This window comes from Roseateles sp. P4_D2 (assembly GCF_056401875.1).
This window is the reverse complement of record NZ_JBFUIM010000021.1, coordinates 1-57,324: the sequence shown is the minus strand read 5'-3', so window position 1 is coordinate 57,324 and position 57,324 is coordinate 1. Positions and strand designations below refer to the sequence as shown.

At 67.4% G+C, this 57,324-nt stretch carries 46 protein-coding genes (1 of these 46 only partly in view); 19 read left to right on the top strand and 27 right to left on the bottom strand.

Annotation, left to right across the window (positions count from 1 at the left end):
* A protein-coding gene (locus tag AC1DW0_RS28105; RefSeq protein WP_477949333.1) for a response regulator crosses the window boundary here: on the top strand, positions 1–448 show its 3' portion. It extends 329 nt beyond the left edge of the window; only the last 448 of its 777 coding nucleotides appear in the window; its start codon lies beyond the left edge, outside the window; the stop codon is at positions 446–448.
* Here the strand turns inward: AC1DW0_RS28105 and AC1DW0_RS28100 are convergent.
* A complete protein-coding gene (locus tag AC1DW0_RS28100) occupies positions 394–1,821 on the bottom strand; it encodes an ATP-binding response regulator (protein WP_477949347.1) in 1,428 nt (475 codons plus the stop codon). The genes AC1DW0_RS28105 and AC1DW0_RS28100 overlap by 55 nt on opposite strands.
* 893 nt (positions 1,822–2,714) lie before the next feature.
* A complete protein-coding gene (locus AC1DW0_RS28095; RefSeq protein WP_477949331.1) occupies positions 2,715–3,650 on the bottom strand; it encodes an ABC transporter substrate binding protein in 936 nt (311 codons plus the stop codon).
* A gap of 121 nt (positions 3,651–3,771) precedes the next feature.
* Here AC1DW0_RS28095 and AC1DW0_RS28090 point away from each other — a divergent pair, with 121 nt between their 5' ends.
* A complete protein-coding gene (locus tag AC1DW0_RS28090) occupies positions 3,772–4,482 on the top strand; it encodes a hypothetical protein (protein ID WP_477949329.1) in 711 nt (236 codons plus the stop codon).
* A gap of 9 nt (positions 4,483–4,491) precedes the next feature.
* Positions 4,492–5,196, top strand: a complete 705-nt coding sequence (locus tag AC1DW0_RS28085; RefSeq protein WP_477949327.1) for a phosphatase PAP2 family protein — start codon at positions 4,492–4,494, stop codon at positions 5,194–5,196.
* A gap of 443 nt (positions 5,197–5,639) precedes the next feature.
* On the opposite strand, the gene AC1DW0_RS28080 is transcribed toward AC1DW0_RS28085, so the two are convergent.
* Complete coding sequence (locus AC1DW0_RS28080; RefSeq protein WP_477949325.1) at positions 5,640–5,831, bottom strand: hypothetical protein; 192 nt, start codon at positions 5,829–5,831, stop codon at positions 5,640–5,642.
* Positions 5,832–6,427: 596 nt separating this feature from the next.
* The gene (locus tag AC1DW0_RS28075; RefSeq protein WP_477949323.1) at positions 6,428–7,195 is read right to left on the bottom strand and encodes a type III pantothenate kinase; all 768 of its coding nucleotides are present in this window, start codon (positions 7,193–7,195) and stop codon (positions 6,428–6,430) included.
* Positions 7,196–7,313: 118 nt separating this feature from the next.
* On the opposite strand from AC1DW0_RS28075, the gene AC1DW0_RS28070 reads away from it, so the two are divergent.
* Positions 7,314–8,864: a methyl-accepting chemotaxis protein gene (locus tag AC1DW0_RS28070; RefSeq protein ID WP_056204591.1), complete on the top strand. Its 1,551-nt coding sequence runs from the start codon at positions 7,314–7,316 to the stop codon at positions 8,862–8,864.
* A 223-nt stretch (positions 8,865–9,087) separates the two neighbouring features.
* Here AC1DW0_RS28070 and AC1DW0_RS28065 read toward each other — a convergent pair whose 3' ends face one another.
* Positions 9,088–9,570 carry a GreA/GreB family elongation factor gene (locus AC1DW0_RS28065; protein WP_477949322.1) on the bottom strand — a complete coding sequence of 161 codons (483 nt, stop codon included), beginning with the start codon at positions 9,568–9,570 and terminating at the stop codon, positions 9,088–9,090.
* Positions 9,571–9,793: 223 nt separating this feature from the next.
* Here AC1DW0_RS28065 and AC1DW0_RS28060 point away from each other — a divergent pair, with 223 nt between their 5' ends.
* A complete protein-coding gene (locus tag AC1DW0_RS28060; protein ID WP_457389988.1) occupies positions 9,794–10,483 on the top strand; it encodes a glutathione S-transferase in 690 nt (229 codons plus the stop codon).
* 128 nt (positions 10,484–10,611) lie between these two features.
* Here AC1DW0_RS28060 and AC1DW0_RS28055 read toward each other — a convergent pair whose 3' ends face one another.
* From AC1DW0_RS28055 to nirB, 7 genes are all read right to left on the bottom strand, one after another.
* On the bottom strand, positions 10,612–13,488 hold the full coding sequence (locus tag AC1DW0_RS28055; protein ID WP_477949320.1) for a TIM-barrel domain-containing protein: 2,877 nt from the start codon (positions 13,486–13,488) through the stop codon (positions 10,612–10,614).
* A 5-nt stretch (positions 13,489–13,493) separates the two neighbouring features.
* Positions 13,494–15,884 carry a glycoside hydrolase family 3 N-terminal domain-containing protein gene (locus tag AC1DW0_RS28050; RefSeq protein ID WP_477949317.1) on the bottom strand — a complete coding sequence of 797 codons (2,391 nt, stop codon included), beginning with the start codon at positions 15,882–15,884 and terminating at the stop codon, positions 13,494–13,496.
* Positions 15,885–16,384: 500 nt separating this feature from the next.
* Complete coding sequence (gene cobA, locus AC1DW0_RS28045; protein ID WP_056204574.1) at positions 16,385–17,134, bottom strand: uroporphyrinogen-III C-methyltransferase; 750 nt, start codon at positions 17,132–17,134, stop codon at positions 16,385–16,387.
* Positions 17,131–19,872: a nitrate reductase gene (locus AC1DW0_RS28040; RefSeq protein ID WP_477949345.1), complete on the bottom strand. Its 2,742-nt coding sequence runs from the start codon at positions 19,870–19,872 to the stop codon at positions 17,131–17,133. The genes cobA and AC1DW0_RS28040 overlap by 4 nt, the downstream gene beginning before the upstream one ends.
* A gap of 175 nt (positions 19,873–20,047) precedes the next feature.
* Positions 20,048–20,431: a nitrite reductase small subunit NirD gene (nirD, locus tag AC1DW0_RS28035; protein ID WP_056204572.1), complete on the bottom strand. Its 384-nt coding sequence runs from the start codon at positions 20,429–20,431 to the stop codon at positions 20,048–20,050.
* A 255-nt stretch (positions 20,432–20,686) separates the two neighbouring features.
* Positions 20,687–21,460 (bottom strand): type IV pili methyl-accepting chemotaxis transducer N-terminal domain-containing protein, encoded by a 774-nt coding sequence (locus AC1DW0_RS28030; protein WP_457389985.1) that lies wholly within the window; start codon positions 21,458–21,460, stop codon positions 20,687–20,689.
* A complete protein-coding gene (gene nirB, locus AC1DW0_RS28025) occupies positions 21,460–23,910 on the bottom strand; it encodes a nitrite reductase large subunit NirB (RefSeq protein WP_477949314.1) in 2,451 nt (816 codons plus the stop codon). The genes AC1DW0_RS28030 and nirB overlap by 1 nt, the downstream gene beginning before the upstream one ends.
* Positions 23,911–24,248: 338 nt before the next feature.
* Between nirB and AC1DW0_RS28020 the strand changes: the two genes are divergently transcribed.
* On the top strand, positions 24,249–25,997 hold the full coding sequence (locus AC1DW0_RS28020; protein WP_477949312.1) for a bifunctional protein-serine/threonine kinase/phosphatase: 1,749 nt from the start codon (positions 24,249–24,251) through the stop codon (positions 25,995–25,997).
* Between the two features lie 55 nt (positions 25,998–26,052).
* On the opposite strand, the gene AC1DW0_RS28015 is transcribed toward AC1DW0_RS28020, so the two are convergent.
* Entirely contained in the window at positions 26,053–26,517 is a 465-nt protein-coding gene (locus tag AC1DW0_RS28015) for a hypothetical protein (protein ID WP_457442703.1), read from the bottom strand.
* A 60-nt stretch (positions 26,518–26,577) separates the two neighbouring features.
* Positions 26,578–27,837 (bottom strand): MFS transporter, encoded by a 1,260-nt coding sequence (locus AC1DW0_RS28010; protein ID WP_477949310.1) that lies wholly within the window; start codon positions 27,835–27,837, stop codon positions 26,578–26,580.
* A 195-nt stretch (positions 27,838–28,032) separates the two neighbouring features.
* Here AC1DW0_RS28010 and AC1DW0_RS28005 point away from each other — a divergent pair, with 195 nt between their 5' ends.
* The 4 genes from AC1DW0_RS28005 (at position 28,033) to AC1DW0_RS27990 (ending at position 32,298) form a co-directional block, all read left to right on the top strand.
* Positions 28,033–29,289, top strand: a complete 1,257-nt coding sequence (locus AC1DW0_RS28005) for an ANTAR domain-containing response regulator (RefSeq protein ID WP_457442705.1) — start codon at positions 28,033–28,035, stop codon at positions 29,287–29,289.
* Between the two features lie 196 nt (positions 29,290–29,485).
* Complete coding sequence (locus AC1DW0_RS28000) at positions 29,486–30,385, top strand: dioxygenase family protein (protein ID WP_056194594.1); 900 nt, start codon at positions 29,486–29,488, stop codon at positions 30,383–30,385.
* A gap of 84 nt (positions 30,386–30,469) precedes the next feature.
* Entirely contained in the window at positions 30,470–31,177 is a 708-nt protein-coding gene (locus AC1DW0_RS27995; protein ID WP_056194592.1) for a response regulator, read from the top strand.
* Positions 31,171–32,298, top strand: coding sequence for an ATP-binding protein (locus AC1DW0_RS27990; RefSeq protein WP_056194589.1), 1,128 nt, complete (start codon positions 31,171–31,173; stop codon positions 32,296–32,298). The genes AC1DW0_RS27995 and AC1DW0_RS27990 overlap by 7 nt, the downstream gene beginning before the upstream one ends.
* Here AC1DW0_RS27990 and AC1DW0_RS27985 read toward each other — a convergent pair.
* A complete protein-coding gene (locus AC1DW0_RS27985; protein ID WP_056194586.1) occupies positions 32,295–33,191 on the bottom strand; it encodes an AraC family transcriptional regulator in 897 nt (298 codons plus the stop codon). The genes AC1DW0_RS27990 and AC1DW0_RS27985 overlap by 4 nt on opposite strands.
* A gap of 97 nt (positions 33,192–33,288) precedes the next feature.
* Between AC1DW0_RS27985 and AC1DW0_RS27980 the strand changes: the two genes are divergently transcribed.
* Positions 33,289–34,032, top strand: a complete 744-nt coding sequence (locus tag AC1DW0_RS27980) for an SDR family oxidoreductase (RefSeq protein WP_477949306.1) — start codon at positions 33,289–33,291, stop codon at positions 34,030–34,032.
* A gap of 4 nt (positions 34,033–34,036) precedes the next feature.
* Here the strand turns inward: AC1DW0_RS27980 and AC1DW0_RS27975 are convergent, their stop codons facing one another.
* A complete protein-coding gene (locus tag AC1DW0_RS27975; protein WP_477949304.1) occupies positions 34,037–34,525 on the bottom strand; it encodes a cupin domain-containing protein in 489 nt (162 codons plus the stop codon).
* 76 nt (positions 34,526–34,601) lie between these two features.
* Between AC1DW0_RS27975 and pdxR the strand changes: the two genes are divergently transcribed.
* Positions 34,602–36,047, top strand: a complete 1,446-nt coding sequence (gene pdxR / locus AC1DW0_RS27970) for a MocR-like pyridoxine biosynthesis transcription factor PdxR (protein ID WP_477949302.1) — start codon at positions 34,602–34,604, stop codon at positions 36,045–36,047.
* A 74-nt stretch (positions 36,048–36,121) separates the two neighbouring features.
* Positions 36,122–36,916, top strand: coding sequence for an MBL fold metallo-hydrolase (locus tag AC1DW0_RS27965; protein ID WP_477949300.1), 795 nt, complete (start codon positions 36,122–36,124; stop codon positions 36,914–36,916).
* Positions 36,917–37,578: 662 nt separating this feature from the next.
* Here AC1DW0_RS27965 and AC1DW0_RS27960 read toward each other — a convergent pair.
* Genes AC1DW0_RS27960 through AC1DW0_RS27950 form a run of 3 tightly spaced genes read right to left on the bottom strand, consistent with a single transcriptional unit; the run spans position 37,579 to position 40,536 of the window.
* Positions 37,579–38,376: an ABC transporter ATP-binding protein gene (locus AC1DW0_RS27960; RefSeq protein ID WP_457356539.1), complete on the bottom strand. Its 798-nt coding sequence runs from the start codon at positions 38,374–38,376 to the stop codon at positions 37,579–37,581.
* A 4-nt stretch (positions 38,377–38,380) separates the two neighbouring features.
* Entirely contained in the window at positions 38,381–39,286 is a 906-nt protein-coding gene (gene ntrB / locus AC1DW0_RS27955; protein WP_457389979.1) for a nitrate ABC transporter permease, read from the bottom strand.
* Positions 39,287–39,288: 2 nt separating this feature from the next.
* Positions 39,289–40,536 carry a CmpA/NrtA family ABC transporter substrate-binding protein gene (locus tag AC1DW0_RS27950; RefSeq protein WP_457442721.1) on the bottom strand — a complete coding sequence of 416 codons (1,248 nt, stop codon included), beginning with the start codon at positions 40,534–40,536 and terminating at the stop codon, positions 39,289–39,291.
* A 413-nt stretch (positions 40,537–40,949) separates the two neighbouring features.
* Between AC1DW0_RS27950 and AC1DW0_RS27945 the strand changes: the two genes are divergently transcribed.
* Both AC1DW0_RS27945 and AC1DW0_RS27940 read left to right on the top strand, forming a co-directional pair.
* The gene (locus tag AC1DW0_RS27945) at positions 40,950–44,498 is read left to right on the top strand and encodes a DNA/RNA non-specific endonuclease (protein ID WP_477949297.1); all 3,549 of its coding nucleotides are present in this window, start codon (positions 40,950–40,952) and stop codon (positions 44,496–44,498) included.
* 5 nt (positions 44,499–44,503) lie between these two features.
* On the top strand, positions 44,504–44,863 hold the full coding sequence (locus AC1DW0_RS27940) for a hypothetical protein (RefSeq protein WP_477949295.1): 360 nt from the start codon (positions 44,504–44,506) through the stop codon (positions 44,861–44,863).
* 129 nt (positions 44,864–44,992) lie between these two features.
* Here AC1DW0_RS27940 and AC1DW0_RS27935 read toward each other — a convergent pair whose 3' ends face one another.
* The 5 genes from AC1DW0_RS27935 to AC1DW0_RS27915 all read right to left on the bottom strand — a co-directional run bounded on the left by AC1DW0_RS27935 (position 44,993) and on the right by AC1DW0_RS27915 (position 49,670).
* Positions 44,993–45,610, bottom strand: coding sequence for an ANTAR domain-containing response regulator (locus AC1DW0_RS27935; RefSeq protein ID WP_056194563.1), 618 nt, complete (start codon positions 45,608–45,610; stop codon positions 44,993–44,995).
* A gap of 39 nt (positions 45,611–45,649) precedes the next feature.
* On the bottom strand, positions 45,650–46,627 hold the full coding sequence (locus tag AC1DW0_RS27930; protein ID WP_477949293.1) for an SRPBCC family protein: 978 nt from the start codon (positions 46,625–46,627) through the stop codon (positions 45,650–45,652).
* 10 nt (positions 46,628–46,637) lie between these two features.
* Positions 46,638–47,921, bottom strand: coding sequence for a TRAP transporter large permease (locus AC1DW0_RS27925; protein WP_457356544.1), 1,284 nt, complete (start codon positions 47,919–47,921; stop codon positions 46,638–46,640).
* Entirely contained in the window at positions 47,918–48,535 is a 618-nt protein-coding gene (locus AC1DW0_RS27920) for a TRAP transporter small permease (protein WP_056194556.1), read from the bottom strand. Before AC1DW0_RS27920 ends, AC1DW0_RS27925 begins: the two co-directional genes overlap by 4 nt.
* A 124-nt stretch (positions 48,536–48,659) precedes the next feature.
* Positions 48,660–49,670 carry a TRAP transporter substrate-binding protein gene (locus tag AC1DW0_RS27915; RefSeq protein ID WP_056194552.1) on the bottom strand — a complete coding sequence of 337 codons (1,011 nt, stop codon included), beginning with the start codon at positions 49,668–49,670 and terminating at the stop codon, positions 48,660–48,662.
* Positions 49,671–49,789: 119 nt separating this feature from the next.
* Between AC1DW0_RS27915 and AC1DW0_RS27910 the strand changes: the two genes are divergently transcribed.
* Both AC1DW0_RS27910 and AC1DW0_RS27905 read left to right on the top strand, forming a co-directional pair.
* On the top strand, positions 49,790–51,715 hold the full coding sequence (locus AC1DW0_RS27910; RefSeq protein WP_477949290.1) for a sensor histidine kinase: 1,926 nt from the start codon (positions 49,790–49,792) through the stop codon (positions 51,713–51,715).
* Positions 51,708–52,313 (top strand): response regulator transcription factor, encoded by a 606-nt coding sequence (locus tag AC1DW0_RS27905; RefSeq protein ID WP_457321150.1) that lies wholly within the window; start codon positions 51,708–51,710, stop codon positions 52,311–52,313. The genes AC1DW0_RS27910 and AC1DW0_RS27905 overlap by 8 nt, the downstream gene beginning before the upstream one ends.
* Positions 52,314–52,372: 59 nt before the next feature.
* On the opposite strand, the gene AC1DW0_RS27900 is transcribed toward AC1DW0_RS27905, so the two are convergent.
* Positions 52,373–52,975, bottom strand: coding sequence for a hypothetical protein (locus tag AC1DW0_RS27900; protein ID WP_477949288.1), 603 nt, complete (start codon positions 52,973–52,975; stop codon positions 52,373–52,375).
* Between AC1DW0_RS27900 and AC1DW0_RS27895 the strand changes: the two genes are divergently transcribed.
* Positions 52,974–54,263 (top strand): hypothetical protein, encoded by a 1,290-nt coding sequence (locus AC1DW0_RS27895; protein WP_477949286.1) that lies wholly within the window; start codon positions 52,974–52,976, stop codon positions 54,261–54,263. The two genes, AC1DW0_RS27900 and AC1DW0_RS27895, sit on opposite strands and share 2 nt — an antisense overlap.
* Positions 54,264–54,588: 325 nt before the next feature.
* Here the strand turns inward: AC1DW0_RS27895 and AC1DW0_RS27890 are convergent, their stop codons facing one another.
* Both AC1DW0_RS27890 and AC1DW0_RS27885 read right to left on the bottom strand, forming a co-directional pair.
* The gene (locus AC1DW0_RS27890; protein WP_477949284.1) at positions 54,589–55,383 is read right to left on the bottom strand and encodes an ornithine carbamoyltransferase; all 795 of its coding nucleotides are present in this window, start codon (positions 55,381–55,383) and stop codon (positions 54,589–54,591) included.
* A 168-nt stretch (positions 55,384–55,551) separates the two neighbouring features.
* Positions 55,552–56,424 (bottom strand): alpha/beta fold hydrolase, encoded by an 873-nt coding sequence (locus AC1DW0_RS27885; protein ID WP_477949282.1) that lies wholly within the window; start codon positions 56,422–56,424, stop codon positions 55,552–55,554.
* A gap of 296 nt (positions 56,425–56,720) precedes the next feature.
* Between AC1DW0_RS27885 and AC1DW0_RS27880 the strand changes: the two genes are divergently transcribed.
* Positions 56,721–57,324, top strand: a 604-nt coding sequence (locus AC1DW0_RS27880) for a hypothetical protein (protein ID WP_157281718.1), incomplete at its 3' end; no start/stop codon positions are given.

The following is a 57,324-nucleotide window of genomic DNA, read 5'->3' as shown; positions in this document are numbered from 1 at the left end:
CGATGCGGGTGCGATGGGCTTCATTCCCAAGAGCTCGACGTCGCAGGTCATGCTGGGTGCGCTGCGCCTCATCCTTGCCAAGGGCATCTACCTGCCGTCGTCGGTGTTCCTCGGCGGCCGTGCGCTGACTCCCACCATGCCTGCACCGCTGGCACCGCCTGCGCAGGGGCGGCGCCCCGTCGAGCTGGGCCTGACACCGCGCCAGGCCGACGTGCTGCATCTGCTGCTACAGGGCAAACCGGCCAAACTGATCGGTCGGCAGCTGAACCTGTCGCTCAGTACCGTCAAGGCGCACACCTCGTGCGTGCTGCGGGCATTGAACGTGACGACGCGCACCCAGGCCGTACTGGCTGCGAGTCGCATGGGACTGTGCTTCGAAGAGCCGGTGCCGGCTCAAGGCTCTGCCGTTGATGCCAATGATTCCCTCATGGCTTCCAGCAACCGCTGAAGCCCGATCGGTTTGTGCAGCAGCCGGGCGCGGCAGGCTTGGGCTTGCGGCTGCAGGGCGGCTTCCGTGTTGGCCGTCACGATGACGGCGCCAATGTCTTCGTCATAGTGCTGGCGAAGCCGCGCGATGACCTCGAAACCATTGCGCCCAGCGCCGAGCTGGTAGTCGGTGACGATGAGATCCGGCACACGCAGATGCTGCTGCAACTGGGCCAGCATGTCGTCGCAGGAGGCCGCTGCAACGACGTGGCAGCGCAGCGCGAGCAGCGCGTCGACCAGGGCCTGGGCATTCGTCTCATCGTCGTCGACGACGATGATGAAACGACCCTCAAGCGCTTGTTGGCTGGCCGCAAGCCTTGACGAGACCTTCGCTGACCGCGTGGCGGGTCCGGCCAGCGGCATTTCGACGCGGAACACCGAGCCTTTGCCTACACGGCTGTCCACGCTGAGCCGGTAGCCCAGGATGTGGGCGCTGCGCTGCACGATGGACAGACCCAGCCCCAGGCCTTTCTCCTGGCCCGTGCCGGGCGCCTCGATGCGGAAGAACTCTTCGAAGATGGCTTCCTGGTAGCGGGGCTCGATGCCGGGCCCGCTGTCCCAGACCTCCAGTTCCACCCTGGCGCCGCGACGCCGACAGGCTACCAGCACGCCGCCTTCTCGCGTATAGCGGATGGCGTTGGCCACCAGATTGCCGGCGATGCGCGCCAGCAGCGCGGCGTCGCCCTTCACGACGACGTCACAGGGTCGCACGCGCAGCTTCAGGCCTTTCTCAGCCGCCTGCGGGGCCCAGATCTGTTCCAGCCCACGCAACAGCCAAGCCAGGTTCACATCCTCGATGTGGGCCTGCACCGTGCCGGCATCGAGTTTGGAGATGTCCAGCAGATTGCCGAACAGATTCTCCATCGTCGCGACGGAGGACTGGATCTTGTCGGCCAGGGCCAGGTGCTCGGAGCTGGACAGGCGTGCCTGCAGCACGCCCAGCAGCAGGCTGATCGAGTGCATGGGTTGGCGCAAATCGTGGCTGGCGGCGGCGAGGAAGCGCGTCTTGGCGGCGTTGGCGCGTTCGGCTTCGTCCTTGAGCTGGGTGAGTTGCTCGGCGCGTACGGAAAGGACGTCGCGGGCGTCGGAGAGTTCGGCGGTGCGGGCGGCGACCTTGGCCTCGAGGCTGGTATACAGATCACTCAGACGGGACGCCATCTGGTTGAAGTCCTGGGCGAGGTCTTCGATCTCGTCATGACGCCGAAGTTGCAGCGTCATGTCCAGATCGCCCGCCGCGATTCGGGCGGTGGCCTGCCGTAACGCGACGATGGGAGCGGCCATGCGGCGAGCAAACAAGATGCCCAGGATGAGAGCTGCAGCGCCACCGATCAGCATCAGCACGACGGTACGCCCCAGTGCGGCCCAGACGGGTTTGAACGCCGCGTTGCGCTGCTGCTCCATGAACACCACCCACCCCAGCTCCGGCACCGCTGCCGCAGTCACGATGACGGCTTCGCCCCCCAGGCTTTGCGTAGCCAGGCCGTGCACAAGAATGGAGCCAGCCTTGCTGGCGCGGGCTTGGCGTACTGCGGCGGAGTCCGCCATGCTTGGGCGGCTCAGTACCCAGGTGGGCTGGGCATGCGCGATGAGGTGGTCTTCGCCATCTACCACATACGCCAAGCCTCCTTCGCCGGCGCGCAGACGCGACACCATTTCGTTCAACAACCGCAGGTCTATGGTGGCGATGATGCTGCCGACACCATCAAACGCAGCCAGCCGAACGGTTGGAAGATGTCCGTCGCGAAAGAACGTCTGGCCGCGCCGCAGGCCTTCCTTGGCCGTGACGCGTGCGAGATCGGGCTCGTCGACCGGGATGCCGGCGGCAATGCGGTCCGCGCTGTGCTTCGAGGCGAACAACTGTTCCCGTCCCTGATCGTCGGCCACCTGCAAATCGATGATGGCCGGCACAAGCTGCATCAGTCGATGAACTTCTTCGCGGCGCTGCGGCAAACCGAAGCCTGGCCGCCCCCACGGCATCTTGGCCACGTCGCGCAGGCCAACCTGGATGACATTGAAGTAAGCCGAAATTTCCCGCGCTGCGCCTTCGGCCTGTGCCTCCTGGACAGCTTCGACACGCTCCAATGAGGATTGATAGACCAAATAGGCCTCGATGCCCCCTGAGACGAACAGCAGCGCGAGCGTCAGCCCGCACATCTGCACCGCATAGTGCTTTGTCAGCGACCGATACCGGGCGCCGGGCCGGCGCAGGTTCGCAAACATGTTGTACCTCACCGGACGACTATGTCCGCCCGCCGCACGACGGCAATGCTGGCAGGCGGTATGTTGATGTCGGGCGTGGTGCGCACAGCCAGCACGAAACGTTGCGGGCGCTCGATCGGGATGTCGCCTGCCTGCTCCCCTTGACGGATGCGCCTCACCAGCGAAGCGATGATGGGCCAAGCCTGTGAGGTTTCTGGAGCGTAGGCAAGCGGCGCGCCGGCAAGAACGCTGTCGGCGCCGCCAAAGATCACCGGCTTGCGCCACTTGCGCATGGTGTCAATGATTTCCTTGCTCGCCAACAGAGCGAGATAGGAACGCGGGACGCACCAGGCGTCGAACTCCCGGGCTTGCGGCGTAGCCAACAGGGCAAGGGCCTCCTCGAGCGAGTCGGCATGCAGCACGGATATCTGCAGGCCTCCCGGGCTGGACATGGCGGGCAGGATGCGTTCGGCATCGACGTTCTCGCTCCAGGAACGATCACCGAGCACGGCGATTCGACGGACGCCTGGATAGGCATCGCGGAGGATCTCGATGCGCTTTGGATCGAGGTCGTCCCGAATCCACAAACCGGTGGCGGGCTCCGGGCGGCGTGACAGCCCCGATACGACGCCGGACCTCACCGGATCGAGATAGCTGGTAAAGACCATGGGCAGCTGCGGTGCGACGCGGCGAGCCGCGACGGCGGTCGCGCCATTAGGTGCCACGAGCAGATTCGGTCTTGTTCCAGCTGCGAGCGCGACGAGGTCATCTTCGACCAGGCCATCCAGTCCGCCCACGGAGACGAATTCGATGGAAATGGCTGCATCGCCAGGCTGCCGCAATCGAGCCAGGGCAGTCTTGAGCCGTTCAAAGGACACATCGAGTGCGGGGGCGGCTCGACCCAGGAAGACAACCCGCCACTGCGGGAGCGACAGGGCAGTGTCGGCGCGCAGGGCTGCCGCCAACGCCAGACCTAAGACCAGTACCCATGCACGGGCCAAAAGACTGCTAGCCACCTCCCCCCCTTTTTTCTATCCTCGCGCCGCAAGTATCCATTTGCGCCAACACACATTAGAAGGGTGGGTCATGGAGAGAATCAAGCATCACTTTTGCTGGGTGAAGTCCGTTTCAGGTCCGCGCAAGGCCGCGCCAACACCCGCGGGTGTTGGCCTTGCCGACATGTCGATGGCATGGTCGCCAGGACACGCTTCGATGAGCGTTTCGCCCGCAGTTGAGGAATTCTCGATAGGTACCCTGGAGCCCAGGCATGCAGGCGTGCCGCCGGCCAAGCCGAAAACGAAGGCGGCTGAGGCAGCCAGGGCAGCCAAGGCAACTGCGGCGTTGGAGCCCAAGCACGCGGGTGTCCCCCCGGCCAAGCCGAAAACGAAAGCGGCCGAGGCAGCAGATACAGCTAGAGCAGCCAAGGCCGCTGAGGCGTTGGAGTTCCGGCAAGCAGGCGTTCCGCCGGCCAGCCCGCTTGCCGCCACGAGTCTCAAATCTCTCGTCCCACCTCCTCCTCCGGCCTATGACCCCGACACAGGCGTCAAGAACGGTCCGGTGCCTCCAGCGCCTGTTCAGATGATTTTTGCCGGAGCCTCAATGGCTGGGGCCTGGGCTTTTGACGGGCTGCGGCTCACCGGCGCGCCGGACGGCGGCGGATTGCGACACGAGTTCCAGGTGGTGATCGGTGACAAGTCCGAGGCCTATGCATGGCTGAACGGCCCTGACGGAAGGAAGTGGCTGCTCGATGCAAAGGCGGTCTCGCTCATCACCTTTGCCGTCATGGGCGTCTATTGAGGAGCCGTCATGACCTGGTTTGCTGCGAATCCATTCCCGGCCTCTGCCTGGGCCGACGATGTCAAAGACCTTGCGCGACAGAAGTTGGAGTACTTGCCAGTCGACTGGCGAACCCGCATCAGTCTTGCCGGCCCCAATCTGCGGGACATCGAGAAGGAGTGTCTGGACGTGCTGGCTGCCACTCAAGATCGGCACGCGAATGAGAGCGACATTAAGCATGAAGCGGAGGACGTCTATACGGCCATCGACAAGGTCCAGCAGCTTATCGGCCCCCTGGTTCCACAGCAATCACCGCCTGCGACGGCGGAATTGCTCCAGGCCACATTGTGGGACGCCGTCCCCGCGACCTTCAGCTTCAAGGAGCAGTTCAATCGCGGGCGCCCTCACCACTGCTGTGATCTGCCGCTGAATCCGATGTTCCAGCGGCCGTCCCCGCGGTATCCAGGCCATCCCGCGTATCCGAGCGGGCACTCGACGCAGGTGCATCTGGTTGCGGAGCTCTATGCGCGCATGTTCCCCACGCTGAGATCGCGCCTTTATCAGGCGGCCCAAGGCGTGGCGCGGCGTCGCGAAATCGCCGGTTTGCATTTCGCCAGCGATTCGGCGGCCGGCGCTCGCCTTGCGGTTCTGCTCGTCGACGAATTTTTGAAGGTTCCCGCCTTGCTTGGCTTGTTCAATGAGGCCAAGTTCGAATGGCCTCACCTGACGCCGTGATCGTGAATCTGCTCTGTTGATGGCTCCGGACGTCGGGCTGCCGCGCCAGCCAGCGGCCCAACCCAGGTAAGGCCTTCGATGGGTTTGCGGGGAGCTCCGTCGCCGTCGGGTGCCAGCTTCCGCCGCGTCGCTGTGGTTGAAGTCCTGCTCTTGCGCGCATGCGCTGCTGCTCCGGATGGGATGGCCTTTGCCTGATTCCCGCTGATCGCCGGCGAATCGATTGGCAGGCCCTAAGTCGACCGACCATGTCAATCGAGTTGAGAAGACCGGCGCTTCAACCATCCCAGCACGCCGAGCCCCCAACCCAAGCAACACCCACGTCCCCGGCGCCGGCGCCGCTTGCGCCTGGAATACCGCGGCGCCCTCGGCCGAGAAGCTGAACGACGTGAACTGATACGTCTCGTTGTTGGCTGAATAGCTGGCCTCGCCCAGCAGCCCATGGTTCAGAGCGCTATTGCCCTGGCGCAGGAAGCTGTCGATCTGAAAAGCCCACTGGCCTGAAACGCATTGGGGGCGGTTGAGCCGAGGAAGCGGAACTCGATCTGCACATTGCCGAAGCTGATGACGCTGCCCGTATCGAAGACGAACTGGTCGGTGATGAATCCGCTCTGCGCATTCCCCTCCACCTCCAGCACGATGCGGCCGGCGGCCTAGTTGGCGAAGCTACCCTACACATGCAGGGTGCCGGGCGAGTTGCCAGGGCTGAAGACGCCGCGGTTGACGATGTTGCCGATCGGCGTGCTGGTGCCGCCGACAAAGCCCTTGGCGCGATCTCGATCTGGTCGGCCGTGGAGTCGCCGGCCAGACTCATATGCGGCCCGCTGCCGCCGGAGCTGAAACCACGATGCCGCTTAGGGGCAGGTTCGCGTGTCTGCACTGTCGCGCCGTCGGTGATGCTCAGCTGATCGCTGCTGTCGGTGCCGCTGCCGACGGTGATGAAGGGATTGGTGCCCAGGGTCTCGAGCCGGCACCGCTGACCTTGATGCGGCCGCTGGAGGCTGCGCTCGGCCTGCTTGATGCCAAGGAAGGAGCCGAGCCGCTTCGAACCGCGCGAGCTGGCCGATGAGTGGCAGGGCTTGGCGCTGTCCGGCGGCCAGACGGCCGTCGTGCGGCTGCCCTTGTAAGGCCTGGCCCAAGCGCGTGAGCATCCGCCCAGCACTGTCGTCGATCACATGCGCAAGCTCTGCCAGCGCCTGGGTGGCGCGTCCGGTGCGTCAGCCGGTCGAGCGGATCAGACCCGTGGCGCCGCATTGATCGCCAGCAGCCCATCGAAGATCAATCCTTCGATGAGTTCATGAGGCGCATCCAGCGCCGGCGCCACCTTCCAACCTGCACCGCCCGTCATCAGCAGCAGGGGCTCGCGGCCCTCGCGCTTGGCCAGCAGGCGGAACATGCGTTCGATGGCGCCGGTGATGGCGAAGGTGCCTCCCGTGGTCAGCGCGTCGCTGGTGTTGGTCGGAAAGTTGCGCACCTCGCCGGTGGGCACACGCAGGCCGGCGGTGCCGCCTTCCAGCGCGCGCAGCATGATGCCGTGGCCGGGCAGGATGAGGCCGCCCAGGAACTCGCCGTCGGTGGACAGCGCGTCCACCGTCACCGCCGTACCCACCATGACCACCAGCACCGGGCCTTCGAAGCCGCGCTTCTTGGCGTGCGCATGGGCGCCAATGACGGCCACCCAGCGGTCGGCGCCCAGGCGCGTCGGGTGGTCGTAGCCGTTTCTCACACCGGCCGCCTCGGCGGCGGGCACGACCCAGCGGGGCACCAGGTCCCAGTGCTCCATCTGCTCCTCGACACGGCGGCGCACCGCGTCGCCGGCCACGTTGCTGCCCAGAATGCGTGACGGCGGGGCCAGGGCTTGCCAAGCCTCATCGGCGAGGCGGTCGATGTTCTCCAGGAAAACGGCACCGTGCTGCGTCGGCGGGCTGCCAGGTTCGGCGCCGTCTTCATAGACGGCCCACTTGAGCCGGGTGTTGCCGATGTCGATGGCCAAAAAGCTCATGGTGGGCTGTGCCGTGAACGATGCCGCGAGCCTACCAGCGCATTTGTATCTGCCCGTGCGGGTTTCTGCTTCAATCAGCGGCTATTTCTGATTGCCCTTTCCCACGAGGAGAACCGCCATGCTGCGACGCCTGCGTATCCAAGCCCGCCTCTGGCTGGCCTTCGGCATCATCCTGGCGATGACGGCGCTGCTGGTTGCCGTCGGTGGCTTTGGCCTGAACGTGTCGCAGAAGGCCATCCAGGGCATCACGCAGAAGCTCATCCCGACGTCCAACATCACCGTTGCGGCCCGCAGCCACCTGCTGCAGAGCAAGACGGCCACATCGACGCTGGTGGCCTCCATCTTCAACAAGGAAGGCATGGCACGGGCCCGCAAGGAGTGGGACGGCGCCCAGGCGGGCCTGGACAAGGCGATGGACGACTTCGGCAAGATGACGACCGAAGACAAGGGTCGCGAGGCGCTGGCGAAGTTCCGTGTGCTGATGGCCGACTACCGCAAGGCCGTCAAGCCGGTGGCCGACAAGATCAGCGCAGATGGTTTCGCCGACGCCCAGTCGGCCTTCGAGGAGATGAAGGCTGCGGACGTCGCCTATGAGCCGGCGCTGTCCATGCTCAACAACATCGAGGCCGACCTGAAGAAGCGGGGCGATGACATCTTTGCGACGGTGGACAAGCTGGTGGGCAACGTCTTCGTCGGCTTCATCGTCGCCTTCGTCGTATGCGTCATCGTGGGCGGCGCGCTGGCCGTGCTGATCTCGCGCTCCATCATCGGCCCGCTGGTGGCAGCCAAGCGCTTTGCCGAACGCATGGCCGGCGGTGACCTGTCGCGTGCTCCCGAGGCCAGCGGCACGGACGAGTCCGCCGAGATGATGCAGGCCCTGGCCGCCATGCAGAAGTCGCTGTCCGAGATCGTGGGCCAGGTGCGCGAATCGGCCGAGAGCATCCAGGTCGCCTCCAGCGAGGTGGCCAGCGGCAATATGGACTTGTCGCAGCGCACCGAGCAGACGGCGTCCAACCTGCAGCAGGCTTCCAGCTCGATGACGCAGCTGACCGGTACCGTCAGCCAGAGCGCTGACTCGGCCATGACGGCCAAGCAGCTGGCCGGCGCCGCCGCCGAGACGGCCGGCCGCGGTGGCGAGGTCGTGTCGCGCGTCGTCAGCACCATGGGCGAGATCAACAATGCCAGCCGCAAGATCGCCGACATCATCGGCACCATCGACGGCATTGCCTTCCAGACCAACATCCTGGCGCTGAATGCCGCAGTGGAAGCGGCCCGCGCCGGCGAGCAGGGCCGCGGCTTCGCGGTCGTCGCCGGCGAAGTGCGCTCGCTGGCCCAGCGTAGCGCCGAGGCGGCGCGCGAGATCAAGGCGCTGATCGGCGCCAGCGTCGAGCGCGTCGAGGCCGGCACGCATCTCGTCAACGACGCCGGCACGACCATGACCGACATCGTCGGCTCCGTGCAGCGTGTGACCGACATCATTGGCGAGATCAGCGCTGCCGCCGTCGAGCAGAGCCAGGGCTTGCGCCAGGTCAACGGCACCGTGACGGAGCTGGACCAGATGACGCAGCAGAACGCTGCGCTGGTGGAGGAGTCCGCCGCGGCGGCTCAGTCGCTGAAGGAACAGGCCGTGCGGCTGGCGGGGCTGGTGAGCAGCTTCAAGCTGAGCTGACCGGGACTGCCGGCAAGCGGGCGTCGCTGCTGCCGCGTCGACGGGTGAGCCGATGACGGCAACCTCTGACAAGCCTTGCAGTCAGTGCCACCGAAGTGAATTGATGTGCGCGAGGCCGAGAGCCCGAACGAACTCCGCATAGCTCGCCAGGAGTTGTGCGGAGCTTCCTGAAGGGGTTGGGGCGATTGATTTCTGATCAAGTCGCCGTGAACTTGCTTGCGGCTCAATGAACCCGCAGCACCTCAAACCGCTGTCGGATCAGAGCCGCCTGTATCGACACCTCGTCACCCTCACATTTGCCCAGCATGGCCTTGCCCAACGGGGATTCGCTGCTGATGACCTGAATGGTCTGAGCGCCGCTGACCAACTTCATGCTGCCCCCAGCCGGGCCGAGAAAGAGCTGTTGCTGCTTGTCGTCGGCATCGACCAGGCAAACCAGCGCGCCGAGCTGTATGCCTTTGCTGGCGTCGTAGGGGCGCGGGCGGAATTGGCGCCAATTGGCCATCGCCTGGCGGATGGCTTGGGCGCGACGAGCTTGGCCGGTGGCCAGGTAGGCCGCTTCCAGACCCAACGTGTCGTATTTGTTCTCGGCGATATTTTCTTCGTGAGTTGCCGTTTCATGGGCCGCCCGCGCTGCCTGTTCGGCTTGCAGCAGGTCTTCGGCGAGCCGTTCCAACACCTGCTGCGGCAGCAAGAATTTATCCATGATGAAAGGTAGACATCTCGAACAAGCGGGCGCGGATCGTGATTGTGAAGGGCTCCACCAGCTTTCGAGGCTTCTGTTGACTGCAGCCACACTTCGGCCTTGGTCGAATGACGCTTGTCACGGGCCTCTGGCGAGGCCCCGCGGTGCGACCATTGGCCACCCTGCCTCCAGTGACCTGGGGCTGCGATCCAGATCGACGTGCGTAGCTGCACAGACCTCACCCATGCACGCATCGACCCTGACACCGCACGCACCACTCACCACCCCAGGGCCACAGTTGCCGCGGCTCTACACCTTTCGCCGCTGCCCCTACGCCATGCGCGCACGGATGGCGCTGCTGCAGGCCGGGCGGGCCTTCGAGGCGGTGGAGGTCAGCTTGCGCGACAAGCCAGCAAGCTTGCTGGCCCTATCGCCCAAGGCTACGGTACCAGTGCTGCAGTTGCCCGATGGCAGCGTGATCGAGGAGAGTTGGGACATCATGCGCTGGGCACTGGCCGCGCCCGATGCGCAGGGCTGGTGGGCGCGGGCGCAGTCGCCTGCGAACCTTGACCTGGTACAGCGAAACGACGGCGACTTCAAGCATCACCTGGACCGCTGGAAGTACCCCCAGCGCTACGCGAGTGAGACCCTCACGCCAGACGCACACCGCGACAGGGCGCTGGATGTGCTTCTGCGACCGCTAGAGGCACGGCTGCAAAGCGCGCCCTGCCTGGGCGGCGCCACGCCATGCGCCACCGACTTGGCAGTGTTGCCCTTCGTCCGCCAGTTCGCCTCGGTGGAGCCGGGATGGTTTGCAACGCTGAACCTGCCATCGGTATGTTCCTGGCTGAACGGCTGGCTCGTCAGCCCGCTATTCGTTGCGTGCATGTACAAGTTACCCGCGGAAGGTGCGATTCGCTTTCCGTCGCTCTAACGCTTGCTTGGCCGTCGATCAAGCGATCGGTCGCCGCTCGGCATCGTTGGCCTCATCACAAATCGCGTCGATCTGTTCAAGCCGTGACGCGGCGCCTTCTGCCGTGGTCCCATTCGCCGACGGTGCCCTTACAGCGCCTTGACGACGATACGGTCTCCTGAATAGGTCACGGGAATAGCAGGCGCATCGAAGTCGACCGTGCGGTCGCCGGGTTTGAGGAAGCGGATGTTGAAGGTTCTCTTCGTCACCATGCCCGCATAGCCCCCGGAGCGCGGCCCGATGGTGACTTCGGCGCGCTTGTCGTCATAGACAAACGGGATGCGCGTGTACTGGCCGGCCTGGTACGAGTTTGAGATGCCGTCGTCCTCGTAGAGGCTGTAGCTTCCATCGGCGCCGGTATAGACGTGGATGGTCAACGGCGCGTCGGGCTTCTCGTCCACATATTGCGTGACGGGCCCCATGGGCACGATGGCGCCCGCTTTGACGAAAACGGGCATCTGGTCCAGCGGGGCGGCCACGGTTCGCGTCTGGCCGCCCTTGACCGTCTCACCCGTCCAGACGTTGAACCAGGTCGATGTGCCCGGGAAGTAGACCGGGCGGGACGTTGCGCCATACCGCGTCACCGGCGCCACCAGCATCGATTTGCCGAACAGGTATTGGTCGGCGATCTTCTTGGCCGTGGCGTCTGCCGGGAAGTCGAGGGCCAGGCCGCGCATGATCGGCGCACCCTCGTAGTGGCTGTCCGCGGCAGTCGTGTAGATATAGGGCATCAGCCGGTAGCGCAGCTCCAGGAACCACACCATGTTGGCCCGCATGGCGGACCCCTCGGGCGAGATTTCATGGATCTCGCGCTTCACGCCTTCGCCGTGGCTGCGCATCAAGGGTGACAAGGTGCCGAACTGCCACCAGCGCTGGTTCAACTCCTGCCACTCCTTCAGGTCTTCGGCGGTACGCACGCCGCCTGCCGCGCGGTTCTCCTGAAGCCCTGCGACCGACTTGTCCTGGAACCGGGCTTCCTGGGAATAGCCGCCGATGTCGTGCGTCCAATTGGGCACGCCCGAGAACCCGGTCTGCACACCCGCCGAGATCTGCTTGTACAGGCTGTCCCAGGTGCCGACGACATCCCCCGACCACACGGCCGCCGCGTTTCGCTGCACGCCCGCGAAGCCGGAGCGGGTCAGGATGAATTGGCGCGCGTCCGGGCGATCCCGCTTCAGGCCGTCGTGAACGGCCTGGGTGGCCATGGTGGCGTAGGCGTTGGTCACCAGCGCACCCGGCCCCATCTGCGTCGGCGTGATCAGTTCGGCGAGTTCTTCGGGGCTGGCGTTGGAGCGCACGTCGGGTTCGGTGTTGTCCATCCACCAGGCGTCGAAGCCGAGGTCGACCAGGGGCTTCTTCATCTGGCGGTAGAAGATGTCCCGCGCTTCCTGGTTGTAGGGCGAAAAGTGGCTGTTGAGATGGCCCGCGCCGACCCAATCCTTCATGCCGAGCTCGACATTGCGGCGCCACATATAGCCCTTGGCGTCCAGCTCCTTGTAGTTGGCGGTGTTGGGATAGAACTTGCCCCAGATCGAAATCATGATCCGGGCATGCTGGCGATGAACTTCATCGACCATGCCCTTGGGATCGGGGAAGCGCGCCGCATCGAAGGTGTGGCTGCCCCACTGGTCTTCCGGCCAGTAGAACCAGTCCTGCACGATGTTGTCGATGGGCCACCGATTGGCGCGGTAGGTCTTGAGCACGCCGAGCAACTCGGCCTGCGTGCGGTAGCGCTGCCGGGATTGCCAGAAGCCGTAGGCCCATTTCGGCATCATCGGCGGGATGCCGGTGAGCTGGTGGTAGCCGCGAATGACGCCTTGGAGTGAATCGGCGCCTATGAAGTAGTAGTTCAGGCCGGTGCCGGCTTCGGACGTGAAGCGCAAGGAGTGCTTGTCGGCGGCCGGCTCGGGGTCGGAGTGGTGCAGCGAGATGAGGCCGCTCGTCAGCCGCCATTCGACATGCAGGCTGACCGGCTTGCCTTGGCTGAACGGCTGCTCGAAATTGTTGTACCAGCCGTTCCAGTTCGCGCGCCAGATGCCATGGTCGAAGACGGTCTTGCCGTCGACCTTCAGCGTCACGTAGTCCGAAGCGAACAGGCGCATCTTGTGCAGCCCCGGCTTGTCGGAAGTGGCCGTGCCCTCCCAGACGACCTTGACCTTCTTGCCGCGGGTGGCTGCCCGGCTCAGCGCGGCGTCGGAGGGCCAGTAGTAGCGGACATCGCTGAGGAACTGATAGCGGATGTCGGGCTCCACGCGGGTCAGGACCAATTGGTCGTCGACGTAGTACTTCGCGGTCAGGCCGCTGGTGCCGTCCAGGGCCGTGAGCTTCAGGTCGCGACTTGCCAGCCCGAAGCGCTGCGGATTGCCGAAGCGCGTGACGGCGTTGTTGTCCCAGAGCACGCCGTAGTTCCTGTCGGACACGACGAACGGGATGGCGATGTCCATGTTGTGCTGGCGCAGCTCGACGTCTTCGCCATTCAAGTCCATCTGCGCGTTCTGGTGCTGCCCCAGGCCGTAGAAGGCCTCGGTCGTGCCCCGGTTGAACTGGACGGAAGGCGCGACGTAGGGCCGGCCCTCGACCATGACTGGCTGGAGGTCGGCCCGCTCAGTCATCAGCACGGCGACACCCTTGCCGTCAAGGAAGGTGACCCGGCCATCCTTCAGCGACACCTGGGCCGACGCCTTGCCTGCATCGAGCGTCACGGCATCGGGGCCGGCCGTCACGGCGAAGCGCCCGCTCGGCTTCGCGATGGCCATCAGCGACTCCAGCTGCGGACGCGCCGGATCGTCGACGCCGGTGACGTGGATGATGGCCTCCGTGATGGCATTGAGGCGAAGCTCCTTCACGCTGCCCGTATCGGGCCTCACCAACACGCCCGTGGGCGTTTGCTGGTAGGTGCCGGCGAAGGAAGCCGCCGTCGCCAGCAACGTCGTGGCGAGCACGGAAAGCGAGAGTGATGGCGTCATGTCGTTCAGGCCGCAGCAACCGTCAACGTGGTGGTCTTCAGGTCGACGCTGTTGGGGCCGGCCATGATGGTGAAGCTGCCGGGCTCGACGACGCGCTTCATGTCCATGCCGTAGAACTGGAGTTCTGCTGGCGTGATCGTGAGGGTCACGGTCCGCTTCTCACCGGGCGCCAGCGTCACGCGGGCAAAGCCCTTGAGCTCCTTGACCGGTCGCGTCACCGACGAAATGTCATCGCGGATGTAGAGCTGCACCACCTCGTCGCCCGCACGCTTGCCCGTGTTGGTGACGTCCACCGAGACCGTCACGCTGTCCGCCGGGCCGATGGTGGCCTTGGACAGGCGCGGCGCTGACAGCGCAAACGTCGTGTAGCTCAGGCCGAAACCGAAGGGATAGAGCGGTGTGTTGTCTGCCCCGAGGTAGCCACGGTTGGCCGTCGGCTTGGCGTTGTAGTACACGGGTAGCTGCCCCACGTTGCGGGGGAAGCTGATCGGCAGCTTGCCGCCCGGGTTGGCGCGGCCGAACAGAATGTCAGCCGCCGCATGGCCGGTTTCTTGGCCGAGGTACCAACCCTCGATGATGGCGCCGGCCTTGGCCTGCAGCAGATTGATCGCCAGCGGCTTGCCGTTGAGGAGGAAGACGACCGTCGGCTTGTTCAACGCGAAGATGGCGGCCGCCAGGTCGTTCTGCTGGCCGATCAGTTCCAGCGAGTCGCGGTCGCCCAGATGGGTGTCCGACCACGCCTCGCGGGTGGTCTGTTCGTTGTCGCCCAGCACCATCACGATCGTGTCTGCCGCCTTGGCCGCCTCGACGGCCTCCGCGATCAGGCGGGCATTGACCGCCGGGGCGATGAAACGCACTTCGTCTTCCGTCCACTCGCGCTTCTCGGTCAAGCGCACGGCTTCCCGGTACTCGAAGGCGAAGCCCTGCGACTTCGCTTCGCCGGCCAGTGCGTCGTGGATCGACACGACATGACGAGGAATGTCGGAGTAGCCGCCGATGGGCGTGTCCTTGGCATGCGTGCCCAGCAGCAGCAGCTTGCCGACCTTTTTGCCGTCGAGTGGCAGTACCCCGTCGTTCTTCAACAGCACGACGGATCGCACCGCCGCTTCGCGCGCCAGGGCCACCGCGTCCGGTGTGGCGGTCAGGCCGTCCGCCTTGGCGGCGTCGACGTAGGGGTCTTCGAACAGTCCGGCGAGGAACTTCAGCTCCAGGATGCGGCGCACGACCACGTCGAGCTCGGCCTCCTTGATGCGGCCGGCCTTCACCAGGTTGACGAGCTCGGGGAAGCCGCCGGTGTCAGGCGTTTCGATGTCGACCCCGGCGGTGAAGGCGCGATAAGCCGCCTCCTTCATGTCAGGCACCAGCCGGTGGCGCGACACCAAATCCCCGATCGCGAAGTAGTCCGAGACCGTCAGGCCCTTGAAGCCCCATTCGCCGCGCAGGATGGTTTTCAGCAGCCACGGGTTGGCATGTGAAGGGATGCCGTCGATCTCGTTGTACGACGGCATGACGGCCGCGATCGGCGTCTCGCGGATGATCTTCTCGAACGGCGGGAAGAAGACTTCGCGCAGCACCCGCTCGGAGATCTGCGCCGGCGCGGTGTTGATGCCGCGCTCGGGCTGGCCATGGCCGGTCATGTGCTTGAGCGTCGCCATCACCTTGGCCGGCGCCAGCTTGCGCTCTGTGCCGGAGAAGCCAATGACGGCCGCCTTGCCCAGCACGCCCGTCAGGTAGGGGTCTTCGCCCAAGGTTTCCTCGACACGCCCCCAGCGCGGATCGCGGCAGACATCGACGACCGGCGCCAAGGCGAGGTTGGCACCCCGCGCCCGCATCTCCCGCGCGCAGACCGAATAGATCCGCTCGATCAGCGCTGGGTCGAAGGAGGACGCCAGGCCGATCGCCTGCGGGAAGCAGGTCGCGTCGCGCGCCGCGTAGCCATGCAGACTTTCCTCGTGCATGAACAGCGGAATGCCCAGCCGCGTGCGCTGCACCGCCCAGGCCTGGGCGGCATTGACATAGGCTGCCGTCTCGGCCGCCGTGCGGTTGGCCATATTGGCATCTGCGCCGGCGTTGGTGTTGTCCACGCCCTTGCGGTCACTCGGCCGGGCAAGCATGCCCAAGCCGTGCGGCAGCGCCTGCGCGGCCTGCGCCGCGTCGAAGTCGCCGCGTTCGTTCTGCACGCGGTTCTTGCCGATCCAGATGCACATGGTCTGGGCCACCTTCTCCTCCAGCGTCATGCGGGAAAGCAGGTCCTTGACGCGCACCGCCACGCCTGCGGACGCCTGCTTGTAGAGCGGCTGATCGGACTGAGCCGCCACCGCATGGCCTGCCGTGGCAAGCCCGACGGCACCGACACCTTGGACAAAATTGCGACGCGTCACACCGGCAGTACTCATGGGTCTCCTTCGTAGGCGGTTCAGTCTGGGCGCGCACCCTAACGCATGGCGGCGCATGGCGGCAGGCACTGGCGGGAAAGGGGGCTCACCCGCGCGGGGCAGAGTATTGCAACCCGCCAGTCGGCGCGCGATGCCTAAGCACGCTTGCGGCCGCAGTGTCACATCCACGTCTTGGACAGCTGCGCCGCCCGCTAACCGCGAACGTTGAATGTCAGCTTTGCGGCCGCTCAACAGGCCTGGTGCGGACTCCGATTCGGGTCGGTTCCGCCAGCTCGTTGGCCACGATAGCTGTCGTTGACCCGCCCGGCGCCCCGGGTCACGGTCGTCTCAAGCGCGAGCGTCGGTGAATGGCCGGTCCCGGTGGTCCAGCAGTCGCTCAGTCGGCACCCCGTTCAATGACAGTTGCCGCCGACAGCGGCCATCAGGTCGCGAAATCTGGGTGGCAGCGTTCAGCCTGGAGCTGCTCTCGCCGCGGTCGGGATCAGTGCCGAGCGGGCTCCTCAGCCGACCTTGCGTTGGCCATGCTGCACCGCATCGAGCGCCGCATGCGCAGCCACCTCGCCGATCACCAGCAAAGCCGGGCTCTTCAACCCCTCGCGCTCGATGCAGTCGGGCAGCTCGGCCAGCGTCGTCACCGCGTGGCGCTGCTGTGCCGTGTGCGCCGCGCTGACGATGGCGGCCGGCAGATCCGGGCGCAGACCGGCACCCAGCAACTTGGCCGTGATGTCGGCCGCGCGGGCCACACCCATATAGATGACCAGGGTCAGGCCCGTGCGGGCCAGGGCTGCCCAGTCGGGCTCGGCACGTCCTTCGCCAGGGTGGCCGGTGACGAGGACGACGCCGGGCGAGGCGCGACGGTCCGTCACCGGGATGCCGACGGCGGCGGGGCCGGCGATACCGCTGGTCAGGCCGCTGACCACTTCGACGTCGAGGCCGGCCTCGCGCAGCGCGTCGACCTCCTCGCCGCCACGACCGAAGACGAAGGGGTCACCGCCCTTGAGGCGCACGACGCGGTGGCCGGCGCGGGCCTCGCGAATCATCAGCGCGTGGATGAAATGCTGGTCGGTACTGATGCAGCCGCCGCGCTTGCCGACGCGCAGCAGTCGGCCCTTCACAAGGGCCAGCACGCGTGGGTCGATGAGGTCGTCGGCGAGGACGACATCGGCCGCCTCGATACGTTTCAAGGCGCGGACGGTCAGCAGTTCCGGGTCGCCGGGGCCGGCGCCGACAAGGGAGACGGTGTGGTTCATGCCGGAACTTCCTCAGGCGTTGTGCTGACGAGGCGGCGCAGCGCCGGCAGGCAGGAGCCGCACTGGGTGCCGCAGCGCTTTTCGCCCTGCAGCTGCGACAGGCGCTCGGCCGGGCTGCCGCTGCAGCGGGCCAGCGTCAGGCGGATGACGTCCTCGCGCACGTCAAAGCAGTTGCAGACCTGCGGGCTGGCGGCCACGGTGTTGGTGGGCGGCGTGCCGGGCGACAGCAGCCAGCGGCCAACCGTCGATGCCGCAGTGCGCTCGCGCCAGAGGTCGACCAGCCAGGCGCCTTCGTCGTGCTGGCCAACACGCAGCAGGGCCTGCAGCGGTGCGGCCTGCAGATCGTCGCCGTCCAGGTTCAGCAGGCGCAGGCGGCCGCGCTGGGCATCGGCATAGCGCAGCACGGCGGGGCTGTTCAGGCCCAGCACGGCGGCGAGTTCATCGACCAGCTCGGGCGCGGGCGCTTCGGCGCAGGCGGCTTCGAAGGCCCAGCCCACTTGTTCACCCTTCGCCGGTTCGGGCAGGCAGTGCGCGTAGCCGAAGCGGGGCATCAGCGCGCGCAGCTGCTCGCGCAGGCGAGGGCCGTCTGCGGGTGCGACCCAGGCGCAGGCGCTGAGGCGCCAGGGCAGGTCGGCCGGCTCGATGGCGACGGCACTGAACTTCAGCTCGGGCTGCTTGGAGTCGGGGCAGAAGGCGCCCTGCGTCACGGCGTTGACGCCGAGCTGGGCGCCGATGAACTCGTCGCCCCAGTGCATGGCGACGTCGGCGCCGGCCAGGGGCACGTTCTCATCGAGCTTGAGTTGCAGCACGACTTCGCCGCGGCGCGAGCGCACGTGCACGAGCTCGCCGTCGGCCAGCTTGCGGCGCGCGGCGTCGCTGGGGTGGATGCGCACCAGCGGTTTGCCTTCGTGGGCAAACAGGCGCGGCACGCTGCCGCTGCGGCTCATGCCGTGCCACTGGTCGCGCATGCGGCCGGTCGTCAGCGCGAAGGGGTGCTTGGGGCTGGCGGTTTCGGCAGTGGCTTGATACGGCTTGGTGATGAAGCGGGCGCGGCCGTCGGCGGTGGCGAAGCGGCCATCGGTGTAGAGCCGTGCCGTCGGGCCGGTGACGAAGGGCCACTGCTGCGGGCCTTCGGTGTCCAGCGTGACCCAGGACAGGCCGGTGATATCGAGGTCGCGGCCGCGCGTGGCTTCGCGGTGTTCCAGCCAGAGGTCTTCCGGCGTCGTGGCCGTCAGGCGAGGCTGTCGGCCCAGGCCGGCGTCGATCAGCGCGGCGATGTCACTCACGATGCGCCAGTCGGCACGGGACTCGCCGGCCGCCGGCACGGCCGGGCGCACGCGGCTGATGCGACGCTCGCTGTTGGTGACCGTGCCTTCCTTCTCTCCCCAGGTGGAGGCGGGCAGCAGATAGTCAGCGTAGCGCGCCGTGGCCGTGTGGGCGAAGGCTTCCTGCAGGATGACCAGCTCGCAGCGCTCCAGTGCCTGGCGCACGGTGGCCTGGTCGGGCATGGACTGGGCGGGGTTGGTGCAGGCAATCCACAGCGCCTTGATCTCGCCGCGGGCTGCGGCCTCGAACATTTCCACGGCCGTGTGGCCGCGCTTGCCGGGCAGGTCAGGCACACCCCACAGCGAGGCGATCTCGGCCCAGTCCTCGGCCTTGCCCGGGTCGCGGTGGCCCGGCAGCAGCGTGGCCATGCCACCGCTCTCACGGCCGCCCATGGCGTTGGGTTGGCCGGTCAGCGAGAAGGGGCCGGCGCCGGGCTTGCCGATCTGGCCGGTGGCCAGGTGCAGGTTGATCAGGGCCGTGTTCTTCGCGGTGCCGCTGCTGCTCTGATTGAGGCCCTGGCAGTAGAGGCTGAGCGAACTCGGTGAGGTGGCGAACCATTCAGCGGCCTGCCAGATGTCGGCCTCCTTGACGCCGCAGACCTGGGCCGCGCGGGACGGCGCCCAGTCGCGCACCAGCTCCTTCAGCGCGTCGAAGCCTTCGGTGGATTGGGCGATGAAGTCGCCCGCCGTCCAGCCCTGCCAGATGGCGGCATGCAGCAGGCCGTGGCACAGCGCCACGTCGGTGCCGGGGCGGATCTGCAGGTGCAGGTCGGCGAGCTCGGCCGTCTCGGTGCGGCGCGGGTCGATGACGATCAGCTTGTGTGCGGGCTTGTTGGCGCGCGCTGCTTCGAGGCGGCGGAACAGGATGGGGTGGGCCCAGGCCGGGTTGGCGCCGCTGATCAGCACGCAGTCGGCCAGCTCGATGTCCTCGTAGCTGCAGGGCGGCGCGTCGGCGCCCAGGGCCTGCTTGTAGCCGACCACGGCCGAACTCATGCACAGCCGCGAGTTGGAGTCGATGTGCGGCGTGCCGATGACGGCGCGGGCCAGCTTGTTGAAGGCGTGATAGTCCTCGGTCAGCAACTGGCCGGAGATGTAGACGCCAATCGATTCGGGGCCGTGCTCGGCGCGGATGGCCAGCAGCTTGTCGGCGATCTCGCGGTTGGCCTGATCCCAGCTGATGATCGCGGGCTGAGCCCCACGCTCGGCGCGACGGGCGGGCTCGCGCAGGCGCTGGTGCTGGATGACGACCGGCGTGGCCGTCAGGTGCAGGTTGGTGCCCTTGGTGCACAGCCGGCCGAAGTTGGCCGGGTGGTCGGGGTCACCGCGCACGCCGGTGATTTGGGTGTCGTCATGCTCGATCACAACACCACAGCCGACGCCGCAGTAAGGGCACGTGGATTTGGTTTCGCGCATGGTCATACCCGCCCTCGGCTGTGGAGCCCCTCGCTTGGCGAGGGGATGAGAGGGGAGTGCGCCGTGTCACCGCAATGCGGATCGCACTTCCGCGCGTATCCGCAGCCGACGCCACAGTAGGGGCAGGTGGACTTTGTCTCGCTCATGTTCTTCTAGCCAGGCAGGTCTTCGCCGCTCAAGCCACCGCAATCGAAATCTTCGGGCCTGCAACAGGGGCAGGAAGGTCCAAGGCCAGCGTGGCCAGTTCCGTCTGCAGCAGGAAGACTTCACCGCCCTCCAGCTTCACGCGGAAGCTCGGCGTGCAGCCCTCATCGGGTTCGCGGGCCGTGCCGTCATTCAGGCCGATCGTCCAGTTGTGCAGCGGGCAGGCCACGCTCTTGCCGAAGACGATGCCCTGGCTCAAGGGGCCGCCCTTGTGGGGGCAGCGGTCCAGCAGCGCGAAGACCTCGTCGTCGGCGTTGCGGAACAGCGCCACGTCGATGCCGGCGGTGCGCTGCACACGGCGCGAGCCCAGCACGGGGATGTCCTGCAGGGCGCAGATGCGGGTCCAGTCGTCCATAGCGTCTACCTCAGTTGTCCAATCCGAACCTGACGGGCCGAGCGACGGGCCGCTCCCTAGCCGGCCCGCGCTGGCGATGTGCTTGCCGGTCGATCCGGCAAGCATCGCCGTCCCCGCGGGGGCTGAGGCCGGACACAAGGCGCCCAGTGGGCGGCTTGTGCCTGCCGAAGGGCTGCGGCGCGAGCCGCAGCGCGGTCTGCAAGACCGACTGGACTCGCTCGCGTTCAGCGACGCGAGGCTGGGCGAGGGGCAGATTCATGCCAGCTGGCGGGCAAACTGCCCCGTCACGGTTTCCATCACGGCGAGCAGGTTCTCGCTCGCCACGAAGACGTTGCTGGCCGTTTCCGGCCCCTGGCTTTCGCCGGCCAGTGCCGACTGCAGGAAGACCCATTGGTTGCGTGCAAGGTCCAGGTTGTCGCGGATGGCGGGCGTTCCTTCAGGGGCCGAAGCCAGCACGCGCATGGCGGTCTCGAACTCGGCGCGAGCCTTGATTGTTTCCTTGCTCACGACGTCGGATCGAGCGCCCTGCTGGCCGGCCATGAAGAACAGGGCCAGTCGCTGCGACAGCATGCGCTGCCGGCCCGACATGTTGACCAGCATCGCGGTCGCCGTGGTGGAGCGCTGCTGCAGTTGGCCGGTGGCGACGTGGGCCAGGCTGAGCATTTCGCCGGATGTTTGCAGCAGTTCGTCGACGCGCTCGCGGCTGGGCTTGCTCTGCAGCAAGGCGCGGTAGTCGCCAAAGCGGTGCTGCATGGCCTTGTAGCTGCCGGCGATCTCGGGCGTGGGCGCAAAGGCGAGCAGTTCGCTCAACTGGCGCTCGAAGCGGGCCTCGCTGGCCTCCAGCACCTGGCGCGCACGCGGCGCCAGCTCGGGACGCAGCTGGCCAAGCCAGGCCTTGCCCATGCGCTGGCTGAGCATGCGCTGGGCGCCAGCCTTGTCGATGGCTTCGCCGAGCTGGCTGATGCGGCTCTGAGCCAGGGCAGGCCCGGAGGCCAGGCTCGCGAGAAGAATGACGCGGCGGTTCAGCATCAGACGGCCACCTTGTCGAACTGGCGCAGGTCCACGTGGGCCTTGTCGAAGTCGAACCACGGGTCTGGCTCGCCATCCAGGCTGAACTGCAACTGCGCCCACAGCGCCTTGCGGTTGTCGGCGTCCTCGAGGATCTTCTTCTTCACATGATCCAGGCCGACGCGGGCGACGTAATGCACCGTGCGCTCGAGGTACCAGCCCTCCAGCCGGTAGAGCTGCAGGAAGGCGCCGCTGTACTCCAGCACCTCCTCCGGCGTCTTCAGCTTGCAGAAGAACTCGGCCACCTCGGTCTTGATGCCGCCGTTGCCGGCAACGTAGATCTCCCAACCCGAGTCGACGCCGATGACGCCGACGTCCTTGATGCCGGCCTCCGCGCAGTTGCGCGGGCAGCCCGACACGGCGATCTTGACCTTGTGCGGCGCGTACATGCGCCAGAGCGCCCGCTCCAGGTCTTTGCCCATCTGCGTCGAGTCCTGCGTGCCGAAGCGGCACCATTCGCTGCCCACGCAGGTCTTCACCGTGCGCAGCGCCTTGGCATAGGCATGGCCTGAGGGCATGCCGATGTCCTTCCAGACGTTGACGAGGTCTTCCTTCTTCACGCCCAGCAGGTCGATGCGCTGGCCGCCGGTGACCTTGACGGTCGGGATCTGGTACTTGTCCACCGCGTCGGCAATGCGGCGCAGCTCCGAGCTCGTCGTCTCGCCGCCCCACATGCGCGGGATGACCGAGTAGCGGCCGTCCTTCTGGATGTTGGCGTGCGAACGCTCGTTGATGTAGCGGCTCTGCGGATCGTCGATGGCCTCCTTGGGCCAGGTCGAGATCAGGTAGTAGTTGATGGCCGGGCGGCAGGTGGCGCAGCCATTGGGCGTCTTCCAGTCCAGCGCGCGGAACACCTCGGCCGAGGTCAGCAGATGGGCCAGGCGAATCGTGTCGCGGGCGTCCTGGTGGCTGGCGTCAGTGCAGGCGCAGATTGCCTTTTTCTTCGGCGTGGCCGAGTAGTCGCCGCCGGCGGTGAACATGATGAGCTGTTCGACCAGCCCGGTGCAGCTGCCGCAGCTCGCGCTCGCCTTGGTGTGCTTGCGCACCTCGTCCAGTGTGAACAGGCCCTTGTCGCGGATGGCCTTGCAGATGGTGCCCTTGGCGACGCCGTTGCAGCCACAGACCTCGTCCGTGTCAGCCATCGCGGCCGCGCGGCTGACGCCCTGATGGCCGACGTCGCCGATGTTGGCCCCCGCCTCGCCGAACATCAGCTTGTCGCGGATATCGCCGATCTTGCGGCCCTCGCGCAGCAGCTTGAAGTACCAGCCGCCGTCCACCGTGTCGCCATACAGGCAGGCGCCGACGAGCTGGTCGTTCTGGATGACGAGCTTCTTGTAGACGCCGGCGAAGGGGTCGCTCATGACGATCTCCTCCGTGCCCGCGCCGCCGGTGAAGTTGCCGGCACTGAAGAGGTCGATGCCGGTGACCTTGAGCTTGGTGCTGACCGAGGAGCCCAGGTAGCGGCCGATGCCGAACTGGGCCAGGTGGGTGGCGCAGACCTTGCCCTGCTCGAACAGTGGCGCCACCAGACCGTAGGCGATGCCGCGGTGGGCCGCGCATTCGCCGACCGAGTAGACGCGCGGGTCGGTCACGGTCTGCATCGTGTCGGTGACGACGATGCCGCGGCTGCAATGCAAGCCTGCTTTCTCGGCCAACGCGGTGTTGGGGCGAATGCCGGCGGCCATGACGACGAGGTCGGCCGGTACGTCGATGACCTGACCGTCCTTGTCCTTGAGCTTGATGGCCTGGACCCGGCCCGAGGGGCCGGCCACCAGTTCCTGCGTCTGCGCGCCGAGCATGAAGTTCAGGCCGCGGTCGACCAGGGACTTGCGCAGCAGGTCGCCGGCGACGCCGTCGAGCTGGCGCTCCATCAGCGTGTCGACCAGGTGCACGACCGTGACCTGCATGCCGCGCAGCATCAGCCCGTTGGCGGCTTCCAGGCCGAGCAGGCCACCGCCGATGACGACGGCGTGCTTGTATTTCGTCGCCGCGTCGATCATGGCGTTGGTGTCGGCAATGTCGCGGTAGGCGATGACGCCATCCAGATCCTTGCCAGGCACCGGCAGCACGAAGGGATTCGAGCCGGTGGCGATCAGCAGGCGGTCGTATTCCGCCGTCGTGCCGTCGGCCGCGATGACGCGGCGGCGCACGCGATCGATCTCGGTGACCGTCTTGCCCAGGTGCAGCGTGATGCCGTTCTCCTCATACCAGGAGAGCGGGTTCAGGATGATCTCTTCGATCGTCTGCTCGCCGGCCAGCACAGGGCTGAGCAGGATGCGGTTGTAGTTGGGGTGCGGCTCGGCACCGAATACGGTGATGTCGTAGAGATCCGGCGTGATCTTCAGCAGCTCCTCCAGCGTGCGCACGCCGGCCATGCCGTTGCCCACCATCACGAGCTTCATCTTCTTCATGCCGGACTCCATACAACAAAGCTGGTCTGCCCTTTGCTTTGCAAGGCATGTGCCAGCGATGAAGCTGGCCTTCAGACCTGCCGCAGCGTGAGAAATCAACCTCAAACGCCCAGCGACGCCCCACGCCGAAGCGTTTGCTAGCCCGGTGCGGGTGCACTCATCCCTGAAACTGCACCAAGATGAAGCCACTCGTCCAAGGCCTTGCCTTGGCCGGTCCCCCGAGGGGACGGCGATGCTTGCCGGCTCGACCGGCAAGCACATCGCCAGACGGGCCGGCTTGGGAGCGGCCCGGCGCTCGGCCCGCAATACCAACCGCTCACTGACAACGACTCACGCGCATGCGCTTCGAACTCGATACCGGCCTGTCCAGCCTGCAGGGCAAGCGTCCTCGCAACGAGGACTTCGCCGGCGTGCAGGCGCCGGCTGCGCACGAGGCCGAGCGCGGCTGGGTCGCCGCCTTGGCTGATGGCGTCAGCGGTGGCGAGCACTCGAATGGCGATGGCCTGATGGCCGCCCAGACCTCGGTCATGAGCCTGCTGCGCGACTTCCACGGCGTGCCCGCCGACTGGGACACGAGCGTGGCGCTGGACCGCCTGCTCGGGCACCAGAACGCTTGGCTCGCCTCGCACAACCGCCGCCCCGGGCCGGACGGTCAGCCGCGCGAGGCGCTGACGACGCTGACGGCCATCGCACTGCGCGGCCGCCGCTACGCGTTGGCCCATGTGGGTGACAGCCGCGCCTGGCTGCTGCGCGACGGCCAATGCCTGCTGCTGACCCAGGACCATCGCATGGAGCGCCGCGACTTCGCCGGCCTCACGCGCGCCCTGGGCCTGGACGATGCGCTGCGCCTGGACCACAGCGCCGGCGAGCTCAAGGTGGGGGACCGCCTGTTGCTGACCAGCGATGGCGTGCACGGTTCCCTGCGCAGCCGCCAGATCGCCGACCTGTTGCGCACCACGCCAGGCGCGCAGGCGGCGGCCGATGCGCTGACCGCTGCGGCACTGGCGGCTGGCAGCCACGACAACGCGACCGCCCTCGTCCTCGACGTCAAGGACCTGGCTGATCCGGGCCTGAACGACCTCGCGGCATTGGGCCGAACCTTGCCCAGCCCCGGGCCGCTCGGTGTCGGCGCGACGCTGGACGGCTACCAGGTCACCGCCGTCGTCGCCGACAACGGCGTGCACCGCCTTTTGCAGGCGCGCGAGCTTGCCAGCGGGCGCCTCGTGGCCCTGAAGATGCTGCGCCCCGGCCGCGCCGACGATCCTGAAGAGCGCGCCATGCTGGCCCACGAGATCTGGCTGGGCCTGCGCCTGGCCGAGGCGCCCCGGCACCGTCGGCGTGGGGGTGAGAGCGGTTTTGTGCGCGTTCATGCGCCGGCCGATGGCGCCACCCACTTCTACGCCGTGTTCGACTGGCATGGCGGCCACACGCTGGAGCAACTGCTCGCCAAAGGCCCGCTGGATACGGTCCAGGCTCTGGGCCTGGCCAGCGCCGTCGCGCGCTCATTGAGCCTGCTGCATGCCGCCGGCGTCGTGCACCGCGACATCAAGCCGGCCAATCTGCATCTGGGTGAAGATGGCCAGTGGCGCGTGCTGGACCTGGGCGTCGCCCTGAGCCCACGCGCGCCCGCGGCCTCGCACGAGCTGCATGCCGGCACGCCCAGCTATATCAACCCCGAGCAATGGCAGGATCCGCCGACCCCGGCCGACGCGGGTTCTGACTTGTTTGCGCTGGGCGTGACCCTCTACCAGGCGCTGACGGGCCGCCTGCCCTATGGCGAGATCGAACCCTATCAACTGGCCCGCTATCGTCGCGAGCCGGCCAGCGTCAGCCGGCTGCAGCCCAGCGTGCCCATGCCGCTGGACCGTCTCGTCATGCGCGCCGTCGCTCGCGAGGCCAAGGCGCGTTTCGAGACGGCCGACGAGTTGCTGCTGGCGCTCGAACGGCTGGCCGCCCGCGACCAGCCCGCCTCCGCGCGCCCGCCCAAGGCCGCGCGCGAGGCGGTGAGCGTCTGGCAGGTCGGCCTGGGCCTGTCCGTGCTGCTCAACCTGCTGCTGATTGCCTGGCTGGCCTTCCTGCCGCGCTAGGGCCTGTTAACGCTACGGCAACGCGACCCCTTGCCGTAGCGTTAGCAGGCCCTATTCAGAGCCCAAGGCGGTCGCGGTTGATGCCCTTGACCTCGACATCAAACGTGCAGGAGCCGCTGGCCTGGTCGGTCGTGAACTCGACAGTGCCTGCCGCATGGCCGACCGTGTCTTTCATCTCGAAGCGCGTGAAGTGGAATTTGCCAGCCGTCACGCGCTGGCTCTTGCCTTGCACGCGGATGACCGAGCGCCACAGCGACTCCATGGACAGCGTGTAGTCGCCTGGGCCCGTGATGTCGACGGTCTTCAGCTCGACGTTGCTGGTCGGGGCTTCGCCGCCGTCCAGCGTCATCAGCCGAAAGCGCGACAGCTTGCCCGTCGCGCCCGCCTTGCCGCTGGGCGAGTAGTTGAAGTCGGCGTAGCTGTCGGAGACGCGGATGTCGGCGCCAGCAATCTTGCAGCTGATGGCGGCCTGGGCGCCGGCGGCCAGACCGACGAGGGTGAGGGCGATGAGGGTCTTCATGCGCCCAGTGTGCCGAGAGTTGCGCGTCGGGCTGTCCCTCGCGCGAGGGGCAGCCGCGACTCAGATGCGTTGGTAATGCACCGGATCGGCGTCCTGGCCGGCCGTGGCGGCTTGGCGTGCGCGGCCACCCTTCTCGGCCCAGGTGCGCGTCCAGCGGATCTGCATGACGCGCATGACCCCCAGCATCAAAACAGCCAACACCGCGAAGACGACAAAACCCCACATATAAGTGCCCGCATGCTGCTTGGACATGCCCATCAGATTGGGCACCAGGCCGCCGCCCAGGGCGCCGATCTCGCCGATCATCGAGCCGGCCACGGCCGTGGCCGCGGGCCAGCGCAGCGGCACCAACTGGAAGAGGGCGCCATTGCCCGCGCCCAGGGCCGCGAAGCAGACGATGAGCAGCAGCGTCGTCAGCACCAGCGAGCCGCTGCTCATGCCGATCAGGGCCAGCGTGATCGCGACGACGACCAGCACGAAGGTCAGCATGTTGACGCCGCCCCAGCGGTCCGACAGCCAGCCGCCCACCACGCGCACCGCCGCGCCCATGAAGGCCGCCAGCATGGTCAGCTGGCCGGCCTGCACCTTGGAGACGCCGAACTGGTCGTAGTAGTAGGTGGGCAGGAAGGTGGTGAGGCCGATGAAGCCGCCGAAGGTCACGCCGTAGATCAGGCTGAAGGCCCAGCCATCCTTCTCGAACAGGCAGGCGACGTGCTCGCGCAGCGAGGCATGCGCGTCGACATCGGGCGGCTCCTTGGCGAAGATGATCATGACCAGCATTGGCACCAGGATGGCGGCGGCCGCGAAGGCATAGACCGTCTGCCAGCCATAGGCCTGGGCCAGCGGCGGCGCGACGAGCACCGACACCGCCGTGCCGACATTGCCCGCGCCCACCAGGCCCATGGCCAGGCCCTTGTACTGCGGCGGGAACCAGCCCGAGCCCAGGCTCAGCGCCACGCCGAAGCTGGCGCCGGCAATGCCCAGCAGCACGCCCATGGCCAGCAGGTCGTCATAGCTCTTCACCATGAAGAAGCCATACAGCATGGCCACGGCGATCATGCCCATCTCGACCAGCGTCGCGTTCTTGCGGCCGATGTATTGCGACAGCAGACCGAGCGGGAAGCGCATCAGCGCGCCGGCCATGATTGGGATCGACAGCATCAGCCCCTTCTGGGCCGGTGTCAGGTGATAGGTCTCGCTGATGAAGGGCGCCAGCGCGCCGTTGAGCACCCAGATGCAGCAGGAGAACGCGAAGTACAGGAAGGCGGCGAACAGCGTGGAGCTGTGGCCGGCGCGTTTGAAGTTCTGGAATGCGGACATCTTGGGCTCTATCGTGCTGGCTGCACGCGCCCACGCCAACCCACCGGTCGCGTGCCAGGGCGGCAAGGACGTGCAGCGGGAGGGTTTCCGCACCATTGCGGGAACCACGGCCGATACTTGCAAGCCTCATGCCCACCCGCCGGCAACGTCGCTGGCCTGTTTCTTGCGCCGTTTTGGGGCGTGAAGCCTGAAGCCATGCCTGATACCGCCGCTCCTACCTCGCTGCCCCAGCTGCCCTCGCTGATCTGCAGCCCTGAACCGCCGCCCCAGGTGGCCGCTTTGCAGGCCCTGGGCTGGTCTGTGTGCACCGTTTCGGAGCTTGCGCCGCCCGCCGACGGTCCGGCCGTCGGGCTGCTCTGGTGCCCGGACCGCACCGCCTTGGCGCAACTTCTGCACTCGGAGCGGGCTTTCGGCTTGCCCGTGGTGCTGCTGTCGCCGCCGCCTCAGGGGCCCGAGCGGCAGGCTGCGCTGGCCCGCGGTGCCGTGCAATGGCTGCCGGCCGACGTGGATGCCAGCGTGCTGGGCGAGGCCTTGCTGTGGGCGCGTGATCTGACTGCCCAGCAGCAGGCCCGCGAGCTCGCCGCCCAGGCCAAGCTGGACGAGCGCAAGTGGACAGAACGTGCCAAGGGCCTGTTGATGCAGGCTCGCGGCATCGACGAGGCGGCCGCCTTCGCGCTGTTGCGCAACACGGCGATGCAGACCCAGTCCAAGTTGCCCGAGGTGGCGCGTGGCGTCGTGCACACGAGCGAGCTGGCCGAAGCGCTGGAGCGCGCCGGCGCCCAGCGCATGCTGAGCCAGCGCCTGGTCAAGCTGCAGGCCCTGCGCCAGTGGCCGCGCCTCACGCCGCCCGAGCGCCGCGAGGCCCAGGCCTTGCTGGACGCGTCGGCCGAACGCGTGGCGGCCAATCTCGCCCGGCTGGCCGAGCTGCTGCGCCACGATCTGGCCGAGGAGTTGTCTGCCGTATCGGCCGCCTGGGCTCAGCTGGACGCCGCGCTGGCCAACCGCCAGCCCGACCTCGGCCGCAGCGACCGGGCAGCCCAGCGCCTGCTGGAAAGCAGCGAGACGCTGGTCGCCCGCCTGTCCGAACGCGCCGGCCAGCGCCCGGTCGGCCTGTTGGCTCAGGTCACGCGGCTGCGCTTGTTGAGCCAGCGCCTGGCCAAGGAAGGCCTGCTCGCCCAGGTCATGCCGGGCCACGACGCCAGCGGCCTCGCCGCGGGGCTTGATGAATTCATCAAGGCCTATGACAGCGTGCGCGCCGCGCCACTCGCAGGCCCGACCCTGCAGCCGGCCTTCAAGGACGTGGACGAGGCCTGGCTGCTGCTGCTGCGTGGCCTGCGCGTCGAGCAGGGCGACGCGGTGCAGCGCATGCACCAAGGCAGCGAGAGGCTGCTGCAGGCGCTGGAGGCGTTGATTCAGGCGTTGCAGGGGTCGTTGCAGTTGATCTTGGGATGAGGTGGTTCTGGGGGAGCTTTTGCGAAGAGCGCTATTGCTCGGTGCATTGCCGGGAGTCCGTCCCGGCAATGCCGCGAGCAGCAAGCCGCACCGCAAAAGCAACCAAGCCATATTTCCACGCCGACACAATCTGTCGATTCCCTCGATACATCCGAGCGATGCAATGCCTCCATCCGACACTGCCGAAGGAGCTGCAATGCACCACGATCACGACGCCAAGCATGACCACGACCTGGGCCTGGCCCACGACCTGAGCCGCCTGCACCAGCAGGCCTTCGAGCGGCGGACCGCGCTGCGCTGGCTGCTCGGCGCGGGCGCCGTGTCGCTCAGCGGCGCCGGCGCGATAGCGCTGACCGGTTGCGGCGGTGGCGGCAGCAGCGCGACGAGCGACTCATCGTCCTCTTCTTCATCGGGCTCCTCCGGCGGCAGTTCCGGCACAACGACCAGCAGCTGCTCCGTCATTCCCAGCGAGACCGAAGGCCCCTATCCGGGCGACGGATCCAACACCGCCAACGGCAGCGTCGCCAACGCGCTGGCCCTGTCGGGCATCGTGCGCAGCGACATCCGCGCCAGCATCGCCGGCGCCAGCGGCGTAGCCACAGGCGTGCCGCTTCAGGTCATCATCGAGCTTGTGAACACCAACGCCTCCTGCGTCGACTTGTCCGGCTACGCCATCTACCTCTGGCATTGCGATGCGCTGGGTCGCTATTCGATGTACTCCAGCGGCGTGACCGGCGAGAACTACCTGCGCGGCGTGCAGGCCACCGCCACTGACGGCACGGCCACCTTCCAGACCATCTACCCGGGCTGCTACTCGGGCCGCGTGCCCCACATCCACTTCGAGGTCTACCGCAGCACGACGACGGCGACCAACTGGAACAACAAGCTGCGCACCTCGCAGCTGTGCTTCCCGTCGGACTCGAACACCGCCGTCTACGCCACCAGCGGCTATGGCAACAGCGCGGCCAACAACAATGCCATCAGCCTGTCCAGCGACGGCATCTTCAGCGACGGTTATTCGACGCAGCTCGCGACGATGACGGGCTCGGTCAGTGCCGGTTATGTGGCCCGTTTGAAAGTAGGTATTGCCGCATGAGTGGGATCGAGCGCCGGGCCGCCTCTAGCCGAGCCGCATCCCCTCGAGGGATCGGTCGGTGTACCCACCGGACGAGGGGCTGACATGCATTGCCTCGTTGTCGACGATGACGCCGAGATCCGCACCAGCCTGACGGCCTATCTGGAAGGCTTTGGCTGGCGGGTCAGTGCGGCGGCCGACGGACGGGGCATGCGCCAGCAGCTGACGAGCGACCAGGTCGATGTCATCGTGCTCGATCTGATGCTGCCCGGCGAAGACGGCCTGGCGCTGCTGCGCTGGCTGTCCACACGGGCCGATGCGCCGCCGGTGCTGATGCTGACCGCACGCGGCGACACCATGAGCCGCGTCGTCGGCCTGGAGCTCGGCGCCGACGACTACCTCGCCAAGCCCTTCGAGCCGCGCGAATTGGTCGCGCGCTTGCAGGCCCTGGTGAGGCGGGCCAACAAGGGCGGCCAGACCCTGGCCGAGGACACACGCCTGCTGCGCTTCGGCCGCTGGCGCTTCGACCGCATGACGCGCCAGCTCATCAATGCCGACGACGTCGGCATTGCCCTCTCCAGTGCCGAGTTCCGGCTGCTCGGCGCCTTCGTGCAGCGACCGGGCCGCGTGCTCAGCCGTGACCAGCTCATCGAGCTGACTCGCGCGCCCGGCGTTGAGGTCAATGACCGCAGCATCGACCTGGCCGTCTCAAGGCTGCGCGCCAAGCTCGGCGACACCGCTCGCGAGCCCAGCCTCGTGCGCACCGTGCGCGGCGAGGGCTATCTTTTTGATGCCGAGGTGAGCCCGTGCTGAAGCCATGGAAGGACTGGGATCGCCTGGGTCTGCGGCTGTTCCTTTTGATGTGGGCCGCGTTGGCGCTGAGCCATCTGGCGGCCTGGAGCCTCGTGGCGCAGACGCTGCACGGGCCGGGCATGGACGGGCGCCCCGGGCCACCCCCGATGCATGCCAACAGAGGCCCGATTTCTCCGCCGGCTGGTGGCTTTGACGACGCCGGCCCGCCACCGCGCGGTGAACACGTCGCCCGCGTGCCCACCTTCCCGTCGCTGCCGCCCAGCTTGCCCTGGCGCTCCAGCCTGCTGGATTACGGTGTGCGCCTGCTCGTCATCGCGTTGGCGGCTTGGTGGGGTTCGCGCTGGCTGGCCCAGCCTGTGCGCCGTCTCGTTGCCGCGGCGCAGGGGCTGACGCCGGCGCTCGCCCAGGGCCGCCCGGCGCCCGCGCTCGACGAGGCCGGCGGCACCCGCGAGGTGCGCGACGCCGCCGCCGTGTTCAACCGCATGGCGGCCGAGCTGAGCGGCCAGTTCGAGGAACGCGGCCTGATGATCGCGGCCATCTCCCACGACCTGCGCACGCCGCTGACGCGCATGCGGCTGCGGCTGGAGACGGGCGAGGTGGAAGCCGGCGTGCGCGAGCGCTGCGTGGAGGACATCCGCGAGATGAACCGGCTGGTGGAGAGCGTCATCGAGGTGTTCCGTCCCGCCGAGGCGGCCGAGGCCCAGCGCGTCGATCTGTCGGCCCTGGCCCAGTCCGCTGTCGACGACCTGGCCGAGACGGGCGCCACCGTCAGCTTCACCGGCCCGCCGGCTGTCGTGCGAGCCGATCCGGTCGCCCTGCGTCGCGTGGTCGACAACCTCGTCGGCAATGCGCTGCGCTATGCCGGCCAGGCCGAGGTCAGCGTCGACCTGTCGGCCGGTGTGACGCGGCTGGTGGTGGAAGACAACGGCCCCGGCATCCCGGAAGCCGAGCTGGAGCGCGTGCGCCAGCCCTTCCGCCGCGTCGAGGGCTCGCGCAACCGCCAAACCGGCGGCACGGGGCTGGGCCTGTACATCGCCCAGCAACTGGTGCGGCGGCAGGGCGCGCTGCTCGTGCTCAGCAACCGGCCAGAAGGTGGACTGCGGGCGGAAGTCGTTTTCTAGGCGCCTCGCGCATAGCGCGCCGGTGGCTGGCCCACGTGGCGCGTGAAGGCCACGCTGAAGGTGCTGGCCGAGCTGTAGCCGACGCGCTCGGCCACGTCGGCCACGCCCAGGCTCTCGTCGCGCAACAGCCGCCGCGCCAGAGCCATGCGCCAGGCCAGCAGATAGCTCATCGGCGCGACGCCCACCGCGCGGTTGAAGCGTTCGAAGAAGGCTGAGCGCGACAGGGCCGCCTCCCTGGCCAGTGAGGTGACGGTCCAGGGCTGGGCCGGTGCTTCGTGCAATCGGCGCAGCGCGGCGGCCAGGCGCACGTCGGCCAGGCCGCGCACCAGGCCCGGCGACGCGGCGGTGCCAGCCGCACAGCGCAGGGCCTCGATGAGCAACACCTCCAGCAGCCGCGCCAGCACCTCGTCGCGCGCCGGCCGCTCGGCGCCGGTTTCGTCGATGAGCAGCCGTACCAGCGCCGTCAACCGCGGCTCGCCGCGCACATGCATCAGCTGGGGAAGCAGCGAGACCAGCAAGGCCGCATCCGGCGAGCCGAAGCTGCAATGCCCCACCAGCAGCCGCACGTCGGCGGGGCCGTCGGCGTTGCCGACGCGGTAGCTGCCGTCCGCCAGCCGCTCGGGCAGTGTCAGGGGCAAGTCCGCCGCCGCCGGGCCGGCGCTGCTGGTCGTGAAGGGCAGCGCTGCGGGCACGAGGGCGAAGTCGCCGGCTTGCAGGTCCAGCGGCGGTTGCCCGTCGACCGTGAGGCGGCACGCGCCTTCCAGCACGACGGCATAGAAAGGCAGGCCGGCGTCCGTGCGGCGCACCCGCCAGTCGCCCGCACCGGCAACCACCTTGGAAAAGCGTGCGCCGGGCTGCAGGAGACCAACGACTTCGGCGAGGGGATCGGTCACGACAGGACGTTTGCCAATGTTTTGCGGACTTTTGATTGTAGGCAGTCCTGCTGCGCCGCCCTATCGTGGCGCATCCCCCAACCCCCAGGAGTTCCCCATGAAAACCGTGCTCATCACCGGCTGCTCGTCCGGCTTTGGCCTCGAAACCGCGCGCCACTTCCTCGACCAGGGCTGGCAGGTCATCGCGACGATGCGCACGCCGCGCGACGATCTGCTGCCGCGCAGCGAACGCCTGCGCGTGCTGCCGCTGGACGTGACCGACGCCGCCAGCATCCGCTACTGCGTGGACGCGGCGGGTCCTGTCGACGTGCTGGTCAACAACGCCGGCATCGGCCTGCTGGGCGCGCTGGAAGGCATCCCGATGGCACAGGTACGCGAGATCTTCGAGGCCAATACCTTCGGCACGATGGCGATGACTCAAGCCCTGTTGCCGCAGATGCGCCAGCGCCGCTCGGGCATCGTCATCAACGTCACGTCCAGCGTGACGCTGAAGGCGTTGCCGCTGCTGGCCGTCTACACGGCGAGCAAGGCGGCGGTGAATGCGTTCACCGAGTCGCTGGCGTTGGAGCTGCATCCCTTCGGCATCCGCGCCTGCGTCGTGCTGCCGGGCCGCTCGCCCACCACCCGCTTCGCCGAGAACGCGCGCTCGCGCATGCAGGGCAGCATTCCCGAGGCCTATGCGGAGCTGGCCGAGCGCGTGTTCGCCAACTGGGCCGAGCAGCCTGCGGGCGAGGTGACGCATGCCCACGATGTGGCCCTGGCTGTGTGGCGCGCGGCCACGGACCCCAGCTGCCCGATGCGCGTGCCCGCAGGTGCCGACGCGGTGGCGTTGGCGGCCTGACGGCTCACGCGGCCTCGGTGAGGCGCGGCGTCAGGCCGCGCGACGCGCAGAAGTCACGGTAGCCGGCGATCACGTCGGCCGTCGTGATGTGCCGTTGCACCGTGCCGTCGACCGCCACGTAGTCCACGTCGCCACGCACGACGACATGCAGCACCAGCACCTCGTCGCCGACGGCCTCCCAGCTGTCGACATTGCCGACGGGCTCGAAGACATAGTCGCCCGCGCCGATGACGCGGCCGTCGTCCAGGCGGCGCTGGCCCTGCAGGTTCAGGCCGTGCACCTCGCCGTGGTGGCGGTGCAGCGTCAACTTCGTTCCAGGCGTGAGCCGCATCAGTTCCACCCAGCCGCCATCGGCAAGGAATTGCAGCGGCAGCGACCACTTGCCCGGGCCTTCGGGGATCCAGGCGTCCAGGCCGGCGCGCCGCAATGCTGCGTCGACATGGGGCCGGACATGGGGTTGCAGGCCGTCGAAGGGTGTCGTCATCGCGCTCATGGCAATCTCCTGTGTTGCAGGGCGCTAGAGTGCCGGCTTGCATGGCTCCACAAAAGAGCCAAATTGAAGAGAAGACATGGAGCCAAGCCTGGAACTCGATCTGCAGCTCGCCGCGCGCGGTTCGCGCCTGGCCAGCCTGCATGCGGCGCTGCGTGACGCCATCGCCAGCGGGCGCCTTGCACCTGGGCTGCGCCTGCCGTCGTCACGCGAGCTGGCGGCGCAGGTGGGCGTGTCACGCAACACCGCGGTGGCCGCCTATGAGTTGCTGGCGTCCGAGGGCTGGCTGGAGTCGCGCGGCGCGGGCGGCAGCTTTGTGGCCGAGCTGCCGCGGGCCGCGGTGGGCGTTTCGGACCGCGCCAGCGTGGCGCCCTGGGCCGACAGCCGCTGGCTGCGCGGCGAGAGTGGCGGGTGGCCGGCCGCGTTCACCAGCGGCCCGGCACCGGCCTATCACTTCAAGACCGGCATGCCGGACACGGCGAGCTTTCCTTTTGACGTGCTGCGCCGCCTGCAGACGCGCGCGCTGCAGGCCGCCGCGCGCGAGCCGGCAAGCTACCCGCCGGCGCAGGGCCTGCCGGCGCTGCGGGCCGCCATCGCGGGCCATGTGTCGTCGTCCCGCGCGGTGGCTTGCACGGCGGACGACGTGGTCATCACGGCCGGGGCGCAGCAGGCCTTCGACCTGATCCCGCGCGTGCTGGTCACGCCGGGTCAGACGCTGGCCGCTGTCGAGAACCCAGGCTACCCGCCGCTGCGCGCGGCCCTGCTGGCTGCGGGGGCGAAGCTCGCGCCGATACCGCTGGACGCTGAAGGGCTGGTCGTGAGCGCCCTGCCGACGGAGACACGCATCGTCTGCGTGACGCCGTCGCACCAGGCGCCGCTGGGCATGGCGATGTCGCTGCCGCGCCGTCGCGACCTGCTGAACTGGGCCGCCGCGCACCAGGCCGTCGTCATCGAGGACGACTACGACGGCGAGTTCCGCTTCACGTCGCGGCCCTTGGACGCCTTGAAGACGCTGGACCGCGATGGCCGCGTCTTCTATGTCGGTACCTTGTCCAAGAGCATGCTGCCGGCGCTGCGCCTGGGCTATGTCGTCGCTCCCGCCTGGGCACGCGAGGCGCTGGTGGCAGCCAAGCATGCGGCGGGTTTTGGCACGCCGGCGCTGACGCAGGCGGCCGTGGCCGACTTCATCGCCGAGGGCCATCTGCTGCGGCATGTGCGCCGCATGCGGGGCGAGTACGCCGAGCGGCGCCGCGTGCTGGAGCAGATGCTCAAGCGCCATATGGGCGATCGGGTGGAAATCTTCTCCGCCATTGCGGGCCTGCACCTGGCCGTGGCGCTGCCCGGCGTCGATGCCGACGAGCTGACGCGTCGCGCCTGGGCCGCCGGCGTCGGCGTCGAGCCGCTGAGCCGCTACTGGCTGGGCGCGGGCGGTGTGCAGGGGCTGGTGCTGGGCTACGGCAGCGTCACGGCGGCGCGCATTCCCGAGGCCGTGCGGCGCCTCGCAAAAGCGCTTGGCACCCTCTGAATCGCTGAACTTGGCTCTGTGACCGGGCGACCGGACTGCCTAGGCTGCAGGCCTGGCAAATCACGGAGCACACGATGGCCCACTTCATGTGCCGCACCTGCGGCACCGAACACGACGACAGCGCCCAGCCGCCGGGGCTGTGCCGCATCTGCAGCGACGAGCGCCAGTACGTCGGCTGGCAAGGGCAGGTCTGGACGACACATGACGAGCTGGCCACCCTCCACCGCAACCGGCTGGAGATGGATCACGCGCTGTTCGGCATCGGTGTCGCGCCGGGCTTTGCGATTCCACAGCGGGCGCTGCACCTGGCCGAGGCAGGTGTGTTGTGGGAGAGCACGGCCCTCGTCACAGAGGAGGCGGTGGCTGAGCTGAAGCGGCGCGGTGGCGTGGAGCGCATCGCGATCTCCCACCCGCACTTCTATTCGGCCATGGTGCGCTGGAGCGAGGCGTTGGGCGGCGTGCCGATCTTCGTGCACGAGAACGACCGCGAGTGGGTGGCGCGCTGTTCGCGCTGGGTGGAGTTTTGGCGCGGCGACACGCTGGACCTGGGCCGCGGCGCGACGCTGTTGCGTTGCCCGGGGCACTTCCCGGGCAGCACGGTGCTGCACTGGTCTGGTGGCGGAAAGTCGCTGTTGCTGGCGGGTGATGCGCTGCATGTGGCGCAGGACCGGCGGCACGTCAGCTTCATGTACAGCGTGCCCAACCATGTGCCGGCCAGGCCGGCGTTGGTGAGGGAGACGCAGGCGAGGCTGCGTGGGTTGTCGTTCGACGACGTCTACGGTTTTACGTGGGGGCTGAACATCATCGGGGGCGGGCGCGAGGCGGTGGATGCGTCGTTTGAGCGGTACTTTGAAGTGGTAGGTGGGTAGGTAGTTGGTTGGATGCTTTGCGCAGCGGGTGTTTGCTCGGTGCATTGCCGGGAGTCCCGCCCGGCAGCGGGGTAACTTTCTTCTGCGGGGCCAGAAGAAAGTCACCAAAGAAGAGGCCCTGAACCGCATACGAGCACCACACCGCCAGGATCGGCGCGCGAAAACTCTCACTTCCATTTCGGGCAGACGCGACCCGCTGCGCTCTCGCTGCTGTCCCTATGACGAGCATCAAGGATCGCCCCTTCACGCCGGTTAACGTCGGCTGCACGCCGAACTCGTCAGGGAATACCGCGTCGCTGGGGCGACGCTTCAGCGGGTGGGCACGAGTCGCGTCGCCCGCGCGACGCTGCATTTGGTTTTCCGGTGAGCACGGCGTGCAGCCGCGCGTTAAGCGGGCAGGTGGTGCGATGGATGGTGCGGGTGACAGGGACAGCAGCGAGAGCGCAGCGGGTCGCGTCGTCCCGCAACGCCATTGGGCGTTTTCGCGCGCCGCTGACGGCGGCGCCGCGATGGTGTGCGGTTCAGGGCCTCTTCTTTGGTGACTTTCTTCTGGCCCCGCAGAAGAAAGTTACCCGGCCGCCGGGACGGACTCCCGGCAATGCAGCGAGCAGACGCGCTCTGCGCAAAAGCAGCCCGCCCGCAGCCATCAAGCCATCAAGCCATCAAGCCGCCTGCTCCACATGCGCATGCCTTGTGTACAGGAAGTCGATGACCTCCTTGCGTGCAGCCACATAGCGAGCGTCTTCCGCCAGCTCCACACGCACCCGCGGCCGCGGGATGCCCACCGACAGGATCTCGCCAATCGTCGCCGCCGGCCCGTTGGTCATCATGACGATGCGATCCGACAGCAGCACGGCTTCGTCCACGTCGTGGGTCACCATGACCACCGTGCTCTGCGTGCGCGCGACGATCTTCAGCAACTCGTCCTGCAGCTTGGCGCGGGTCAGCGCGTCCAGCGCACCGAAGGGCTCGTCCATCAGCAGCACCTTGGGCTCCATGGCCAGGGCCCGGGCGATGCCGACGCGCTGCTTCATGCCGCCCGAGATTTCATGCGGGCGCTTGTGCAGCGCATGGCTCATGCCCACCAGCTCCAGCGCGGCGCGGGCGCGCACCTTGAGCTGGGCGGGGCTCTCCTTGCCGCTGAAGACGGACTCGACCGCCAGCAGCACGTTGTCCAGGCAGGAGAGCCAGGGCAGCAGCGAGTGGTTCTGGAAGACGACGGCACGCTCGGGCCCCGGTGCGGCGATCTCGCGGCCGTCGCAGATCAGCGCGCCCGAGGTTGGCGCCAGCAGGCCGGCGATCAGGTTCAGCAGCGTCGACTTGCCGCAGCCCGAGTGGCCGATCAGCGTGATGAACTCGCCACGCTGCACGTCGAGGTTGACGTCCTGCAGCGCATGGAAGCGCCCCTTGCGGGTGGTGAAGACCATCTCGGCGGCTTGCACTTGGATGAAGGGCTTCATGGCATCAGTCCTCGAAGGTGAAGTGCTTGGCAAGAGACATCAGGAACCATTCGAGCAGCAGCCCGACGGTACCGATGACGAAGATGGCGATGATGATGTGGGCGACGTTGAGGTTGTTCCACTCGTCCCAGACCCAGAAGCCGATGCCGACGCCGCCGGTCAGCATCTCGGCCGCGACGATGACCAGCCAGGCCGTACCGACCGACAGGCGCACGCCCGTCAGCACATAGGGCAGCACCGCGGGCAGCAGGATGCGCGTGATGACCTTCCACTCGGACAGGCGCAGCACGCGGGCGACGTTGAGGTAGTCGACCGGCACGCGCTGCACGCCGACGGCTGTGTTCACCACCATGGGCCAGATCGAGCAGATGAAGATGGTCCAGATCGCGGCCGGGTTGGCGCTCTTGAACACCAGCAGGCCGATGGGCAGCCAAGCCAGCGGCGACACCGGCTTGAGCAGCGCGATCAGCGGCGACACCATGCGGTTGGCGAACTCGAAGCGGCCGATGATGAAACCCAGCGGGATGCCGACGAGGGCCGCCAGGCCGAAGCCCATGCCGACGCGCGACAGCGAGTTCAGGATGTTCCAGCCTATGCCCTGGTCGTTCGGGCCCTTGCGATAGAACGGGTCGGAGAAGAGCTGCACGGCGGCATCGAAGGTGGCCGCCGGGGTGGGGAAGCTGCCGCCCTTCATGGTGGCCAGGCCCCAAAGGCCAATGAGCAGGGCCATGCCGAGGACGGGGGGCAGTACTCGCATCGCCAGCGCACGCCAGTCGTAGGGCGTGCGTTTCGGTGCAGGCTTGGGCATCTCGGCGGGTGCGGCAACCGCGGGGCGGCTGGCGCTGGCGGTGGTGGTGGATGCAGAAGCCGCAACGGCTTCGCCCGGGGAGTGGAAGACTGCGGAGACCATGATTAAGCCTTGATCTTGAAGCCGTCGGCGTACTTCGCCGGGTCCTTGCCATCCCAGACAACGCCGTCGATCAGCTTGCTGGTGCGGAAGTCACTCTTGGGCACGTTGATGCCCATGGCGCTGGCCACTTGCTTGTAGAGCGCCGTCTGGTTGACCTGCTTGGCCACCGCCAGGTAGTCAGGGTGGGACTTGAGCAGGCCCCAGCGCTTGTGCTGGGTCAGGAACCACATGCCGTCGGACAGGTAGGGGTAGTTCACCGTCCCGTCGTTGAAGAACTTCATGTGGTTGGGGTCGTCCCAGGTCTTGCCCAGGCCATTCTGGTAGCGGCCCAGGATGCGCTGGTTGATCGCGTCGACGCCTGTGTTGATGTAGGCCTTCTGCGCGACCGTCTCCGCCATCTTCAGCTTGTTGGACAGGCTGGCGTCGATCCAGCGGCTGGCCTCCAGCACGGCCATCATGACGGCGCGGGTGGTGTTGGGGTACTTCTTGACGAAGTCGGCGCTGGTGCCCAGCACCTTCTCCGGATGGTCCTTCCAGAGGTCCTGCGTCGTGTTGGCCGTGATGCCGATGCCGTCCATGATGGCGCGGTGGTTCCAGGGCTCGCCGACGCAGAAGCCGTCCATGTTGCCCACGCGCATATTGGCCACCATCTGCGGCGGCGGCACGGTGATGAGCTTGGCGCCCGACATCGGGTTGATGCCCGCGGCGGCCAGCCAGTAATGCATCCACATCGCGTGGGTGCCGGTCGGGAAGGTGCCAGCGAAGGTGTATTCGCGCGGGTTGGCCGCCATCACCTTGGCCAGCGACGGGCCGTCGACGGCGCCCTTGTCGGCCAGCGCCTTGGACAGCGTGAAGGCCTGGCCGTTGTGGTTCAGGTTCATCAGCACGGCCATGTCCTTCTTGGGGCCGCTGGTGCCCAGATGGACGCCGTAGACGAGGCCGTAGAGCACATGCGCCATGTCCAGCTCGCCGTTGACGAGCTTGTCGCGCACGCCGGCCCAGGAAGCCTCCTTGGTCGGGATGATCTTGACGCCGTACTTCTTGTCGAAGCCCAGCTCGGCGGCCATCACGACCGATGCGCAATCCGTCAGCGGGATGAAGCCGATGCGCACTTCCTCCTTCTCGGGCTTGTCCGATCCCTGGGCCCAGGCACCGCCGGCCAAGCCGAGGGTGGGGAGGGCTGCAGCCGCGGCCAGCAGGCTGCGGCGCTGAAGGTGGGGCGTGGCGTTCGAGTTGTCGCTGGCGGTCATCACGGGCTCCTGTTCATGCAAGGCGCAACGCCGTGCGACCACGCATCGCCCGCACCGCGGCGAGCAGCGCGAGCGACAAAGGAGAGGTCGGACGCCGTTGTCCCGAAGTGCCGGCCGATTCATCAGCCGGCCGGCCCGAGAGGCCTGCGCCATTGCAGGCCTCGCATTGGTTAACGCAGGTTGCGTGCCAGCCCCCGCACCGTGGCGCCAGGCCCGATTTGCACGCGCTTGGCGCATGGCAGGCGCTGTGGCGGGCGGTTTGCGCCGGGTCGGTGCGTGCAGTCACGACGCGTGTTGGTGCGTCCGGGTGCGCGGCGCCCCGGGTGCGGGCATGCATTTTTAGGAGCGCCCGCAATTGCCCGCCGACAGGGTCAGCCGCTTCAATGCGGCCATACCAAGACAGGGAGTGCCCCATGCGGCTGGACAACTACAGCGTTGCCCCTTTTGAAAGCCTTGATGCCTTCGATCCGGTGCAGCGTGACGCCGATGCGCCCCGGCATGGCGCATCTGAGGCGCCGGCGCCCGAGCCGGTCATCGCCGAAGAGACGCCCAGCCGGTTGCTCGCCGAGATGGCCCGGCAACCGCCGGCCTTCGTGCTGCTGCCGGAGCCCGAGCCGATGCGCCGGCTGCCGCGCCTGGTCGATGGCGACCGCTGGCCGCTGCGGCAGCGCGAGCCTGAAGGGCGCTTCGAACGTTTCGAACGCTTCGAGCGCGACGGCGGCCAGGACGGCGAGCTGCCCAGCCACACGCCTGCCTCGGTTGCCGAGGTGCCCGTGCCGGCCCCGCCGCCCGCACCCGCACCGCCGTCGGCCAGCGAGCCGGCGTCGGTCGAAGCGGCGCCTGCACCTGCGCCGGTCGAAGCGGTGGCTCCCATCGAGGCCCCGCCCCCTGCTGCCGCGCCCACGCCACCCGCGGCCAACACAGGCACCGTGGCGTTGCCGCTCGGCCCGGCGGTCAACCCGGACTGGTTGAACCAGCGCGAAGCTGCGCTGAAGGGCGTGCGCGCTGAATTCGAAGCTGCGCGTGAAGCCGCCCGTCAGGCGCCACCCGCCGATGTGGCGCAGGCGATCGGCTCCGGCTGGGTGGCTGCGCAAACCGATCACGACGGCAACCCCGTCAACGGCGCCGTCTTCGTGCCCGACACCGCCGCGGCGGCCGCGGCTCCCGGGCCCGTGCCGGCCTGGATGCTGCGCGAGGGCATGGGCGCCCCCGCGCCGCAGGGCCAGTGGCTGAGCTTCGACGATGGTGCCTACGAGCAGGCCTACCGCGAGCGCCTTGCCGCGCGGCCCGAGGCCTCCGCGCCGCTGAACAAGCTGGCCGAGCTTTACGGCCAGCCCGTGCAGCAACTGCTCGGCACGCAACCGGGGCTGTGGGCGCTGGGCACGCAGGACCACGCCATCAACGCCGGCCCGCCGCCGCAGCCCGGCGTGGCGATGGGCGACGCCGTCAGCCTTGGCCAGCTCGACCTCTATCTGGCTGACCCCTTCATCACCCAGCTGCGCACCCAGCTCGGCGGCGCGCCCGCCGCGCCGACGAGCGGCCTCGCGCTGGAGCAGCAGCGCCTGTACGGCACCGAGCGTGTCGCCGAGCTGACCCAGCTCAGCCAGGCCATGACGGCCGTGCGCCAGACCCATGCCGCGGCCATGCAGGCCGCGCGCGACGGTGGCGGCACGGGCTGGATCGAGGTGCCGCTGCAGTTCGGCACCGACCCGGAGACGGGCTGGCCCACCGGCATCTACCAGACCGTGGGCGACGGCGAGATCCTGCGCGACGCCAGCGGCGCGCCGGTGCTGGCCACGCAGCGCGTCTTCGACGAGGCGGCGTTCACGAACGCCTGGCTGGCCCAGGGCGGGCTGGCGCAGGAGGCGTTCGCCCGCTTCTACGGCCAGGCCCACAGCCAGATCACGCTGCAGCAGGACAACAGCGAGAGTGGCGGCCCGCCCCGCTGGGTCAGCCAGCCCGGCCTGGACAACCCGCACGCCGCCCTCGGGGACAGCGGCGTCTGGGACGGCGACCTGGTGGCGCTGGACCTGAACCGCGCGCCCAAGCTCAACAACGACGCGGGCGTCGGCTTCGACCCGCAACTCGGCTGGGTCACGTCGCGCGACAACCTCTACGAGCACCGCAACTGGTTCGAGCGTGCAATGCCGGTCGTGATGGTGGCCTTCGTCAGCTGGGCCACCGCCGGTGCGGCTTCGGCGGCCGGCTGGGGCGCCGTCGGCTCGGCGGCGGCCGCCGGTGCCGCGGCCTCCTTCGCGGGCGGGGTCATCAACGGCAACCTCAGCCTCAAGGGCGTGCTCATTGGCGCCGTCAGCGGCGCACTGACGGCCGGCCTGACGCCCGGGCTCACCAACACGCTCAAGGAAGCCGGGCTGGGCGCGGCCGCTGGCGTCGCCGCCCGCATGACGGTGCAGGGCGGCATCCAGGCGCTGCTGGGCGGCAAGTTCAAGGATGGCGCGATCGCGGGCTTTGCCAGCGGGCTGGCGGACCTGACGAACGCCAACATCGGCGAGAGCATCAACAAGGCCGTGGCGGCCGGCACGATGAGCACGGCCGAGGCCTTCGCCGCGCGCTCCTTCAACACGGTGCTGGGCAGCGCCATCCGCGCGGCCGCCTCGCCGGACGATCCGGCGCATGCATTTGCCAGTGCCTGGCTGGACGGGCTGATGCGGGACAACCTGCCTCCAGTGCAGGCGCCCGCGCCGGCGCCGGCCGATGGCGACGGCGTGCAGACCTTCCCCGTGCCGGCCCCGCCACCGGCCGTCGTGACGCCTTTGCCGGCAGAGCCGGTCGATCTGAGCGTGATCACGCCTCGCGAGGGCGAGTCCGACTCCCAGTTCACCGTCCGCATGATGCGCGAGATCTACGGCCAGAACGTGGATCTCAACCCGGCGGGCGAGCACGACAAATTCCAGGTCTACCGCGACGAGAACGGTCGCCTGGTCATCAGCGATGGCACGGGCCTGAATCCGCCCGTCGATCCCAAGGTCACCGCCGCCTTCGAGGCGATGCTGGCCCAGCGCATGCAGCAGCTCAATGCCCTCGCGGCGGTGCAGCGCTCACAGGCCTTCAGCGACTGGGCTGCCGCCAACAACCGGCCGGTCGTCGAGCCGCCAGAAACCGGCGTCTGGGGCCAGCGCATCCCCGTCGTGGCCGACGTGCGGGACTTCCTGCTTTCGCAGATCGACCAGGCTGTTGCGAAGACCAGTGGCAGCGGTCAGGTGGCTCTGGAAGGGCTGCGTATCGCCGTGGAAGCGATCACTCCCGAAACCTATGGCGACGCGGCGCTCAACGAACTTGGCGCCGGCGTTGTCAAGGCCGGATTGCCACTGGCGGGCGTCCTCAAGGCGGCGGCGATTGAAAGCCGGCTCGGCAAGGAAGTGGGTGAGCTGTTGCAGGCCGCCTCGCGTGAAGGCGGTGATGTGGCCGGGCATTTGCTGGGCAATGCCGCCGAAGCCGAAGCAAGAGAGGCCGGCCGCTTCGTCATACGCGAGGTTCCTGGCAAGAAAGGTGACTGGAATGCCGCGCTGAGCGGGGAGCTCAAGTCGAACGCCACCTATGTCCTGACAAACGGCCATACCTACACGACGGATACCCTGGGTCGCGTCGTGAAGGCCGAGGGGACGTTGAATCCCGCGACGGTGGACCGCAATGCCTACCAGCAGCTTCTGGCCGGCAGGGCGGGCGGCGATGGCTACGATGGCGGACACCTCATCGGTACGCTGGTGGGAGGCGCCGGCGAGAAGATCAACTTGGTCGCCCAACTCTCCAGCGTGAATCGCGGCGAATTCCGGGTCATGGAGAAATCCTGGGCCGAGGCGATGCAGGCGGGCAAGGAGGTGAGGGTGGAGGTCAGTCCTGTCTATGCCGCTGTTGGCGAGGTGCCCACGAGGATCGACGTGAGGTATTGGATCGACGGCGCGGCGACCAAACGAGTGTTTCCCAATACCCCCGGGGGATGAATTTGATGCTGAACAAACTTGATGAATCTGTGCAGGCCATCGCCGGGGCGTTGTTTGCGGTTTGCGAAAGCTCTGGTGCGGCGAAAGTGCGCTTCTGTTTCCGGGTCACGCCCGATGCAAGCGTGTTGGCGCCTGACTACTGGTTCACGTCGCCCGAGGGCGCTGTCAGGAAGGACTTTCCGAAGCGGGAACTTGAAAGCCTGGTTGAAGATGCAGCGCTGCGTCACTGGCGTCTTGCCCAGGATTTCGGCCAGCCCCGCTGGTACATGATGACTGTCAATCTCGAGCGCAGCGGCAAGTACTCGGTGGACTTCGAGTACCGCGACGACTACAAGGAAGGCGACATCATGAAAGAGCTGGATTGACAAGGCTGCACGTGCAAGCTCGACATCCCGATCCTTCTTGGCAGGCCGGTGCCCCGGCGCCGTACATGACGCACACGCAGCAGCCGCCGCATCAGCCCTGATTGGTGCGCGGGCGCCCCAGGCCGAGGCTCAGCGGGCGCGCAGCAGCTGATCCGCATCAATCAGGCGCATGGCGACCGAGGCCAGCGTCTGCCCGCCGTCCATGGCCAGCTGGCGCAGGCGCTGGAAGGCCGCCTCCTCGTCCAGCCCTTGCTCGCGCATCAGGATGCCGCGCGCCTTTTCGACGAGCTTGCGCTCGGCCAGCTGGGTCTGGGTCTGGCGCAGGTCGCGCTGCAGGGTCTGGTCGTGCTCGAAGCGGGCCAGGGCCAGTTGCAAGAGGGCACCCAGGCGCTGCGGCGGCAGGCCGGCGAGCTGCAGGGTGCTGATGCCGGCCTGCAGGGCGGCGCGCATCTGCTCCGGGCCCATTTGCTCGGCAAAGAGCAGCACCGGGCGGGGCTGTTGCTGCAGGGATTCGCCCAACTGGGCCAGCAGCTCGGGTGTGGGCTGCTCGCAGTCGACCAGCAGCAGCTCGGGTGCCAGGCGCTGCAGGGCCATGGGCAGGGCGTCGGGCTGGGCGACGAGGTCGATGACGTCGACGAGCTGGCAGCGCAGCCGGATCAGCTCCAGGCGGATGACGGGGCTGCGGCGCTGGCCGGCATCCGCCAGCAGCACGCGCAGCCCGGGGAGGGCAAACGGGGGCGTGTTCATGCCCCAGGGCAGTGCAAATAGCGTGCCGTGGGGCGTTTCCTAGGTCTTCAGCGGCAAATACAGGTGCACGACACCGCGCCGGCCGGGTGCCGACTCGCCCAGGTAGCAGGCATAGGGCGGCAGCTGCGGATGCGGCTGGTGCTGCTCGATGCGCAGGCGCTGCATGGCCTGGTACCAGGCCAGCTCCAGCGCCTCGGGCGGGCCGTCATAGCGCAATACATAGGCGGCGTGGGCCGCTTGCTGCTGCAGCTTGAGGCCGTTGGGCAATGCGGCATCGGCGGGAAGTTCGACGCCGACCCGGCAGTCGACGATGCGCAGCTTGAGCTGGGTCTTCAGATAGTGGATGGTGGCGGTGCCGGTTGCCGCCAGCCCCGCCGTGGCGAGTTGCTCACGCACCTCCTTGATCCGTGGCGGCAACTCCGCGGCCAGCTTGTCCAGCGGGCCGCGGTGGTGCGCCTGGGCGTAGGCGTGGGCGCGTTGCTCCTGCACGCCGAGGTAATCCAGCGTGTAGGCCGGGGGCGTTGACTCCAGCGTCGCGGCGAGGCGGTCCAGGCCGAAGCGCAGGTCCAGGGCGGTGGCGCCTTGTACGGTGGCGGCGAAGGCGCGTAGCGTGAAGGCGACGCGGCCCTTGAAGCGCCAGGTGACCCGGGTGCCGCCCGGCGCGGGGTCGAAGCGCCAGTCCGAGCGGCCGCGATAGGCAAAGGGCAGGGCGAACTGCAGGCGCTGGCGCAGCGCGCGCGACGGCGTCTGCCCCGTCTGGCGCACGCTGCCGCGGCCGACGTGGGGCACGTCCCAGGCCAGGGCGATGCCGTCGGCCTCGGCGCGAGCACCGCGCGCATGCTCCAGCCAGGGGTTCCAGGCCTGCCACTGCGCCAGGTCGCTGACGCGCTGGTAGATGGCCTCAGGCGGCGCGGCGATGAGCCGGCTCTCCTCGGCCCGCACCCGGCCGCTGTAGCGGCCCATGTAGACGAGCAGCAGCACTGTCAGCAGGGCCACCGCGAAGAGGAGCGCACTCATGGTCGGCTCCTTAGAGCATGCCCATCATTTGGGGAACGACGAGCGTCAGCCAAGGCCAGTAGGTGACGATGACGAGGAAGACGATCATCGTCAGCAGCCAGGGCATGACGGCCTTGGTCAGCTCGGTGATGCCCAGCTTCGAGATGCCAGAAGCGACGTACAGGTTCAGGCCCACCGGCGGGTGGCACAGGCCCACTTCCATGTTGACGTCGATCAGGATGCCGAAGTGCACCGGGTTCACGCCCAGCTGCATGGCGGCCGGGAAGAAGATCGGCGCCATGATCAAGATGATGGACGACGGGTCCATGAAGTTGCCCGCACCCAGCAGCACCAGGTTGACGACGAACAGGAAGCCGTTCTGCCCCAGGTTCATGCCCAGCAGCCAATCGGCCAGCTGGTGGGGCAGGTTCTCGTTGGTCAGCACGAAGGAGAACAGCACCGCGTTCGTGATGATGTAGAGCAGCATCGCGGACATGTTGGCCGAGTCCTTCAGCACCTTGGGCACGTCCTTGAGCTTCAGGTCCTTGTAGACAAAGATGGCCACGAAGAAGGAATACACGGCCGCCATCGCCGCCGCCTCGGTCGCCGTGAAGGCGCCCGACCAGATGCCGCCGACGATGATGACGACGAGCAGCAGGCCCCAGAAGCTCTTGCGGAAGGCCTGGAAGCGGGCCATCCAGCCCATGCGGGCCAGGCGCGGGTAGTTATTCTTGCGGGCGATGTACCAGGTCACCGCGGCCAGCATCAGGGCCAGCGTGATGCCGGGCAGCAGGCCGGCGACGAACAAGGCGCCGATGGAGGTGTTGGTCGAGATCGCGTAGATGACCTTCGGAATCGACGGCAGCATCAGGATGCCCAGTGACCCGGCCGTGATGATGACGCCGGCGCCGAAGCGCATCGGGTAGCCGTGAGCCACCATGGCCGGCAACACGATGGAGCCGATGGCCACGACCGTCGCGACCGAGGAGCCGCAGACCAGCGCGAACATCGAGCAGGCCAGGATGGACGCCAGCGCCAGGCCGCCGTGGAAGTGGCCGACCATGGACGTGGCGAAGTTGATCATCCGCCGCGCGACACCGCCGTGGGTCAGGAAGTTGCCGGCCAGGATGAAGAAGGGCACGGCCATGATTTCCCACTTCTCGATGCCCGTGAACAGCTTCAGGGCGACCGATTCGATGGGGACCTGGGTCATCGTGACGATGAAGGTCATCACGGTGAGGCCGAGCGAGATGCTGATCGGCATGCCGGTCAGCATCAGCGCCAGCAGCAGGCTGAAGATGATGAGTGCATTCATTTGCGGGCCTCCACTTCCAGCGGGGTCTGTTCATCCACGCCCTCGACGTGGGACTCGTCATGCTTGGGCAGTTCGCCGGTCTTGTGGAAGGTCCAGCAGACCTGCAGGAAGCGATAGCACATCAGCGCCGAACCGAGCGGGATGGCCGAATAGACCATCCAGGTCGGCCATTCCAGGTCAGGCGTCGTCGGGCCTTCGTACACGTCCTCGCGCGGCTGGCCGATGAGGTCCAGGAAGGCGTGGTGGGCGCCGTTGTCCCAGACGAAGGTGCCGCCCAGCACGGCGATGGCGCCGGTGAACAGCGCGCCGGCCAGCAGGCCGAAGATGACGAAGCGGCCGCGATTGGCGGGCGACATGCGGTTGATGATGACGTCCACGCCGACGTGGATGCCGGTGCGCACGCCATAGGCCGCGCCGAACTTGCACATCCACACGAACAGGATGATGCAGAGCTCCTGGGCCCAGCTCACGTGGATCTTGAGGGCGATGTCCTGGATATAGGGCAGCCCGGCCAGGTAGCGGTGCACGACGGCGAAAAAGATCACCAGCGTCGCCGCGGCCATCAGGAAGGAGATCATCCACTCCTCCAGATGATTGAGCGCTTTGTTCAACATGAGTTTCTCCAACCGCTTCCGGCGGACGCCAGGCGGTGTATTGACCGAGCGAAGCCGCGGAACTGGCTTTGCCAGGCCGCTGGCTTGCCCCCTGGGGGGCCGGCGTCAGCCGGTACGGGGGGGCTTATTTCGGCGCGACGAAGCCAGCCGTCTTGTAGGCGGCCTCGATGGTGGCCTTGCCGACGCGCGATTCCATCTCCTTGTGGACGGGCATCAGCGCCTTCTTCCACTCGTTGGTCTCGGCGGGCGTCGGCGTGTAGATGGTCACCTTGCCGCTGGCTTTGATGCCTTCCAGCGCGCGGCCGTTCTCGGTGCTGGCGATGGCGTTGGCATAGGTCGTGGCTTCCTTGATGGCCGCTTCCAGCTGGGTGCGGATGTCCGCCGGCAGGCCGTCCCAGAACTTCTTGTTGACGATGACCGCATAGGCCAGGTGGCCGTGATTGGACATCGTCATGTGCTTTTGCACTTCGAAGATCTTCTGCGTGTAGAAGTTGCTCGGCACGCCTTCGGTGCCGTCCACCACACCGGTCTGCAGTGCCTGGTAGAGCTCGGAGAAGGCCATCACCTGCGGGATGGCGCCCAGGGCGCGCATCTGCGCGTCCAGCACCTTGCTGGACTGGATGCGCATCTTCATGCCCTTGAAGTCCGCCACGTTGTGCAGCGGCTTGTTGGCGCTCATGATGTGGAAGCCGTTGTCCCAGTAGGCCAGGCCCTTGATGCCCTTGGGTTCCAGCTTCTTGAAGAGATCGGCACCCAACTGCCCGTCGGTCACGGCGCGGAAGGAATCGGTGTCCTTGAACAGGTAGGGCAGGTCGAAGACCTCGAACTCCTTGACACCCAGCGGCCCGAACTTGGCCAGGGACGGCGCCAGCATCTGCACCGAGCCCAGCTGCAGGGCCTCCATCTCTTCCTTGTCCTTGTAGAGCTGGCTGTTGGGGTAGAGCTCGATCTTGACCTTGCCGCCGGTCTTCTGCTCGGCCAGCTCCTTGAAGCGCTGGGCGCCCTTGCCCTTGGGCGTGTCGGGCGCGACGACGTGGCTGAACTTGATGACGATGGGGGCCTGGGCGAAGGCCGCCGTGGGCAGGCTGAAAGGCAGGGCCAGGGCGGCGGCGAGTGCGAGACGGCGCAGGATCATGGTTTGTCTCCGATATTGGAATGAGGGGTCTGGACGGCATTCTTCCGAGCCCGGGACCCTGCAGATAGTTGTGGAGTTCCACATTTCGCGCGGCCTACTCTCTTCTTAGACTGCACTCCATGACGCTGCGCGAGCTCTTGACCCGAAGCCTGTGGCTGGCACCCCTGGGTTTGTCCCTGGTGTTCGTGGGGGGCGTGCTGACCTGGGTGCGCGCCAACGAGGCCGAGGAGCAGGAGCTGCAGCGCCAGACGCTGATTTCCGACGCCCTCAGCACTGAGGCCCAGCTGCGCGACCGCATCGACGAGGAGCAGGCCCATCTGCGCCAGCTCGCCGCGGGCCTGGCCGGCCAGGTGCCCAGCACCGCGGCGCTGGCGGCCCACCCCGAGGTCAACGCCGGCCTGCGCCGCCTTTGGTTGGCTGTGACCTGGCTGGACTCGCGCAGCAACCGCGTGCTGGCCGAGGTGCCGGCCGAGTCCGAGGCCAACCGCTATGAGGACGGCCTGTCCCTGCACCTGACCGCCCGCGTCGCGCCCGACGGCGTGCTGGTGGTGCGTTATGCGCCAGCCCTGCTGCTCAAGCGTGGCGTGCCCTGGTGGCTGGCGCGCAAATACGACGTGCAGCTCATCGACAGCGCCGATCAGGTCATCGCCTCCACGACCGAGTCGCCGCTGCGCGCCGCCCTGGGCGAGAAGCCGAGCTACCGCGTCGCCCTGACCGGCCCGCTGCGCGCCAGCCCGCTCACGCAGGCGACGCTGACCGACGCCGCGCTGGAGCTGACGGTGCGCGACCCCGCCGTCAACGGCGTGCGGCCGATGGCCTGGGTGCTGGTGGCGGGCTTCCTGCCGCTGATCGCCGTCGCCAGCTGGCTGCTGCGCCGCCAGATGCGCCAGGTGCAGCGGGCCGAGGTGGCCGGCCGCACGGAGGCCGCCTGGCGCCGGGCGATGGAAGACTCGGCGCTTGTTGCGCTGCGCGCCCGCGACTTCGACGGCCGCCTGCTGTACGTCAACCGCACCTTCTGCGACATGGTCGGCCTGCCCGCCGAACAGCTGGTCGGCATGCTGCCGCCGATGCCTTATTGGCCGCCCGACGCACTGGCCGAGGTGGCGGAGCGCAACCGCCGCAACCTGGCCGGCCATGCGCCGCGCGAGGGCTACGAAGCGCATTGGCGGCACGCTTCAGGCCGCATGGTCGACGTGATGGTGTTCGAGTCGCCGCTGGTCGACGCCGGTGGCCGCCAGATCGGCTGGATGGGCAGCATCATCGACATCACCGAGCGCAAGCGCCTCGAAGACCGTGAGCGCCGCCAGGTCGAGACCCTGGCCCACAACGCGCGGCTGACCATGCTCGGCGAGGTGGCCTCCACGCTGGCCCATGAGCTGAACCAGCCGCTCACGGCAATAGCCAGCTATGGCGCCGGCATCACCAACTCGCTGGCCAAGCTCGGCGTGCAGGACGAGCTCGTGCTCGGCGCGCTGCAGCGCCTGGGCCAGCAGGCCGCGCACGCCGGCCGCATCGTCGCTCGCATCCGCGAGTTTCTGACCCGGCGCGAACCTCGCCACGAGCCCTGCGATCTGCATGAGGTCGTCACCGCCGCCATCGAGCTGCTCAAGCGCGACTGCCAGCGCCGCGGCGTCACGCTGGACGTGAGCCTCGCGCCGGGCGTGCCGGCGATGCTGGCCGACGCCGTCCTGATCGAGCAAGTGGTCATCAACCTGGTGCGCAACGCCGCGGATGCGCTGCAGGCGCTCCCGGCCGGGAACGGCGGCCGGCGCATCGCAGTCAGCAGCCGCGTCGTGGGCGACTTCGTGCGCGTCGATGTGCAGGACAACGGCCCTGGCCTGCAGGGCCGGCGTGTCGAACAGCTGTGCGCGGCCTTCTATTCCACCAAGGCCGACGGCATGGGCATGGGCCTGGCCATCTGCCGCTCCATCATCGAGGCCCATCAGGGCGTGCTCGACGCCAGCGAGGCCGCCAATGGCGGCGCGCTGTTCTCGTTCAGCCTGCCGCTGAGCCCGCAAACCCAGACGGAAACGATCCATGGCTGAAGGCACGATCCATCTCGTCGATGACGACCCTGGCGTGCGTGACGCACTCGCCTTCCTGATGCGCTCGCGGGGCCTCCATGTGCGCGCCTTCGACGGCGGCCCGGCGCTGCTGGAGATGCTGGACCGCGAAGGGAATCCCAAAGGCGTGTTCCTGCTCGACGTGCGCATGGAGCCCATGAGCGGCACGCGCCTGCACGACGAACTGCTGGCGCGCCGGCTGAGGAACCCGGTGCTCTTCCTGACAGGCCATGGCGACATCCCCATGGTCGTCGAGGCGCTGAAGAAGGGCGCCTTCGACTTCCTGGAGAAGCCCTACAGCGACAACGCCTTGGCCGACCGTATCGAGCAGGCCCTGGCCGTGGACGCGGCCATGCAGGCCGAGGGCGCGCACGTGGCCGAGCGCAGCGCGCGGCTGGCCAGCCTGACCGAGCGCGAGCGCGAGGTCATGACGCGCGTGGCGGCAGGCAAGCTCAACAAGGTCATTGCCGACGAGCTGAACGTGTCGGTGCGGACCGTGGAAGTGCACCGGGCCAGGGTGTTTGCGAAGCTGGGCGTGCGGTCGGCGGCGGAGGTGGCGACCTTGCTGGCCGGGCGATAGGCGGCGCGGGGTTCAGCGCCGCGACCTCAGGAGGTCAACGCGGAGATTCGCAGCTGAAGTCAGGCCGTAGCCTTAGTTGCGCGTGAGGCCGCGACGCCTAGGGCCGCCTCGATGCCTTCCGGGGAGACCAAGCCATGGTATTGCCGCTGCAATTCCTCAAACACCGAGTGATTCACGTCCCCGACGAGGAGGCGTGACGCCGTCGCGAACACCGAGCGCCTTTCGCCATCGGGGCCGAGGAACTCATCCTCCGAGCCCTTCTTGACGGCCACGGCCATTCGCGAACGCAGCTCCGCCAGGTCGCGGTTGGACCAGTTGCTGACGATCGCCTCCAGTTGCGACAGCGCGGTCGCCACGATGTGCACGGGCATCTCCGAGAGGGCCGCTGCACCTTGCCGGGCCAGTTGGTGTTCCACGTAGCCCAGATGCCGCATCACCCGCCGCGTCGACGGATGCTGGCCCAGCAATTCGGTGAGGGCCCGTGCCAGCGCCTTCGCTTCTGCGGCTGCCGGTTCCGACAATGGCAGCTGGACCGGCGAGGCCGGCTGGCGGGGAAGCCGGCGCGCGATCCGGCGCAGCGCGGCCCACAGCGCGGCAGTGAAATTCCGGTTCAGCGGGCTGCGACGCCGATCCGGCCGGCGGGAGGAGGAAGGTCTGGACATGGTTCCCTTTACTTCATGGGACGCACGACAAATTGGTCAGGCCAGATTCGATCATGCGGATGGTGGCCTGACCAGAGAACTATTTAACGGTGACGGGCCGATGAAGCCGGCCGGCCACCCGCCGGACGGCCGAGGGACAGGTAGCGCCGTGCTACCGCGAGGCACGGCGTCGCGATGCGGGGCGCTCACCGCGCCCGGGAGTGCCCAGGAACCGACGGTGCCCGGCTCCGTGCTGCGCGAAGCGCTGGGCGAAGACCTGCTGGAGAAGGAGCCGATGGATTTCGAGACCGCATCCGCTCTTGTGGAGGGGCTGAACCAGCTTGACGTCGAGCTTCGAGCCCTCTCAGCGTCGACGGACCGGCCCAAGCGCCTATCCCAGCTCAGGGGCAGGCCGCGCCTGCCGCTTAGGCGGATCAACGAGTGGCATCCAGGCCGGCTTGCCGTTGTAAATAGCAACTGCACCCTGGATCCGGGGGCTGGCGCAGCTGCAGGCTTCATCGAAACTCCTCGCGATGGAGCCACGCCAGGGAGGGATCAGATGGCCATCGATTTCGCACTGCAGCGGCCCTGTACGGCCCGGCGGTACACGCCAGAGGTCAAGCTGCGGTCCATGGTCAGCCACCAGGGCATCGCGGAATTCGCGATCGCCCAGTTCCGCGAGAAGTTTCCCCACGCCGACAGCGACACGCTGACCAGCAAATGCACGGTCGAAATCGCCGTCAAGAGCCCGGACGGGACGGCCAAGCAGAAGCAGGTGACGGTCGGGCAGCTGCTGGACATGATTGCGCCGCTCAGCAAACTGGATGGCGAATGCAAGGGCTGCCCGGCCAACCTGTCGGGCCGGGCCTTCGGCTGCATCGGCAAGGTGAACTACCCCATCCGCAAGGACGCCGAGGACTGGCTGCTCGCGCGCCTGCACGATGATGCCAAGGACGCCAACCTGGTGCTGCTTCTCAAATACCTCGCCGACCTCGGCATCGACGGCGCCCCCGTCGAGGCTCAGCGAGCCAAGCTGCGCGTGTTCGAACGCAAGGAGGCCGCCGTCAGGAAATGGGGCGGCTGGCTGGGCCCCAAGATGCAGATCACGTCCAGCCAGCTGCTGCAGATGCTGGCCTTCAGTGAATCCATCGGCCCCGAGCAGGCCCAGCTCTACAGCCGGCTGCTCGGCCTGGCCAAGCTGGGCTCGGAGATGGGGGAAGCATCCGACGCGGTAGAACAGTTCCGGGTCTTCCTGCGGGCGGTCAATCTGGCGGCGAGGTTGAATGCGAAGCTGGCTGTTGAAGCTTAGGGTTCCCGTTGAGCAAAGGCGGCTCCAGGCTGGTCTGAGACGTTCGCCGCCGGAGGCCTGAACGGCGGCGATAACGAACACCGGTCATCCAGCGCCGGTAGCCTCGACCGACAGCTTCATCGCCGATTCCTGTCGCCCGACCACGGCCGGCCGAGCAGGGTGCCCCAAACGACCGCTCCCGCAGACCGTGTCCGGCTCAAAGCGACCCAGAGCGGAAGTCGGCCTTGGTGAAGTGAACAGCCAGAAAGCTGCCGTTCAACGTTGAACATGAGTGGCGGCTGGAAGCGTGCGAAGCGCGTTGGAAGGCGTCCGCTCGGTGGAAGGGTTAGCTATTTAGTGCATACCGCATTACGGCTCTTTGTACAGGCAAGAGGAGCTCCTTTTGCTGATAGCCAACAAAGCCCGAGTACGCCAGCGGATCGAATGAAAGTTCACGCCCAATCGCGAACGGCGGGGTGGGTAGCAGCTTGGGCGAACCCATCTCGGCAAGGAGCGCTTCTGTCAGTGACCTACGAGAGCCTTCCGCMCCGGCGGGCCACCCGTCGGTGATCACGATGTCGGCAAATGGTGGCAACTCCTCCGTGAATGTCACGCTTCTCGTTGGTTCATGGAACTGAGCGTCGCAAACGTGCGTGACAGTGAATCCGAGTACGCCGGCCAATTCATGCCAAGAACGGAACACGTTCGTTGGCGGCCCCCAGAGGCAGATTYGAGCTCGCTCCAGCGGAAGCAGTCTTGAGTGGACGTAGTAGGCATCCGTGAGTACTTCGCACGGGTGGCCGACATTGGACATTGCGTTGATCACGGGCCTGCAAGTGGCCTCTGTGAATTCGGCCAGGCGCGCGTGATTGGACTCGCGGATCACGTAAATGTCATAGAACGGATCGAGGTAACCGGCTAGGTCGCAAGCTCGCTCGCCGGTCTTGAGGAAGTTTGGCAGCTCAGTAAAGGCCAACCCAAGTTCCCGGAACGCCTGGATGAAAGTCGTTCGAGTCCGGATGCCGTTACCCTCGAAGGACCAAGCGACCGTGCCAGACAACTGCGTTGGCGGACTGGCCACAAGATCCCAGACCTTGAGAAGGTCGGCGCYGCTGAGATCCGAAAGGCGAAGGAGGTTCATTCGGGTCTAACTTGTTGTAGGTGGATCGTTAACGATTTCTGCCCAACATTCGAGCATGCGATCAAGGTGTCCGCTGGACTGTCGACGCGACAGCAAGCCGACATTGACCACAGACCGCTCCTGGCCGGGACTACCCGTTCGCGAATACGCCGGAAGCGGCCACACAGGCTACCCGACGGCCTGCACGAACTGCTGGATTGCCCTTGCAGCCTCGGTTGGCGCCGCTTGAAGAAGGCAATGTGGGCCAGAGATCTGCACCACGCGCGCCGCAGGCTGAATGGCACGAATGATGTCCCCCGCTGAGGCCGGGACCACGCGGTCCTCGCTCGCACGCAGGTACAGGATGGGAGCGCTGACCCGACCGAAGTCCGAAGCGACATCGACCGAGAGAACGGCCTTCAAACGTGATCGCAGCGCTGTGGCTGAAACACCCGCCAGCGCTGAGCCAAGAGCAGCTCGGAGCTTTGGCGTTTCAAACCGTCCCAAGAGCAGGGCCGCTGCAAGGCGCGTGGGCACCACCTTGACGGGGGCCAGCCCGGTCAGGTTCTTGAGCAGCGATAGACCGGGGTACGGGTTGCGTACAAAGGTGCAGCAAAGGATGAGGCCCATGACCCTCCCGGGGTGGTTCGCTGCCAGTGAGATGGCAATCGGGCCGGAGAAGGATTCACCCAACAAGATCAGCGGACCCTCGGCCGGCAGACTTGCTTCCGCCAAGCGCTCAAGTACGGAATACCCGGCCGGTGGCGCCGATGGATACCGCACCACCTCGACTTGAACCTTGCCAGCTAGCGCCTCTACGAGGGGATCGAACAGCGAGCCTGTGCCATCCATGCCAGGCAACAAAACCAGGGYGGTCATGAAAGGAGTATCGAGCGTAACCGCCGTGTCAACCTGCGATGTGGGACCGACGAACAGGCCGAGGCAAATCCGGCCGAGATGATGTCCGCCCAAGTAATCGGTGTGGTGCCCGAAGGCGACCGCTGGGTCGCCGTAGTTCCTCACGACGAAACACTGCTGTGCATCGGCCCGTTCGATACGCACTCAGCGGCCCACGATGCATATGCGACCGCTGCATCGACGGCACTTCGTAGGGAACCCCGCGGAAGCACGCACACATGAAGGGGAGATGGTCCCTCGAAGCCCGCAAGGCCAACGAGACCTTCAAGCCGGTCTGGATCGGCTGACACTCCCCACGTCGGCTTTACAGCGAAATCGCCCACTGCGTCGCATTGGGCCGGCGCGCGCTGCGAACACTCGAGTCAGGGGGGTGTGCGCAGGATGCCCTAGTTCGACTGCGTCGTATTCTGCGTGCCTCACAAAACGCAGGGAGAAATGCAATGAATGGGTTTGCGGTGAAGAGCTGTGGTGCGCTGGCCTTGCTACTCAGTTTTGCCGGCGCCGCGAACGCGGTGTACGTCGTGGACACGGGTCAACCGGCTAACACGGGCGTTGGATCCACGTCTTCGCCCCTTGGATCCGTGTTAGACGGAACCGTGAGTACTGGGGGGTCGTTCTCGGTCAGTTCATCAACGACTATCTCGGCAATCGAAGGCTTCATGGTCGTGTTCGGAGGTGGCACCTTGGCCGTGTCGTTGCACGCGGGTTCGCCCACCGGCCCGCTGCTCTTCAGCGCGCAGAAAGCCGTTCCCTGGCCAACGGCCTTCCCCTTCGAATGGGTAGGCATTGATGGCTTGAACTGGACAGTCCCTGCGGGCACATACGGTTTCACAATTGGCTCACCTGACTGGTTTTCGGCAAACATGCCATGGGGCGCCCCGATGCCACTCGGCGAAGAATGGCAGGGATTCAACGGCAACTGGAATCGATTCGACGAAATGGACCTTGGCTTCAGAGTCAGCGCAGTTCCGGAAGTTGCACCCCATGCTCTACTGTGTGCCGGCCTAGGTCTGATGTTTGCCATGAGGATCCGCCGCAGGGTCT

Excerpts from the sequence above, each read along its gene's own strand:
- AC1DW0_RS27975 (WP_477949304.1), bottom strand. The coding sequence starts at position 34,525 with ATGAGCGCGATGACGACACCCTTCGACGGCCTGCAACCCCATGTCCGG.
- AC1DW0_RS28085 (WP_477949327.1), top strand. The coding sequence starts at position 4,492 with ATGACCTGGTTTGCTGCGAATCCATTCCCGGCCTCTGCCTGGGCCGAC.
- AC1DW0_RS28005 (WP_457442705.1), top strand. The coding sequence starts at position 28,033 with ATGCCTGATACCGCCGCTCCTACCTCGCTGCCCCAGCTGCCCTCGCTG.
- AC1DW0_RS27935 (WP_056194563.1), bottom strand. The coding sequence starts at position 45,610 with ATGAACACGCCCCCGTTTGCCCTCCCCGGGCTGCGCGTGCTGCTGGCG.
- cobA (WP_056204574.1), bottom strand. The coding sequence starts at position 17,134 with ATGAACCACACCGTCTCCCTTGTCGGCGCCGGCCCCGGCGACCCGGAA.
- AC1DW0_RS27950 (WP_457442721.1), bottom strand. The coding sequence starts at position 40,536 with ATGACCGCCAGCGACAACTCGAACGCCACGCCCCACCTTCAGCGCCGC.
- AC1DW0_RS28075 (WP_477949323.1), bottom strand. The coding sequence starts at position 7,195 with ATGAGCTTTTTGGCCATCGACATCGGCAACACCCGGCTCAAGTGGGCC.
- AC1DW0_RS28040 (WP_477949345.1), bottom strand. The coding sequence starts at position 19,872 with ATGCGCGAAACCAAATCCACGTGCCCTTACTGCGGCGTCGGCTGTGGT.
- AC1DW0_RS28060 (WP_457389988.1), top strand. The coding sequence starts at position 9,794 with ATGCACGCATCGACCCTGACACCGCACGCACCACTCACCACCCCAGGG.
- AC1DW0_RS27925 (WP_457356544.1), bottom strand. The coding sequence starts at position 47,921 with ATGAATGCACTCATCATCTTCAGCCTGCTGCTGGCGCTGATGCTGACC.
- AC1DW0_RS27960 (WP_457356539.1), bottom strand. The coding sequence starts at position 38,376 with ATGAAGCCCTTCATCCAAGTGCAAGCCGCCGAGATGGTCTTCACCACC.
- AC1DW0_RS28055 (WP_477949320.1), bottom strand. The coding sequence starts at position 13,488 with ATGACGCCATCACTCTCGCTTTCCGTGCTCGCCACGACGTTGCTGGCG.
- AC1DW0_RS27980 (WP_477949306.1), top strand. The coding sequence starts at position 33,289 with ATGAAAACCGTGCTCATCACCGGCTGCTCGTCCGGCTTTGGCCTCGAA.
- AC1DW0_RS28020 (WP_477949312.1), top strand. The coding sequence starts at position 24,249 with ATGCGCTTCGAACTCGATACCGGCCTGTCCAGCCTGCAGGGCAAGCGT.
- AC1DW0_RS27900 (WP_477949288.1), bottom strand. The coding sequence starts at position 52,975 with ATGTCCAGACCTTCCTCCTCCCGCCGGCCGGATCGGCGTCGCAGCCCG.
- AC1DW0_RS27910 (WP_477949290.1), top strand. The coding sequence starts at position 49,790 with ATGACGCTGCGCGAGCTCTTGACCCGAAGCCTGTGGCTGGCACCCCTG.
- AC1DW0_RS28010 (WP_477949310.1), bottom strand. The coding sequence starts at position 27,837 with ATGTCCGCATTCCAGAACTTCAAACGCGCCGGCCACAGCTCCACGCTG.
- ntrB (WP_457389979.1), bottom strand. The coding sequence starts at position 39,286 with ATGGTCTCCGCAGTCTTCCACTCCCCGGGCGAAGCCGTTGCGGCTTCT.
- AC1DW0_RS27915 (WP_056194552.1), bottom strand. The coding sequence starts at position 49,670 with ATGATCCTGCGCCGTCTCGCACTCGCCGCCGCCCTGGCCCTGCCTTTC.
- pdxR (WP_477949302.1), top strand. The coding sequence starts at position 34,602 with ATGGAGCCAAGCCTGGAACTCGATCTGCAGCTCGCCGCGCGCGGTTCG.
- AC1DW0_RS28065 (WP_477949322.1), bottom strand. The coding sequence starts at position 9,570 with ATGGATAAATTCTTGCTGCCGCAGCAGGTGTTGGAACGGCTCGCCGAA.
- AC1DW0_RS27895 (WP_477949286.1), top strand. The coding sequence starts at position 52,974 with ATGGTTCCCTTTACTTCATGGGACGCACGACAAATTGGTCAGGCCAGA.
- AC1DW0_RS27965 (WP_477949300.1), top strand. The coding sequence starts at position 36,122 with ATGGCCCACTTCATGTGCCGCACCTGCGGCACCGAACACGACGACAGC.
- nirB (WP_477949314.1), bottom strand. The coding sequence starts at position 23,910 with ATGAAGAAGATGAAGCTCGTGATGGTGGGCAACGGCATGGCCGGCGTG.
- AC1DW0_RS27995 (WP_056194592.1), top strand. The coding sequence starts at position 30,470 with ATGCATTGCCTCGTTGTCGACGATGACGCCGAGATCCGCACCAGCCTG.
- AC1DW0_RS28015 (WP_457442703.1), bottom strand. The coding sequence starts at position 26,517 with ATGAAGACCCTCATCGCCCTCACCCTCGTCGGTCTGGCCGCCGGCGCC.
- AC1DW0_RS27945 (WP_477949297.1), top strand. The coding sequence starts at position 40,950 with ATGCGGCTGGACAACTACAGCGTTGCCCCTTTTGAAAGCCTTGATGCC.
- AC1DW0_RS27940 (WP_477949295.1), top strand. The coding sequence starts at position 44,504 with ATGCTGAACAAACTTGATGAATCTGTGCAGGCCATCGCCGGGGCGTTG.
- AC1DW0_RS27930 (WP_477949293.1), bottom strand. The coding sequence starts at position 46,627 with ATGAGTGCGCTCCTCTTCGCGGTGGCCCTGCTGACAGTGCTGCTGCTC.
- AC1DW0_RS27905 (WP_457321150.1), top strand. The coding sequence starts at position 51,708 with ATGGCTGAAGGCACGATCCATCTCGTCGATGACGACCCTGGCGTGCGT.
- AC1DW0_RS28070 (WP_056204591.1), top strand. The coding sequence starts at position 7,314 with ATGCTGCGACGCCTGCGTATCCAAGCCCGCCTCTGGCTGGCCTTCGGC.
- AC1DW0_RS27920 (WP_056194556.1), bottom strand. The coding sequence starts at position 48,535 with ATGTTGAACAAAGCGCTCAATCATCTGGAGGAGTGGATGATCTCCTTC.
- AC1DW0_RS28030 (WP_457389985.1), bottom strand. The coding sequence starts at position 21,460 with ATGCTGAACCGCCGCGTCATTCTTCTCGCGAGCCTGGCCTCCGGGCCT.
- nirD (WP_056204572.1), bottom strand. The coding sequence starts at position 20,431 with ATGGACGACTGGACCCGCATCTGCGCCCTGCAGGACATCCCCGTGCTG.
- AC1DW0_RS28090 (WP_477949329.1), top strand. The coding sequence starts at position 3,772 with ATGGAGAGAATCAAGCATCACTTTTGCTGGGTGAAGTCCGTTTCAGGT.
- AC1DW0_RS28050 (WP_477949317.1), bottom strand. The coding sequence starts at position 15,884 with ATGAGTACTGCCGGTGTGACGCGTCGCAATTTTGTCCAAGGTGTCGGT.
- AC1DW0_RS28000 (WP_056194594.1), top strand. The coding sequence starts at position 29,486 with ATGCACCACGATCACGACGCCAAGCATGACCACGACCTGGGCCTGGCC.
- AC1DW0_RS28100 (WP_477949347.1), bottom strand. The coding sequence starts at position 1,821 with ATGCTGATCGGTGGCGCTGCAGCTCTCATCCTGGGCATCTTGTTTGCT.